This window comes from Rathayibacter sp. AY1C1, assembly GCF_002932105.1.
In the GTDB taxonomy this organism is placed as follows: domain Bacteria; phylum Actinomycetota; class Actinomycetes; order Actinomycetales; family Microbacteriaceae; genus Rathayibacter.
In genome coordinates this window covers 1-47,717 of record NZ_PSWH01000029.1, presented here as the reverse complement: position 1 = coordinate 47,717, position 47,717 = coordinate 1, and the positions used below count along the sequence as shown (strand labels likewise).

Here is a 47,717-nt window from a genome sequence, read left to right as displayed (position 1 = left end):
AAGATCGGACCAGGAGCAGGACCAGGTGAGTGAGGCTCCGGTGTCGTTGGTGATGCTGACGTAGTGGGAAGGGCCATGCACTCCGAACAGCAGATCACCCACCCACAGAACCGCGGCCGCCACGACGGCTAGAGCTCCCAGCGCGATCGACAGTCTCACCAACCGTCGTTGGCGGGGTGGTGTCTGCCGGTCCGGCGAGAGTCTGCTCGGGTCCCAACTGTCCAGGCGTTCAACCACGGCGTATCCACCCCTCGGCGCGACGTGAAGCGGCCTCGACCGCCGCCGAGCTCGTTACCTTGAGTTCTCCCACGGGAGAACAGTAGGCGTGACGCGGCTCTCACCACGAGGAGCTACCGACTCGCGACCGAGAGTGTCCTGTAAGGGGATCGATCCGCGGGACGCTTTCAGCGGACTGCTCGGAGGGGCTACTGCTCGTCTTTCCGGGCTGCTCGGCCGACGAAGTGCACGGACCGTCGAGCGTCGACGAGTTCGCGCTTCTCGAAGTGGCGAACGACGAAGGCTCCTGCGACGAACGAGTAGCCGATGCCCTCCGCGATTCGTGTGAGGACCGGGATGGTGCTGATGATCTGTTCGACGGTGGGTGATCCGTTGGCTTGGTAGGGGGCGATCCAGAACGGCACGATCGTGCCGAAGACGATGCCCAGGAGAATCCCGGCGACACCGATCCAGAACATGGAAGTGGACGAAAGTGCTCTGAGCATGGGATCCCCGGAATGTTCGGTGGGCGAGTCGAGAGGCGCCGCTGTCGGACGCGCCGTCCTCGCTCACGGCTGATCGGTCTGGTTACAGGCGCAGGTTGAGCGCGGCGAGGACGGTGACGAGGCCGGCCGCGACGACGACGACCGTCAGTGCAACGCGCCCCGCCGTACGGCGGAGAAGGCCGGTCATCGTGGCGGCGTCCGCCACGCGAGTCGCGATCACGAGGTCAGGAACGCCGGCCGGCGGTTGCGGTGGCGTCGTGGAGTCGTCTTCGCTGGCCGGGACGCTCACGGTCTGCTGAGCCGGCTCGATCCGATCGGGCAGCTTCTTGAAGCGGCCATCATTCGATTCGCCCACAGCGACCTCCCCAGCGGTCGCCGCATCGCGACCCTCCTTCGTGACTGTAGCCGTGCAACTCCATTGCGTCAGCGTGAGCGCGTAGCGGCCTAGAGCTGGAGACTGCTGCGGCGCACGTCTCCTCTCCACTCCTCGAGCGTCCACTGATCGGGTCCCGTAGAGGAACCTGCTGCTTCCCGAGCGCGCTGCTCGCTGCCATAGATTCCAACGACGTCGGTGGCGTCTGCCCAGAGGGCTGTCCTGAGGAGGAGGTAGTGCTCACCGTCACTGCTGTTCTTCACGCCTCGGATCCTCGTCGGTTCCGACGTCGTTCGGTCACCGTGGCGCGAGGTATCACAGTGCTGGCGCGCGTCCCGTATCGGGATCGACCACCGGACGCCTTGCGCCTCCGGCGCGAGGCGGAGGATGACCGGCTGATCGTTGACGTTTTGCACTGCGGCTAGTGCGCCGCGGCGGTCCAGTTCGTACGCTCAGCACATGACTGTTCGAGGGTACGCGCGGAGTCGACGTCGGCAGCTCCTGTTGTGGGTTCTGGCTTCGCTGGTGGTGTTTGCGCTGGTGACTCTTGTTGTCGCCTTCGTGGCAACCCAGCTCAATGCTTCTGCTTTCGCCAGACGCCCGGAGATCGAGAACTGGGCTGACCCGAGCAGGGGAACATTCACGCTCGGGCTGGGGTGGGGCTTGGTCGCCGCCGCAGTCACCGTCGCGGTCGGCGTCACCGTCGATCGTCTGCGGATGCGCAGCGCTAGGTAGAACGACGTCCCGTAAGGGGGTCGTCAACCGGTCGCACGCGAGTTGCGTGCGCCGCCGCGGCGTGGCGCGGGCGGGGCCGTCTCGTTAGACCTGTCCGGTGGTGATTCCGCTGAGGGGGCGTGAAACGGGGCAGGGAAGGCCGAGCGCCAGGCCGGCTTGTCTATCCCGGGTTGGGTGGTTGCGGGGCTGTGTCGTTGAGGCGGCGATAGTAGGCGACGTCGAGCGCGCTGAGGTGGGTGAGGAGGCGTCCGGCGCGGTCGTGCATGGTCATGGAGCCGTCGTGGAGGCTCGCGATGGCGCCGACGCGGTGCAGCATCAGCACTGTGTCGAGGCGTTCGGCGTAGTGCAGTTCCAGGAAATACACCAGCGGCGGATTGCCGGCCCGGCCTGGGGTGAAAAGGGCGGTGGGCTGGTGTCGGGTGACGCCGGTGTCGCGGTTGAGCTCGCGGAAGATGTACCGCTCGCGCAGCCACGGCCCACCGAGGATCATCGCGACGAGGACGACGACCCCGGTGATGACGAAGGGGTTGAGAAGAACGGCGAGGTCGTTGCCGGTCATCATCCGAGCATGTCCCGGGGGCGGTCGCGGTCCTCGGCTGCTTCGGTGTCCGCGGCCAGCTGCGCGACTCGCGCTTCGATGTAGACGGTGCGCATCGTGGCGTCATGGTCGAGTTGCAGGACTTGCAGGAGGCGGTGCAGTTGTACGGTGCCGGCCGAGGTTTTGCCGGTCAGGATGCGTCGGACGGTGCGCGGTCGGAGCCGTGCGAACACGGCTACCTTCTGTGCGCTCCAGCCCTGCGCCTGCACGGCTGTGGTCAGTACCGTGCCGAGCGCGGTGTCAAAGTGCTGGGGCGCCAACCCGATGAAGTCCACTCAGCCAGGCTAGCCATGCGATTCGTACGCGAACGTGGGTTCAGAGGACGGGTGGTGGCGACCCGTCCGGTGGGGAGCCAGGTGGCGGGGCGTCTAACGAAGCAGTTGGAGCCGCTCGTCAGGTTCGGTCGTTCGTCGTTTCGTCGTCGCCTGTTCGGTCTGGCGAGTTGGGGGTGCGGAGGGGCCAGGCGGGCCACCAGCCGTTGTCGAGTTGGCGCAGGGTCGTGGTGGCGTGTTCGAGGTCGTCGGTGGTGAGGTCTCTGTCGGGGGCGCCACTGCTGCCGGTGTAGCCGCTGCCGTCAACGGCGTGGAGCTGGGTGTGCAGCCACCGGCGACTTCCGAGGGGGTACGTCTCGCGGAAGCCGCCCGCGGCGATGGAAAGGACGGCTTCTTCGAGGCGGTCGGCGGCGGTTTCTGCTGATTCGTCGCAGGCATCGCAGGAGCAGTTCGGCAGGGTGGCGCGGAAGAAGACGCCTGCTTCCACTTGGACTGATTCGTCGGTTGCAGTGACGGTGATCGGGGTTCCGGCGCGAGGCTGCAACCGGATCTGCTGTGTCCCGTCGTGGTCGAGGTGGCGGACGTCGACGGAGTACCAGCGGTGGAGGTAGTCGGCCAGGGCGTCGACGTCATGGCGTAGGGGTGCGAAGCGTTCTGGGTGGGAGACGCGGGAGTACGCGTCGTCAGGTGGGTGGTGGTCGGGCCAGCGCTGCCCGTATTCGATGACGTGGCCGTTGTCGTCGCGGAACTCGATGGGAGGGAAGGCGGCGCGTTGGAACGGAACCGGTGGAACCGTGAACGGCGGTGGAGTGACATCGTGAGCGAGCGCGGTGATTTCGCGGTCGTCGAGGTCTTCTTGATCCCAGGTGGACAGCATCTCGAGGAACGGTTCCCGCTGCTCGGGACGCTGCACCATGGTTCGCACGAGGGCGGCGACCGGAATGGAGCGGACGTTCGTCCCGATTTCCGGCTCGTTGGTGACTCGCCAGGTCGCCGCGGGATGCACCACCGCGATCACGTTCCCGACGAACCGGGCTGCGGCGTCGGCAATCTCTGGCGTCGTCAAGGCGGTCGGATGCTTGGCCAGGAAGAGCCACACTCCCGACACGTCACCAGCAAGGCTCTCTGGGTCCACGCCATGGCGTTGCAGGAACTGAACGAAGAGATCGAAGCCGTCGACAAACCGCACAGGAGTCGGAAGCTCTGTTGCGGGCCGGAACGTCGCAATCGCGGACGAACCCAATTCCGGCATCGACCCGATCTCGCCAGGGAACATCTGTGTTGTCATCAGCTTCCTCCCGCGCCATGAACGACTCCGACAGTGCTCACCATGTCAGCGCCCCGTCACTCTTCAGACGCTTGTAGCGCCGATGTCGAGGCGCGAAGGTAGGCGTACACCGTCTCCCGGCTGATGCCATATTTCTTTGCCAACGTCGTCTTCGGCACGCCGGCACCAGCCCGCTCGCGCAGCTCCGCGACCTGCGCGAGGGTAAGCGAGCGGGCGCGGCCTCGGTAGACGCCGCGCTGCTTGGCCAAAGCGATGCCCTCGCGTTGACGCTCCCGAATGAGTTCGCGTTCGAACTCTGCGAACGCGCCCATCATGTTCAGCAGCAGGTTCGCCATCGCGCTGTCCTCACCAGTGAAGGTGAGCTGTTCCTTGACGAACTCGACCCGGACCTTCTTGTCCGTCAGTCGGCGCACGAGCCGGCGGAGGTCTTCTAGGTTCCTTGCGAGCCGGTCCATCGAGTGCACGAGCACCGTGTCTCCGTCGCGGACGAACCCGATCATCTCTTCGAGCTGCGGACGGTTCACGTCCTTGCCGGAGGCCTTGTCCTCGAACACCCGATCCAGCGTCAGGCCGTCGAGCTGGCGCACCGTGCTCTGATCCAACGTGCTCACCCGCACGTACCCGACCCTCTGACCCGACATGCCGCCTCCGACCCCTACTTGTCCAGTTGAAGTCTAAGAGCCGCAGGGGCAAGTGTCAGACAAGGTCCGACACGGCCCTATTCGGACGCGCTTCGGCCATGGTGCCTGACGTCCGGTTGGGGTGTACCTCAGCTAGACGGAGCCCCCGTCACCCTCCGGTGCGGTCGCTCGCAGTGCGTGGCGGGCGCTGCTTCGCGCCTGGGTGGGAGGTGGGCGCTACGTGGCCGCTTCCTCCATTTCGGTGATGGGAGCCGTATGAGTGGCAGCGTGGAGGGTGTTCAAGGGAAGCAAGAAGAGACGAAGGAGTACATCATGCGCACCAGCACGAGCAACGAATTCGACACCAGCTCGGCCAACCGTCAGAACCACCCGGGACACGGCTTCCGCCGGTCCCGCATCGCTGCGGGCCTGCTCGCAGCATCACTCACCGTCGCAGTCCCGATCGTGGGCGCCGCGCCGGCCTTCGCGGACACCACAACTCAGACAACCACCGCCGTCGCTGACTCCGGCCGCGCCACTGGCGTTACCGAGGGAGCGAACAGCGGCGCTGCCGGTCAGTGCACATGGGGTGCGAAGGAAAAGTTCTTCGAGGCGACCGGGCTGCGTCCCGCCATCTACGGCAACGCCCTCGACTGGGACACCAGCGCCGCCGCGAACGGCTGGACTACCGTCCTGGATGCTCAGGCTCGCAGCATCGTCGTCTTCGAGCCCGGCGTGCAGGGGGCGGACCCCACCTACGGTCACGTCGCCTGGGTCGATTCCGTCGAGCAGCGCGCTGACGGCCTCTACATCAACATCACCGAGATGAACGGTGCCGCCGGACCTGGCGTCTACAACACGCGAACTGTGCAGGACGTCGTGGGCATGTCCTACATCCTGGCTCCGTAGGGTCACCGCAAGAGGCGCTCCGCGTCCGCGAGTGTGAAGGCGGGTGACCCATGGGCCGCCCGCCTTCACCCTGTCCGCGTACCTTCGGCCTCCCGATCGGTAGGCGTCGCTTGCACCGTAGAACGATGCGACGACTCGAACTCGGAGCGGATGGCAGGCGGCCTCAATCACTCACTGACGTCGCGATCGCTGTCCTTCGCGCTCTCCTAGGACGGTTCCTGGACTTTGGGACGGTTGATCGTGTCACCGTTCCACGACAGGTCGGAGTCCTCATCGACGGGGAAGGCCTCGAATCGGCCGTCAGTGAGGATCGCGCTTACGAGCGTGTGCGAGCCGGCGACGATGGTGGAGTCCCAGTCGATCTCGGTGGCGAGCACCCAGGCGTGATCTTCAGGCCAGAGTAGTTGCGGCGCTTCCTCGCCGCGGAGGCCAATCTCGGGACCCCATCCGGGTTCGGCAAGCTCCGCCATGCTCGTGGCGGCCAGTATGTAGTCGTATCGGTCAATGCTGACCGGCCTGCCGAGGAGGTTCTGGCCGGTCCCACCGACCCAGTACGCCGCGAGCGCATCGCCGGGCGTAGTGGTCGCCGAACTGAGGATGGGTGCGAGGGCGGCGAGTACTTGCGGATCGAGTCGTCCGACGTCACTTGTGCCGCCGCGCGGCTCGTCCCTGCCTAGGAGCCGTTCCCACTGGACGAGCGGGTGCATGACCTTGCCGGCAGTAGCAGCAACGTCCGCCCACCGCTGGCGTTCCCAAATGTCATCGCCGTCAGGTCGAGGGTGAAGGACACGGGCGTACGCCTCGAACCCGTATCCGGCGACCGAGCCGACTCGTGCCCAGCTTCGCTCTCGCTGCATGCGCAGCCCAAGCCATTCGGCCCGCTCGACATCATCTGTGATCTCCATGGCCATGACCCTGGCAGGCCGGCACGGCCACGCCAAGACGAGTCGTGGTCGACCTGACGCCGATCGGACGCCACGCCATCGAGCTGATGAACCGAGCTTGGCATCGTGGCGCGGCTGAGGGCGCGCCGTTCGGGTCGGCGCACCCCCGCCGGCGGGCTTGGCGCTCTCGCGTCACAAGCCAAAGATCGGCGGTCCAGGTCCCCGCTCAATCCATGCGGAATCATACACATCGGTTCCTGAGTGATCTGCCGAGCATCAGCCAAACGGGGGAGGGCGATGGGGATAGTGCGTGATGGTTGGTCGTTCAGGTCTGGTATCTCTGGTGAGCCGGGGTCGGGAGGACCTGTCGGCGGAGGGGAAGCGGTGGGGGCGTACGACGAGGCGGAGGATCTTCCTTCACCGCCGCGGCACCATCGTGGCGTCACCGTGGTCCTACTCGTTCTGCTGACGTCGGTGCTGGCCGGCGTCGTCGCTGTCTTCATGTTTGCGGTCGGGTCGCTCGATGACTCGACGTCGGGAGCGGTGCCGCCGTCGGGGAGTGGCCAGGAGCTGGTGTACGAGCTCGTGCCCGTGTTGAACGATGATCCGGCGATCGCGAAGCTTCTTCCCGCGAACACCGAGTCAGACAGTGCAGGCTTGCGCGATGCGTGCGGGGCGCTCGCGGACCGCGATTCGGAGTTCACGATCATCGACGGCGCGACACCTGCCACGTTTCGGGTCGCCCTGGACGCGGCCGCAGACGCGCCGGAGCCGCAGACTTGCTGGATTGGGTTCCGCTGGGTCAAGGACGAAGGCTGGCGCGCTTCCGCGATCCGTCACTGACCACAGCTGAGCGTGGACCACCGTCGGCGTCACGGCTTGTAGGGGGACCAGTCCTGTGAGGGAAGTTCGCGCAGCTCCTCGTTCACCCAGACGCGCCAGCACGTGTCGGTGCGCTCCTGAAAAGCGCCGCTGATGGTCTCGTGCGACCAGCCGTCACGCGATTGGATCCAGCGGACGAGCCAGACCATTTGACCGGCCAACGGCTCAGTGTTGCGCGACATGTGCTCATCATCCTGGACGTCTGCCCGCGCAACGTGTGCTCGTCAGTAGTGGAGCTGTGTGCTCCATCCGTCTCGGCCGCGACCGGTCCACTGGGTGTAGTACAGGCCGCGCTTGTTCAAGAACGGCCCCACGTAATCCAGGCCCGCCGGCCGGTCAGAGCTGGCGCGAACGAAGAAGTTCTCGGGGCCGAAAAGCGGAAGCCCGGTCTCGGCCAACGTGGTGCCGGTCCCGTCGAGAATCGTGAGGCGCCACTGGTCCTCGACGTACTCGACTGTCGCCATCTCGGCGGAGCTGAAGTCGATCATGCGCGGAGCATAACCACCGCACGTTACGCCTGGTGTCGTTTCGCTCGGGTGCGGCTTCTTCCCCTGGGAAGCGGCCCGACCCGGCATCCCCCGACGCGGGGCCGGGCCGCTACTCCCGGCTCAGGGGCCGAGCCGCATCCGAGCCGGGAGCACTGGGGCCGGAGCGAACGGCACTCCGTACATGCCCGACCATAGGTGCCGACTGTGCCCACGGGAGGAGGGTTGACGGCCCTGAGAAGCAGCCGGCGAGTGGTGCTCTCGGCCGCGCTGTGTGACGCGGCCGAGAGCAGAGCGACACCGACGACCCCTCGTCGGTCTGCCGCGCGCGGCGTCGAGGTCCCCACTTCTCAACCGCACCGCCACTTTAGACACGAAGTGCCGAGACGGTGAGCGTGAGCGGAGCGAGTCGAGCAACTCCTGTCAGCGCCGCTCGGCATCCTGACGGCTGGCCGCGCTTCGCTTGCGCAGCTCGCTGACTACCGACTTTGAGGCTGCCAGAAGGGCGCGCTCGTCTTGCGCGTCGGCATCGACTGGGACGACGACGAACGCGCTGTTGGCGTTCACCGTCATCCGTACTTCCATGACCTGCCCATCCACGCGCAGCGCGGGAATAGCGATCGACTCGGAGTGTCCGCCGGCGGCGATCGAACCGACGAAGGCGAGGAGGGCCGTGCACACGTCGTCGGTGGACGTGAACGTCGCGGAAGCTCTCATCCGTCGTCATCACCTACGCGATGTAGCGCTCCGGTGAGCGTCCGGCAGGGGCCGCTGATCGGAACTCTTCCCGAGGGGAGCATTCTCTGAGGCCATCCATCCGATAAGCGGCGCGATGCCGGAGGCGGGTGGCCGTCAGGAGTGCCCCGGAGGGGTATCCCGGAGGGACGCGCAGCGCTCTTGACGGTCGGCCGGCGCAGGCAAGAGTGAAGCGTCGGATGGACGGCCGGACCGCAGCCTGCGCGCACGTCGCGGGAAGGCAGAAGCCCCCGCGAGCGTGACTGCTCGAGCGGGGGCTTGCTACTCGACGAGGGCGGTCGTCGTGCGCGATCGACCTACTCGTTCGGCCACGACGCCAGAGCGTCATGGGGGACGATTGTCGGCACTCCGTCGACGGTCTGGATCGTCGTGCCGGGCTCTCCGAGTCCGGCGGCGTGCGCGATCGCCGCGAGGACCAGTCGCGTGTGTTCGAGGTCGAGCCCGGCGACGTCCTCGCGGAGGTCGACAGGGACACCCTGACCGAGCGACGACGCGATCCGCGCGACGCGCTGTTCGCCTCCGCTGAGCGCTCCGATTTCGTAGCCGAGGCGGTCGAAGTCGATTGCGCTCGTGTGCCAGGCGTTGTCGGTCTTCACCCACGGTGCTCCGGCGTACACGAGGCCCGATCGGATCAGCAGTTCGACGGCGGCCGTGAGCGGGTTGGCCCCCTCCGCCCAGGCGCGGACCTGGCCGTGGAGCGCGGCGGAGTCGTTGTCGGTCATGCAGCGTTCTCGATGGACGCGGAGCTGTCGCTCTCGGTCGAATCGGCGGGAATTCCCTCCGCCGACGTTGTGCGTCGCGCGCGGGTGACGCGAGCGCGAGTCTGCTCGGGTCGCGGCACTCCTGCTGCGCGGAGTTCCTTCTCCGACCATCCGGCGGCGAGGGCGTCCGCCCACGCCTTGCTGTGTCGGTTCTGCGCGTCGCTGAGGGTGGCGCGTGCGGTGTCGGTGTCGTTGGCTGCGGAGACGATCGTGCGGACCGCCTCGACGCGCTTCTCGACGCTCTGTTCGAGCAGTCGGCGGGCGGCGTCGGCGGCGTCGTCAGGGTTCCTCGTGTGGTCGCTCATGCGGAAAGGCTAGCCGCCGCCGCCGCCGTCATGCGGAAGGCGCGGACTCAAGCGTCTCGGGTTCGGCTTCGCCAGCCGAGACGCTCGGGTGTCCTTCGGACCCGAGTTACACCCAAGTCGCGCTCGGTGCGAAGATGGTTTGTGGAGCAAGCTATAGGTTTACCCGTGGTAAACCGCTTGCGCCCCTTCCGCTGCGCGGCCGGGTCGGCGCATACTGGTCGTATGGTCCCCGCCTGGGGGCGGGTTCGCTGCGCTGGGCCGGAAGGACGGTGAGGGTCGTGTCGGAGTCGTCACGAGAGGGTCGGTTGTTCGGCCGGCGCCGCCGCGCGAACGTGCCGGGTGTCGCTGCGCGGTCGAAGCGGTACGAGGTGTCGGTCACGCCCGAGGAGGACGCGCACCTGCGCGCCCGTGCCGAGGTGCTGGAAGTGACGGTGCCGCGGCTGCTGTTCGAGTCCGCGATGAACGCCCAGGTGCGCACGGACACGGAGTGGCGGTTGGTGGTTGCTGAGCTGTTCCGGGCGTCGAAGCTGTTGCAGAAGACGTCGGACAACATGAACCAGCTCGCGCGGTTCGCGAACAGCACGGGCCAGTTCCCGGCCGAGGCTGTTGAGGCTGCGGAGGAGTACCGGCGGGTGCGACGCCTGATCGAGGCGACGGCAGACCGGCTCGGTGGACGGTGAGAACGAACATCACGCGCGGCACGCGCATGCGTGGACTGATGGGCTACCTCGTTGGTCCCGGCAAGACGAACGAGCACGAGGAGCAGCACCTGATCGCGGGGGATTCCGCGATCATGGCTGAGTACGGGCATGAGGTTCTGGATGGCGCTGCGGCTGCGGCGATCGCTGCGGATCTGGACCGACCGCGGGAGCTGTTCGGCGTCGAGGTGACGCGCAACAAGGTGCGCACCGACGAGAACGGCGAGGCGGTTCGGGACTCGGCCGGCGCGATCGTGAAGGATCGCGTGGCGGCTGATGTGTGGCATTGCTCGCTGTCGCTGGCGGCCGAGGAGGGCCAGCTCACAGACGAGCAGTGGGGCCGAATCTCGACCGACTTCGTGCAGCGGATGGGCTTCGCGGGCGAGGACATCGGCAAGGCCGATTGCCGCTGGGTCGCGGTGCGTCACGGGCTGTCGAAGAACGGCAACGACCACGTACACATCGCCGTGTCGCTGGTGCGCGAGGACGGCACGAAAGCGTCGGTGCACAAGGACTACGAGCGGTCGCAGACGATCAGCCGTGAGCTGGAGCGCGAGTACGGGTTGCAGGTCTACCAGGCGCCGGAGCGCGAGTTCCCGGAGCGCGGTGTGCGGCCGGGAGCGCGTGAGTCCGCTGCACGTCGCGGGCACGTCGAGCCGGACATGCAGCGCCTCGAGCGCGCCGTACGCGCGGCCTCGTCCGCGTCCCAGGATGAGAGCGAGTTCGTTCGTCGTCTGCGTCAGGGCGGGGTGCTGGTGCGCCCTCGATTCGCGACGGGTCGTGACGATGTGATCGCCGGCTATTCGGTGGCGCTGCGGCCGACGAACGGCGAGAAGGCGATCTGGCACGGCGGCGGCCGGCTCGCTCGCGACCTGACCTTGCCGGAGCTGCGGAAGGGCTGGCCGGACCAGCCGGAGTCCGCGTCGGATGCGGCATCCGAATGGCGCGCGACAGCCAAGAATCCCTGGCAGTACACGCCGGTCAACCCTGGCCGGGAGACGGCGGAGCCGGCCCCCGAGCTGTTCGAGGCGTACGCCGCGGACATGGACCGGCTGCACGACTACATCAGGTCCGTGGACCCCTCCGACAGGGCCACGTGGGCGCACGTTGCGCGCGAGACGGCCGGCGCCTACGCGGCGTGGTCCCGTCGAATGGAGCCCACCCCGGGACCGCTCGCTGACGCTGCGCGATCGCTCGCCCGCTCGGCGCACCTTCGGGCGCACGAGACGCGCCCGCGGCCCGCGATGATGCCCTCGACGGCGGCGTACTCCGCATTGATCATGGCCGCGGCGGGGAATAAGAAGAATGCAGCCGCGGAGCTGCTGCTGCTGAACCAGTTCGCGCGCTTGACGCACGCGGTCGCGTCGGCTCATAAGGCAGCCGGTGATGCGCGACGGATGCGCGAGCTGTCGCAGACGTTGCGGGGTCAGTTGTCCGCTGTACGCGATGGCTACCAGGTCGTCGTGAAGGCCGAGAAGGTCGCGGAGAACGAGCGGGCCTGGCAGGCGCTCCCGGAGGAGCTCAAAGACGTTCGACGGCTGTCCCAGACCAACTTCGGGTCGGGCAGTCCCGTGCCCACGAATCTCACCAAGGCTGACCGGGAGCGCGAGGAAGCGATGCTCGCGGACCGCGCCCGACAGTCTCGGCAGGGACCTGACCAGGACCGCGGCGACCGTGGCCGATAGACGATTCACCAAGGCAAGGGGAGGAAGTCATGAGTGACGACGACGAGGTAGGCCAGGAGGTCGGTCAGAACGTCCGGATCGCGTTGACGATCGCGATGCAGATGGGCGAGAAGTTCGCCCGGCTGCGCGAGGAGCTGGCCCGCGACGCGCAGGCACGCTCCGCCGCGCAGGCGCGCGAGCTGTCGGCCCGTTTCGACGCCGAGCGCGGCGCTGCACGCGCGACGTTGCAGGTCGTGGACCGGCCCGACTGGTGGGAGAAGGCGAGCATCCAAGACATCTCGAAGGTCGCGGAGACGGCGCAGGCGTGGAAGAACCACGACCCGATCGCGGAGCGCGCGTCGGCCGTCGTTCAGCGCGAAGTGTTCGAGCGCTACGGCGTCGACACCGCCGTGCTGCGCGACGCCGCCGGTCAGGCGAAGTCGGAGCTGGACCGGGCGAAGGAATGGGCCACCAACTCCGCGCCGGAGCACTACCACCGCCACGACGACGACCGTCTCACCATGGACATACGCGGCCGCGCAGAGCCGGACGTGAACGCGGAGCGCGCTCTGATCACCGACTACCGCGCGGCGCTCGCGGGCGACGCCGGCACCCTCGAACTCTCCGCGGCCGAGGAATGGAAGCGCGACACCGACCCGGCCGGGTTCCAGGACTACCGCGTGCAGACGTCGATCGACTGGAACGACGGAGAGTTCCGCACCGCGGACCCCGCGGCCGTCGCTGCTGCACGAGCCGCGCTGGTCGAGGAGTGGAAGGACACGGTAGCTCCCGAGCGTGCTCGAGCGGGAGCGGAGGTTACGGAGGCACAACTACTGATCGCGGAAGCCGACCGCCTCGACCGCGCGAACGACGCCCGCAACCAGGAGGCCGCTCGAGAAACCCCCGGTGCGTCCGACGTCGACAACGGGCGCGCGGAGATGGCTGCGCAGCTCGAAGCGCGCGCGAGCGACTACGACCGCGACGCGGCCGCCGGTGGCACCGCCAACGCGACTCCTGACGAGCTGCGCGAGCTGGCCTCCGACGCGCGCGCTCAGGCACAGCTCTTCCGCGACGACGCCCCCGCAGAGCGCCAGGAGGCCGCACAGGGCACCGGAGGCCCGTCCACGGAGTCGGCGCCGCCCGCGACGGATCCGCGCGCGTCAGCGTCGCGTGAGGCCGGAGAGATCGCTTACGACAGTGCCGAGCGTCGACAGTCGACCATTCAGGCGATGGAAGCCAAGGGAGTCCCCCCGCACGTCATCGAGGCGCGGATGAGCGCCGACAGCGCGCACGCCACCCCGCCCAGCGCCGCGGTGACGTCGAAGGCTCCGATGAGCACCGTCCCTCAGACGCGGCGCGGTCGTGGCCAGGGGCAGGGCGCCGATCGCGCGGACCTGAGCCGCTAGCCGGAGCGTCGAGAACGAAGAAGGGGAGCACCGGACGGTGCTCCCCTTCTTACGTCCTCAGAGCGCCTCTCAGGCGTTTTCTCTGGATGGGCGCTGCGTGTACAGCGGCGGTTGTAGATCGGGCGGGAAAGTGCCTTCTACCGGTGCCGTGTAGGGCAGCGGTTCACCGATCCGGTTCTCGTCCGTGGAGTCCGCGAACGGCCCGTCCGCAGAGAGCAGGACGCTCATGTGCGGATCGCAGTGGTTGATCCACCACGCACTCATCCCGGCCTTCGGGTCGGCGCGTGCGGCCTCCCACGCCCGCCACAGCGCCTCGATGCGCTGCTGCGCTTCCTTGGACTCCCACCAGGCCGCTTTCCACCGCAGACCGCCACCGGAGCCCTGCGCCATGACTCGGCGCCGGTAGGTGCCGATGAGCTGCTTGCGCACGAACTCATCCGCCGACCCGAAATGCGTTGTCGGCTCCTCGCTCTCCGGGGCGCTCGTCGCCACATCGTCCGCTGAGGTGGGCGCGGCCTCGTCGTCCACGCCCCCATAGAAGTCCTCGCTCATGAGCCCGTCACCGGCGTGAAGCCGTGTCCCTGCTCCGGGGCCGGCGGCGGCGTCGGTGTCGGCGCTGCGCCCGGTCGGTGGTTCGCGATGGAGGCGTTGATCGCGGCCACGAGCGGCTTGGGACCGTCGAACCACGGCACCGTGCGCAGGATCGCGGCACGCGAGCCCGAGGACATCAGGATCGCCCGCCCGATCTTGCGCCCCTTCTTGGGCGTGGGGAGGTTCGCGAGCTCCGCGACGTCGAGGATCAGTTCGCGCTTCAACGCGCTGGTGGTCGAGCGCACGCCCTTGTTCATGCTCGCGGAGGTCGTCTCGCGATCGTAGGTGCCGATCAGCTCTGACACCATCCGCAGAAACCCCGTCTCCGAGATTCCGCCGGCGTAGATCTTCGCGTTCGCGGCCGACCACAGCTTGTCCATGCCCTCCTTCCCGAACACGCTCACGCCCTGCGACCAGGACTGGAACACCGACATGATCGGGATCCCCCGGGAGCCGTAGTGGCTGTAGAGGTCGGGCAGGTCGCGCCAGCGGCAGACGTTCGCCGCCTCATCGAGGACGCCGAGCATCGGGGTCTGCATCCGGCCGCCGGGCGACACCGCGGCCAGCTCCTCCGCGGCTTCGACGGTCGCGGCGGTGAGGGCGAGGACGAGGGGGCCGGCGCTGCCGGCACCCTCCTTGGACAGGCTGTAGAGCGTCCCGGTGGAGCGGACGAAGGCGCCGGGATTGAACTCCGGCCGGGTGTCGTTCTCGCCGGTGCGGTTCACCCACTGGCGGGTCCCGGAGTCCTTCAAGCAGGACGCCATGCGCCGGGCAGTGGAGTACACCGATCCGCGCTCCCGGTGCTCCAACCGCGTCGCGCCCTGCAAGCTCTTGGCCATCAGCGGGAAATAGCTCGAGGCCAGGATGTCTCCGGCCGTCTCGTCGCCGGGTTTCGTCGTCCACTCGTAGACGTCCGTGATCGGGCGGCCATCGAGGGCCGCGGCGAGCAGGAAGCCTGCCAGCAGCTCGCGACCGGACGGCTCGAAGTGCGCATCCGAGCGGGCGCCGACCTCGCTGGATCCGGACGCGAAGTGCTGCGCGAGCTTCGCTGCCTTGGTGTCGTCGGTGACGTAGGAGAGGGGGTTCCACCACCACGACGGCGGCTCGACCGCGACGCGCTGCGGGTCGAACACCCACACCTGCCCCCGTGCTGCGCGGAGGTCGCGGGTCGCGTCGAGCACGTCGCGCTTGTTCGAGGTCGTGACCACGGACCCGGGAGCGTTGACGATCGCGGGGATGACGAACGACGTCGACTTGCCTACGCGGGGGCCGGCGAGCAGCAGCACCATGTCCTCGAACGAGGCGTAGATAGGTCGACCGTCGCTGAGGAGGTCACCCAGAGGGACGCCGAACGAGTCGGTCACGCCCAGTCGGGCCGACTTCTCCTTCGCCTCCTTGCCGCGCATGTGGCTCATTTCCGCGGAGGTGGCGGTGTGGCGGGCGGTCCAGTCGATCGGGGTCCGGTTCTTCTTCCCGCCGTTCTTCGCGATCAGGAACAGGGTGCCGAAGAAGACGACCACGGCGCCGATCCCGGCGACGATGAGGGTCGCGGTGCCCGGCCAGACGAGTCGGCCGCGGAACACGTCGACCACGACGGAGAAGAAGTTCGACGGGTCGGTGTCCATGTCGGGATTCACACCGTCGACCTGGGACCCGACGCGGACCGCGATGTAGATGGCCAGGGCGATGATCAGGACACCGCCGGCCGCGAACGCGACCCCGAAGCCGTTACTGGCCTTCCCGGGCTCTTTCCGGCGGTTGTTCGTGAGGCTCATGGTGCAACTCCTTCGGTCGGTGCTGGGCTGGTGAGAGTGGTCTGGGCGGGGATCGCGTGCTGCACCTGCGCGGTGAACGCGAGGGTGGCGGCCGTGGCCACGAGGACCGCGACAGCCAGGAGCCCGGCGACCGCGCCGACCTGGCCGAGCGGACCCCGCAGCAGCGCACCCCCGGCGCGGGCGGCGATCACGACATCGCCCGCTCGAGCAACGGAACAGATGCCGGCAGGAACCTGCGCGGCTCGCATCGCTCATAGATCGGCCCGTCGTAGGGGGCCGTCGTGTCGTCGCTGGTCGCCTGCCGGCTGGTGCCCCAGGTGAGGACGGCCTGGCCGTTGTCGACGTACTCGACCGGCAGGTCCGTCATGTGGTCGGTGTGCGGGAGCGTCGTCGTCATCGAGCAGCCCCAGAGGTAGCCGTCGTAGACGACCGTCGACGTGCAGCTCATGCGATCACCCGGTCCCACTGGTCCCAGGCGACGAAGCCCGCCATGAGGGCGACCCCGGTCCAGCAGCCCGTGAGCAGAAACCGGTCGCGCTCCGCCGCCCCCTGACGGCGGGCGGCGATCACGCTGACGATCGCGGCGCCGGCCGCGCCGAGCGCGACGCAGCTCGCGCCGAGGGCGACGAGGACGCTCACGGCAGAATCTCCACCATGACCGGATCGGTCGCCAGGGGCTCGTTCGCGCGGCCTGCGCGGCTCGTGGTGTGCCAGAGCTTGTTGGTGTCGTTGACGTCCTTCTCCGCTGCGGTCAGGTGGACGCGGACGGGGATGCCGGGACGGCCGCCCACCTTGATCAGGAACAGGCCACGGCCGGGCGGGTCCGCTTCCTTCCCGGAGACGCCATCCCAGGCCGGCGGGTCCTGCCAGCTCGTGAGCATCTCCTGCTCCTTCGCGGACAGCGGCACCGCCGACGTGAGCAGAGGCATCTCCGCACCGGGAAGGCCGCCGCAGATGACCATGCCGGAGCGCTCCACAAAGCCGCGGGCCTTCATCCGGTCCTCTTCGCTGGAAAGCGCGAGGAGGTCGGACATGGTGTGGCTGATCATCGCCAGGCCGACACCGCGGGCACGGTTGAGGCGGGTGAGCGCGTCGACGCGATCGACCATGCCCTTGCCCGCGCGCAGAGCCCGCCACAGCTCGTCCAGGATCACGAAGTAGTGCCGGCGGGGCTCGATCCCCGCATCGGCCAGCGCCGCGGCGACGTTGACCGTCCCGAACCCCGCGGACCAGCACGCGAGGAGGATCGCCGCCTGGAGGTCGCCTTCGGAGTCATCGATCGAGGACACGTCGTAGACCACCGGCCGATCCCGCCGCATCGGGGTCGTCGTCTGGCGGGAGAAGATCTCGCCCAGCCGGCCACCGGAGGTGAGGCCGATGAGCGACGCTTCGAGGTTCTCGGTGATTTCCTTGTACCGCTTGAGGTCGTTGCGGTCGAGCGCGACCTGTCGAATCTCGTCCGGCGCGGCCTGGATCACGGCGAGCAGGTCCGCGAGGACGGGGATGCCCTCGTGGTGCTCGTCCAGGTACTTCAACGCCCGGTCGATGATCGTCTCCTCCCGGTCCGTGGGCGGCTGAGAGCGGAGGATCGTCAGGAGCGCTGCGATCATCGTGTGCCGGCGGCCGTGAGCGTCCGCGAGGACCTGAGCGGCGAGGCGCTGCGCTTTCACCGCACGCAGGTGCAGCTCCTTGGAGTCGCCGCCGCGGGCGTCGAGCTCCGCGGCTTGCTCCAGCGCCTGGTCGGCGTCGTCTCGGAGGCGCTTTGCCGCGCTGGTCGCCTCGCCGGGGTCGAGGATGTTGAGGTAGCCGCGGTCGCGGCCGAGGGTGATGACCTGTCCTTCCATCGCGCGGATGAGGTCCACGTAGTCGGGCTTCAGATCCCCGAGGACCAGCGGGATGGTGCCGTACCCGGCGAGCCCGGTCGCCATGCGGCGGGTCAGCGAGGACTTCCCGAGACCCGGCTTGCCGAGGACGAACATCGACGGGTTGGAGATGAGCTGCGCCCGCTGGAACCAGCTAATCGGGTCGCACAACACGGAGGCCCCGGTGGTGAGGTTCTTGCCCAGCGGTACGCCGATCATGGGCGTGCCGGTGCCGACCGAGAATGGGTACAGGCCGCACACCTGCACAGTCGTCGCGCGGAATTCATCGGCGGGCTGGATCGAGACGACCTGTCCGCCGCCGCGGCCGAGCCATCCCGTCGACGTCGGCCGCATCGGTCGCTTCGGCGCCGATTCCTTCTCGGTCTTCTGCTTCCCGCCCTGGTGCGGGATCGCCCGCTTTTTCCGCGACCGCTTGGACGGCGTCTCGCGGGCGAGCGGCGAGGCCGCGGCGCGGGCCGCGGCACTCTCCTCCTGCACCTTCCGAGCGCGGCGAGACCCGGCCCGGCTGTCCGCCGTTGCTGACGCGGCAGCGTCAGTCGACGGGGAGCCGACCGCGCCCGTGGGCGTGGCCGAGTCGGGGGCGTCGACGTCGCCGGCCTCTTCGCTCTGGTCGACGTCGACGGCGCCGGTGGGCAGCTCGTCCCCGTCGACGTCGGCGGGGACGTCGACGGGCTCGGTGTCGCGGTGGCGGGAGAAGAGCTTGGTGGTGATGCTCACTGGGGGCCTCCAATAAGGGTCGGAACGGCGACAAAGACGGGTGAGGGCTGAGGGTTAAGCCGGGACGGCACCGGACGTGTGTCCAGTGCCGTCCTGGTGGTGGCGGGGTGTGTCACAGGATTTCCCGCATTTCGTTGGGGATGCGCAGGTGCCGAGGCAGGACCAGCCCCAGCGGGAGGGCGGCGGCGAAGGCGGAGTCCTGCGAGCCGAACGCCGGCCGCATCCGCAGTCGGGCGGCTGAGGTGAGGGAGTCGATCGCGGCGCGCGCTTCGGGCTCTTGGCCACGCTGCAGCGTGGTCGCGGTGACGATCAGGCCGAAGTTCATCAGTCCGGCGCCGGAGGCTTCCTCCGCGGCCGTGGCCTGCGCCGAGCGGGTCGAGAGCGTCGAGCGCGCCGTGGGCTTGGTGGACGCGGAGGAGTTGAACTGGGCGGCGTTGAGGTCCGCCTCCACGAGCGCTGCGGCGCGGGCGGGGTCGATGGGTCGGTAGAGCAGGGTGACGCGCTTGCGGGCGATGTCGCGGTGCGGTGCGAGCAGGCGGGCGAGGATGTTCGACTGGACGACGCCGCGCGGCGGGGCGGTCATGGTCCACGACGTCGACACCGCTCCGTCGTGACGGTAGGAGTCCCAGTGCGCTTCGGCGCCCGCGGGGCCGACGTCGGTCCAAGACAGGTCGGCCGTCTCGCCCTCTGCGCGCGCCTGATCGATCAGGAGCGCCGCGTCGGGGTCGTACGCGGTGCGGATGACTTCGCACAGCTCTTGCGCGCTCAGGGGCCGCGCTGCGCCCGCACCCGTCGCCGCGAGAGAAGACGTCAAGCCGGGGATGCGGGCGGAGAGGTCGGAGGCTACTTCCTTCGCGTTGCGGCGCTTCCCGTTGATCCGCGCGGTCGCCGTGAACGTGAGCGCGATGTAGGCGTGGATCGTGGCCGATCCGACCGGGTAGGTCTCTACGACCTCTTGGAGCATCGCTCGCGCGAACAGCGGCGCGTCCGGGTCCATCGACCCCTCGACCTCGCCGCGCAGGCGCGTGCCCGTGTCGGGGGCCGTCTCGACCGTGACCGAGGCGGCCTCGATGCCGGGCTCGTCTCCGAGGTTCGCGAGCCAGATGCCGTACTCCGCGACCTGGTTGTTGATCTGCTCCTGATCCACCAGCGCGGCGCCGTCCGGCTCCGTCGCGAGAACCACGGTGAAGTGCTTCGTCATCGGAGTGCTGATCAGAGCGAACCGGCGGCCGTGGGAGTCCTCGTGCTCGGTGAGCTGCGAAGGTGCGGCCAAGCCTGGGAGCTGGAACGTCCCCCACTTCGCGCGGCCGATCGGACCGGAGCGGTAGACGTTCGCTCCCTTGCTCTTGGTACGCCACCAGTTCACGCGGACCACCATCCTTCCGAGGGCGCTCTGCCCGTGCTTGTCCTTGACCGAGACGGTCAGGAGAATCCCGCCGAAGATCGCGGCGACGATCAGTGCCGGCCCGAGGCCGGAGAACATGGACGCGATGATCGAGGCGACGATGCCCACGAACATCACGAGGGTGGCGAGCTGTCCCAGCCCGCCGAGGCCGGCGGTCTGCGGCTTTCGCCAGTTGCCGTAGGTGCGAGCCTTGATCGGCTCGGTTGCTGTGCTCGACATGGGTTAGCTCCCGCTCTCGTTGCTGCCGGTCGCCTCTTCGGTGCCGGCCTTCACGGCCTGCGCGGCGTGCTTCGCGCCCTCCGCGGCCTTCGTCGCGACGGCGATACCGGCGCCGATCGGTCCGGCCGCGGCCGCGGCGCCGCTCGCGGCTGCCCCTGCACCGGCGCCGCTCGACGCGGCGGCTCCTGCACCGCTGGTCGCCGCGCTTCCGGCACCGGCACCGGCACCAGCGCCGCTTCCTGCCGTCGACGCCGACCCAGACGGGTCTGCGGCCGGCGATGACGCGGGAGAGCCCGGCGTCGACGTGCTGCCGGACGGTCCGTCCGTGGACGAGCTGTTGCCGCCTCCACCGCCGCCATTCCCGCCACCGCCGCCACCGTTGCTGCTGGCGCGGATCGCGCCCGTCGCGACGTCACCTGCGGCTGAGAGCGCCGCGGCGCCCAGCAGCAGGCCCGCCGCGCCGCCACCGCCGACCGAGGAGACGGCCGGGACGAGGAAGCGCATCAACGCGGGCAGGGCCACGAGCGCGATGAGCATCAGCGCGAGGCCTGTGACGATCTGGAAGAGCCCGGTGCCGTCCGATTTGAACAGGTCGGTGCCGGTCATCCGGAACGCGATCGCGTAGACGATCGCGGCGGCGGGCTTGTAGAGGATGAAGGCGAGAGTCCAGGCCATCGCCTTCTTGAACCACTGCCGCCCGATTTCCGTGTTCGTCGCGGCGGCGGCAATCGGGAAGATCCCGGCGAGGACGACGAGCATCGCGCCGCGGAACACCATCAGGGCGATCTGCACGTAGGTCATGAACACCGCCAGCATGCCCAGCAGGAACAGGCCGATCAGGCCGATGGAGTTCTGCGACGCCATCGTCATCCCGATCATCGCTCCGACCGTCGTGCCGAAGCAGTTCGACTCCCCGTTGGTCACGCTGCAGTCGGTCGAGTTATCGAGGATCCAGACGGAGAACGCATCTCCCGCGGACGTCGCGAGGCGGATCACGACGAGGCCGGCACCGGCCACGGCGATCAGCGTCAGGACCGATCCCGCGAGCTCGCGCAACGGCATCGCGCGCTGCGTCCAGACCATGCGGCCGGCGGCGACGAGGATCGAGAGGATCGCGATACCGCCGGTGTACCACTGCAACTGACCTTGCACCCAGCCGACGACGCTCGAGGACTCGTTGAGGTGCATCGCCAGAGGCAGGAACCCGGTCACGAGCGCTGATGCCGAGGACAGCAGCAGCACGGCCATGATGATCACACCGATACGGCCCATGTGAGCCTCGCCGTCGCCGTGCCGGCGCCGGGAGGCCATCATCACTCCGGCAATGATGAGGGACATGACGGCCAGGCCCGCGGACACCCACGTCACGTAGCCGAGAATCGTCTCGAACGCCTCCGGCTGCGGCGGAGTCCCGCCACCGTTCACTCCGCCGCCCTGGTCCACGACCGTGACCGGCGAAGGTACGCGCACCCAGAGGGTGCCGAGGGAGGCGAGGGCCTTCCCGTAGCCCTCCATGATGTTGTTGACGAACTGCTGCAACGCATCGTTCGCGGCGACCGACACGATGTCGCCGATGCCCTCGTTGAGCTTGCAGGGGAAGTCGAGGAGGCCGCATTCCGATTCGGGCGGAGCGGTGGTGGTGGCGAGGATGCTCATGCAACACCTGCCCATGGCACGTAGCCGCCGAGGCTCTGGAGCCGCACCGGGTTGTAGGCCGACTGGCCCTCATCGGTGAGCTGCATCTTCCAGTCGCCGTCCGACCAGGCAACGTCCGTCGCGATACTCGCGAGGGTCCCGTCGTTGAGCCGGAAGGCAATGTCGATCGTCGCGCTGTCTCCGTTGTAGGACAGCGTCTTAAAGCCCGCGATCTGAGCGCTCAGGCCCGTGTTCGATTGCGCCACGTCCCTCGCCAGTGCTGCATCCCGTCCGGGGCCGGGAACGGTCAGCTTCTCGATGACGGGATCGGACAAGCGTGCGTTGGAGCCCATCGCCCACAGGTTCGCGACTGCGAAGAGTGCTCCGTCGACGGTGTGGGCGTAGCAGCGTCGCACGCCGTCGTCATCAGTAGCTCCCGGTCCGGCCGTGTCCGAGTTCGGAGCGGCCATCGTGCCGACGATGGTCCATTCCGTCGTCGGTGCTGCGGTGAGAGTCCCGGTCTCGTCGTATCCGGAGAGTCCGCACACGCTCGCGGCGTCCGCCGAAATGGTCGAGCTGGGGGTGGAGGCGCCGGGGGTGGCGGCGGTGTTGCCGCCTCCCCCGGCGTCCAGGGACGTCACGCCGAGCACGATGCCGGCGACGGCGAGTGCTCCGACGATGGCGGCTCCGACGATGAAGCCCTTCGTGGTGAATGGGTTACGCGGTTCGGAGTCGTTCATGATGTCCCTTGCCTTTCTGTTGGTGGTGTCGGTTTCCCGGGGACGCTACGCGCCCATCAGGAACCCGACGATCGTGAACGCGGCGGAGATGACGATCACACCCACGAGGAGCCGGCCGAGCCAGCCGCCGATCTCTCCGCCCTCGCCGCGGCGGGCGGAGACGGTCATGGTGACGCCGAGGATGATCAGGCCGACGACGGCGACGCCGAGGCCGACCCACTTGGCCCAGCCCATGACGGTGGTGAAGGCCTCGAACCCGGGGGGCATGCCGCCGGGACCCGGGTCCGGGACGACCGCGCCGAGCGCGCCCGCGGTGGTGAGGATGTCGGTCGTTGCTGCGAGCAGTGCAGACATGGTGTGCTCCGTTTTCTGTGTTGGGTGGTGCGGGGGTGATCGGCGCCGCGGGTGCGACGTCGACGGGGTCCGGTTATCCGGTGGTGAGGGGGCCGTCGGCGTAGGCGACGTCGAAGTGCAGGTGGTTCGGGGTGTCACCGAACTGGGTGATGTGCTGGTACGTGGTCGAGCGGCACTGGATCTGGCCGGCACGAGAGCCCTGGGGTACCTGCGGGTCCAGGACCGTCAGCAGTTGCAGTGCGTTCGCGTCGCAGCCGGTGGTGGCGGTGTTGTTGAAGGAGAAGAAGTCGACGGCGTTGCCGCCGCCGTTCATCCAGTGCGACGAGCCCGTGCCCGCTCCGAGCAGGGAGCCGGTGCACTGGCGGTTGAGGTCCGAGACGCCGACGTGCTCGAACGTGTTGAGCGCGATCGTGATGATCTGGAGAATGCGGACGTCGATGCCGCAGTTCTCCTTGGCGGTCCCGGCGGCCATGTCGCGGATCTGCTGCGCGTAGCGGTCCTCGAGCAGCCGCAGCCGGCCCTCCTCCATCGCCGTCACGAGGCCGGCCGCGAGTGCCTGCGCGTCGCCGGACACGGGGACGCATCCGCCGACCGGCGCGGCCGTCGACGTCGCGGTGCTCGTCGGCGTCGACGGGACGCTCACCGGCGCAGTGGTGGCCGTGGGTGCGGTCGCGCTGCTGCCGAGGCCGTTGAGGTACGTCATGATCGCCACGGCGTCGGCGCGGTACTTCGTGTAGTGGTTCGGGTCGGCGTTGCGCTGCACCTTGTTGATCGCAATGGAGGGCTCCATCGACTGCCAGCCCTCGACCGCGACGAGGCGGTCGTAGAAGAAGCCCGCCGAGGTCGTCGGGTCCATGCGCTGCTCGACGGTGCCCCAGCTCGACTGCTGCTGGAACAAGCCGATCGAGTCAGCAACCGACCCGTCCGGGTTGATCGCACCGTCCCCGTAGTTGATGTTCACCAGCGAGGATTCCCCGATCGCCGTCTGCACGCCGAGCGTCTGCCCATCGGCGCCGAGGCCCTTCGCGGCGCCCGCGTTGACGATCAGTGCTGCGTTCACGAGCTGGTCGTGCCCGTAGGCGCCGACCTTCGCGTCCGCGGGGATCGCGGACACGTTCACCGGTCCCCCGGCTGGCAGGCATGCGGCTACAGCCGCGCCGCCGAAGAGCAACACGTACAACAGAATCGCGATGGCCACCACCGGCACCATGACGAACGCCAGTACCCCCAGTCCCCCCTTCGCCACTGGATTACTCCGATGCCAGAGGAGTGATCTGGTCGACGGCCCAGGGGCCTGCCTCGTCGGTGCGGTGGACGTAAACCGAGTACTCCCCTGCATCCGTGGGCACGAGGATGCGCATCGTGAACGCGCCGTCGCCGTCACGGACGGTCGCAGCGCCCGTGAGGCTCGTGCAGGGCACGTTGGCCGGGTCGACCGTTTCATAGGCGACCGCCGCTTGCTGGCTGAGGAACGGGTACAGCTCAGCGATCCACATGTCGTAGTCCACGGAGGGGCGGCAGAATGCCGCGACAGCGGCCGTGGCGATCGCAAGAGTGTCAGCCTCGACGTTCAGAGCCGGCGCCGGCTCGGCGTCGACTGGTGCCGCTTCGGTCGCTGATGGGACCGGCGCCGGCGAACCCTCGGTGGCGTCAGGACTGGCCAGGACGGTCGGCATCTGAGCTTGCGAGGTCTCCGCCGCCGGAGGGTCAGCGGGTGTTGAGCATGCAGAGAGGAGTCCTGCGATCGAGACGGACACCCCAAGCAGCAGTGCGCGTGCGCGCTGCTCACCTACGGTCCGCTGGTGAACTCCACCCAAGTTGTGCCCCCTGCGAGATGAGCAGGAGCGACAGCCACCCCCACACCTCGAAGATATCACTCTATGGGGTCATAATTGCACGAGTTGACATCCTGAACTCATTCAGTGCAGTCTTGCTTCCACATCGATACCCGAAGATGTCTCGGCGGGGACCCCATACGCCATGATGTTGTGATGACCTCCGAGCCCGGCGCCCCCGATGTGCCTGCCTTGCCACCGGAGGTTCTGTTGACTCAAGCCGTTCTGGCGAAGAAAAACGGCGAAGTCATCCGCGCATTGTGGGGCGAAACCGGCATGTACTTCGGAGATCTGAAACGTTCCGTCGATATGACCGACGCATCACTTTCGCGCTGTCTCTCAACGCTCGAAAGTGCCGGTATCGTCCGCGTGAGTACTCATCTTCCACCCGGCGGACGTCGCGGGGTGTCGGTCATGTACTCGATAGACACCGAGCGATTTGATGAAGTCCTTAACGGCTTCACGTCGTGGATCAAGAGCAATCACACGCCGTAGCTGGCTTATTCCGCTTCAAGCTCCGCAAGGATGCGTTCCATTGCCGCCTCTGCTTCGGGTGAAATCTCCCCGATAGAGCGCATTTCTCTTCGAACTCGATTTCTCCGAAGGTCGAGGATGGCCGGCATGGCCTCATGGAGACGCGGCGGCACATCTTCTTCGGCCCGATAGAAGAAGGTGGAAGGAATGTCAAACAGATCGCCCAGCGCCTCAAACACGCCAATGTCCTTTGCGAGGACGTGAGAGCCGGACAGCATGTAGTGCCATTTGGTGCGAGAGAGGTCGACCCCTGCGGCCTTGACGTGTTCCTCCACCACGGCCCAGGACGGTTGACGCCCGTGCATGGTTTCGTAGCGGTCGGTTGCGAGTCGCAGACGCTGCGCCAGCTCCTCCTTCGAGACGGTGATCCCGCCCGGGCTCGTGGGGGTGCCCGCTCCTGACTCGGAATCAGTCATGAGGTACTCCCTGTCGTTCGTGCACGTAGGCGCGGGCTTCTTCTAACACTCTGTACTGGTCGCCAGAGAGATTCGCATGCAGCAGTAGGGCGTCCTCGCACTCGGAGAGGTAGCCGTACAGCTCGCTGTAGTCATCATCCGGACCACCGTTTCGGCGTCGCGCCGCCGGAACTTGTGTCGTAAGGTCCGTCCAGATTGGCCTCAGTTTGACCAAATGGTATCGCTCGCGCTGGTGCTGCTGACGAGCCCGCCACCGGTCAGTAATCGGCGCGTAGCTGAAGCCGGCCGCGAGGAAGGCACCGCCCGCCAGTGACAGGGTCAGATCCGTCCCTTTGGAGATGTGGTCCGAATCCACCCAGCCTCTAGCAACGAGCAGAGTTACCAGCAGCACTCCGAGACAACCGAGGGCGATCAGGTAGATAGGCAGCCGACGATGGAAACCGGAATGAACACGGAGATTCCTATGGCAGGCAACGAGTCCCATGCTTGCTGTCATGATGAGAGAAAGCCAGAGCACCGATTTGAAGGCGAGCGCCGACGTTTCGTGGTCATAGTGGATGAGTTCGACATCAGTAACGGGCCAGTTGCTGGCTGCGAAAATTTCCACTTGTAGACACGCGCCTGCTAGACCAAGCGAGTAGACAGTGAACCGCCGACGCATCCGATTGTTCGTAGAGCTGACAGAACGCATGATTATGTCATCAAAGATGATGGTTGCTACCAGTCCAGCCATATGCATTAGTAGAACGGCTCGGTTGTAACCACCTAAAGCATGATCGACTCCTGTGTAAAGGAGCGTATTCTTTAGAGCGAGGAGTATCGCAAAGCCCACGCACCCGATCGTCAACAAAGGATATTTGAAGGCATTCCGTGTCGCTATTAGGGCGATGACTGGAAGAGCGCTTGCTGCAACGATGACCCACTCGAGAATGGTCACCATAGCGTTCCGCCAAAACCGATATTGCGTTGCATTGACTGGTCCAGCGCGTCGGCCGCCTGTATCTTCGCGAGGGCGTCTGCGATGGCCTCCGCTAGGTCCTCCCGATCGACCCCAATCGTTACCTCCTGTTGATCGAGAAAGAACCACATCAGCACGTGTCCGTATTCATGTTGCAGATTGTGCTTGCGGTGTAGACGCGTCGTGTCGTGGGGAATATACATGACGTTCTTATTGCTACTTGTCCGCTGCCAGTAGCTCACCACTCCCCCATGCAGGAGAGCAGGAGGTGTGTCACGAAACACGATGTCTCTTCCGCAGAGGTCCTCCATGTAGGCGAGCAGGCTCTCCGCGGTCAGGGGTCGCGGAAGCTTTGCAGCGAGCATCACCCTCGACACGAGGGCGCGTACCTGTTTTGACCACACGGACACATTATGGTTCATTGAACACGTACAACACCGGTCGTTAGCGGCCAGACGGGGGGTGGTTCCATGCACGCATCGCACGCCGCACGGCTCCGTGCGCTCGCGGCTGCGCCGCGCGAGGCATGGGCCGACACCTACCGTCAGCTCGTGATGTTCGATCTGCCTCGCGACGCGCAGATCGGTCTCATGCTCAGCTACTACCGGTCCTTCGCTGTCCCGTCGATCGCCCGGACGCTCCACCGTTCAGGCGCTATCAAGTCGGATCCCAGAAAACGCTCAGTAGACACTGCGCTCATTCTCTACGAGCTCATCGACGGAGAACTTCAGTCAGATCGCGCGCTCGAGATGATCGACCTACTTGTCTCGGCTCATCGCCATGTGAAAGCGCCTAGCGAAGATTTCCTCTACGTTCTCTTCAGTCTTGCAATAGTACCGATTCGGTGGATAGAGAAGCATGGGTGGCGTGAGCTGACGTCGGCGGAGCAGGTTTCAACAATCGACTTTTACGCGAACCTTGGCCGCGTAATGGGTCTCAGAAATGTTCCAGGGGACGTCGACGCCGCGACCTCCTTCTATTGCTCCTATGAGGAGGATCGGATTGCCTGGTCGCGTGAGGGGCAAGAGCTGACCGACTGGACAGTCGGAGTCATCCGCTCCACTATGCCGAAGCCTGTCCGCCCCTTTGCGCGGCTGATCCTCAGCACATGGATTGGCGATGAGCGCGTGAGTCAGGCGCTGGGACTTCCTCGAACCAACGCCGTTGTCTCGGCGCTTTCCGCTGCTGCAATGAGCGTGCGGAATCGCCTCACGGCGCGCGCCCCCCGTCCCGCAAGCCCGCGATTCATGCAAGGCGTAACGGGGTCGGCCCAGTACCCGCACGGATATTCGTTGACAGATTTGGGGGCGCATCGATGATGAGCACGAAGGCCTTTGGCCCCGGGAACGGCACTGATGCGCTTGGAGCTATCCAGACGCTTGTCGAGCCGGACATGACCCGTGTGCTGAGCTTCCTCGCGGACACGGCGGCATCGCCGGCGCTGCTGGCGCGCGCTACTCGCCTGCGGCCGTCCGCGGTGCGCCTCAAAGTCGAAGCGCTCGACCGGTTGGGGCTCCTGATCCATCTGGGCGAAGACCTCCGCGTCGACCCCAACTCGATCGCGTCGTTCGTGGTCGCCGCGCGACGCTCGCTCGACCTGTGACGGCGACACACCGGGCAGCGCGTCTCGCGATCGCTAGCGACAGCGGTATGTTTCCAGGCATGGCTACTCCCAGGCGACCTCGCGGCTCGCTCAATGACGCCGTAGCGACCGGCTGGAAGGTTGAGCGCGCGGCGAAGGATCGTTTCGATCAGCTCGCGCGTCACGCCAACGTGTCGTCGGCTGTGTTCTTCGAACGGCTGGTGGAGAGCATCGAGGTCGATTCTCGGGGGCTGCCGGTGTGGTGGACCTCTGAGACCGAGCCGAACGAGGAGTTGCCGATCACCACGACTTAACGCATTAGGCCCGCCGCTCACGCGACGGGCCTAGAAGCTCTCGCTTCACACCCTCGCTTACCAGGGCTAACAGGTGTGAAGCAGTTCCAGAAGTACCGGTTTCTCAGGCCGGGCCTTCGTCATCCCCACCCGAGGGAGGAGAAGTGACCTCATCGTAAGCCACATTGCTGTGTCTGCGCACGCCCAAAACGCCGAAGTTGACTCCTTCTCGGCGCCCTGGGCACTGACGCGCAGGCTGAGCCCCCGTGCCGCGGTGCGCACGATGCGTCCGGACGCCTACGGGCGCCTGGACGAGAACGCCTATCCGGCCGCGTTCCCCGTCTCCGCCGTCGCGCCGGCCGCGCCGTGGGCGATCTATCTGACCGACGACGCCGGAGCGTTCCGGCTGCTGTGCTTCGACTTCGACGGCAAGGACTCCCACGGCGTCGACGCCGACCTCATGGAGCAGGCCGCAGACGACTGCGACGCCCTCTCTGCCGTCCTCGACGCGCACCAGGTCGCTCACGTCGTGTGCCAGTCCTCCGGCACCGGAGGCCGGCACCTGTGGGTCGCTCTCGCGGAAGGCGCTCCGGCCGAGCTGGTGGCCCGATTGGCGATCGCCGCTCGAGCAAACTTCCGCACCCTGGACCACGGGATGCTCCGCAACCCGCGCACCGGCGCCGCCCGCCCGCCGCTGTCCCCGCACCGCGACGGCAGCTTCTCGAGCGTCCTCCGCGGCCGCGCAGAGGAGCTGCTGGACAAGACCGTCACCGCGGCCGCGATCGAGGCCGTCACGGACGCCCTCGAAGCGTCCCGGCCGCCGCGGCGCGTCGACGCCACTCCCCCAGTACCCACCGCCACCGCACACCACACGCACCGAGCGCTCAGCGCTGCCGGCGCCGCCCACATGGCCACGCCTGGAGGCGGCGCGAATCCGTCGTGGACCGCGTTCATGTGCCTGCTCTCCGCCGCGCACGCCGGCTGGTCCTTGACCGACGTCGAGCACGCCGCTCGCACCGCTCCCGGGATGGAGCACTACCGCACCAAGAACACCGGCCGCGGCCACCGCCGGCCCCGCGCCCGCGACGAGGCCGCCGAGCGCCTGGCGCGGCAGTGGGAGAAGGCCCGCCAGTACGCGGCGCTGCACGCCGTTCTCCCGCCCGAGCGCGAGCCGAGCGACCTGGCGGAGCTGGACAGCCTCGTCGGCGCCGTCAGCGCCCTCCTCGACCGGTTCCGGGTGAGCCCGGGCCGGTGGGGCAGGACCGAGCGGGCGACGTCGGAGAAGACGATCCTCACCGCCCTGGCCTACCTCACCCTGCACACCGGCAAGCGCACCGTCGCCGCATCTATCCGTGACCTCGCCCTCCTGGCCGGCCTGGGCCGCACCACGGCCGCCAGCGCCCTGCGGACGCTGCGCGAGGACGGCTACGTGCAGCTCGCCGTCCGCGCAGACGGATCCAACGCCAGCGAATGGCGACTCTCCGAACACTTTTCCACAGGCTCCCTGCAAGGTCCGGTCACAACCACTAATAACCCCCGCCCCCCCGGGCCGCTCTTCACCGAACGAACCATGCTCCTCACCACGCTCGAGGCCGACCTCACGGACACTCGGCACGACCTCTTCACCCGCGGCGGTCTCGGACACCTGGCAGGGAAGGCGTACGCGCTGCTGCGCCGAGAAGGAACCCTCGCCGTCGACGCCGCCGCCACGCTGCTGGGAGTGACTACCCGCACCGCCGCCACAGCCCTCTCCCGCCTCCGCACCCACCGCCTGATCATCAAGCACACCAACGGCTGGACCCAGGCCAAGCGTGACCTCCGAACCGCCGCCGCTCGCGCGATCGGCGTCGACGGAGCCTTGAAGGATCGAGCGCACCGCTACGACGTCGAGCGCGAAGTCTGGGCCTGGTGGCTAGCCGAGCTCGCCCACCGCTCCTCCTCCCCCAGGCAACGACCGCGACGCCGACACGTGTCGAGCCGTCCCCTTTTCGAGGACAGCACCGCTGGTGAGCGCGTCTGGCCGCTCTACCCCCGCGACGCCGCCGGCCGCGGCGATCACCGCGAGGCGCTGCACTGGGGACGCACCGGCATGCTCGCCCCCGGCTCGCTCTGGTGGTCCTCGACCGCCGCATGACGTCGATTGCACGCGTTCGAACATATGTTCTACTGGCGGCGTGGGAACGAACCGACGCTACGAGCGCCACGTCGGCGCACAGATCGATCGACGCATCGAAGAGACGGCCGGCCGCGGCCACCCCATCGGCCTGACCGACGACGAGTTGGACAAGACCCGGCAGCGGCCCACCTGGGCCGCCACTCCCCTGCCCGTCTGGGCTTGGGTCCGCTACCCCGGCACCCCCGTTCGCGTTGAGGGCTTCGCGATCGCCTGGACCGCCCGAGCCGTCATGGTCGAGTGGCAGGACCGCGACACCAGCCGCCGGCTCTGGGTTTGGGCCTCTGCCGTCGAAGCCAGGTCGGCGCCGGCTGCTCTATAGAGCCTCGACGCTGCGCGTCGTGAGGGACGGCCGGCGAGCCGGCCGACTAAATGCACCCTTCGGGTGCCGTTTCTTTGCCGTGAAGCCTTCGGCGGCTCGGTCGCTGCGCTCCCTCGTAGCCACCTACGGGCTCCGTTCAAGTGGCTCCGCCACCGGCTCCTCCGAGACTTTCGGCACGCGGTCGCTGCGCTCCCTTATTTCGCGCCGAAACTCTCTCCCCCGCCGCCCTCCGGGTTGCACTACGCCCTCCGGTTGCTAAGGCGGAAAACCGCCTCCACGGCAAAAAAACGTGGGGGACAGCGAGAGCTAACAGTACTAATACCATCAACGGAGGTAACCGAAATGGCCCGCAAGATCACCAGCACCAAGACCGCCGAAGAGCGCCGCGAGCAGGCCGAGGCGCTGCAAGCGTCGATCGCTGAGCAGGTCGAGGAGCTGCGCGGCACGGAGCAGTGGACGCGCTTCCTGACCTTCGCGCAGGCGTTCCACTCCTACTCGCTCAACAACGTTCTTCTGATACTCAGCCAGATGCCCACCGCGAGCCGCGTCGCCGGGTTCCGCAAGTGGCAGGCGCTCGGCCGCCAGGTGCGGAAGGGCGAGCGCGGCATCCGAATCTTCGGCTTCCGTCAGAAGAAGGTAGCCGCCGAGGACGTCGCAGAGGGCGAGGAGACGACGACCGACGAGGAGGGGCAGAAGGTCGTTCGGTTCTTCCCCATCCTCTCCGTGTTCGACATCAGCCAGACGGACCTCATCGACCCCGAGGCGGGCGACCCCCAGGCGCTCGCACAGCGGCTCACGGGTGACGACTTGCTCGGCATCACGGCGGCCGTCGAGGATTACCTCTCCGAGGAGGGATGGACCGTCGAGCGCGAGAACATCCCCGGTGAGGCCAACGGCTACACGACCACGGACGGCACGTGCCGCGTCGTGATCGACGCCAACCTCTCCCCCGCCCAGGCCGCCAAGACTGCGCTGCACGAGGCCGCGCACGTCATCCTCCACGCCGAGGAGGACGAGGAAGAGTACATCGAGCACCGCGGCATCAAGGAGACCGAGGCCGAGAGCGTCGCGTACGTCGTCGCTGGGATTCTCGGGCTCGACACCAGCGCCTACAGCATCGGATACGTCGCCAACTGGAGCAACGGCGAGCCCGAGACGATCAAGAGCACCGCCGCCCGGGTGCTGCGCGCTGCACACACCCTGGCCGACGCGCTGACCGCCGACGAGGACGCCGACACCGAAGAAATTTGAGCCCAATAGTACTATTGCCGTTGCCATCCGGTGGCGGCAATAGTACTATTAGGGGTAGAAGGTTTGGAGGACCACATGACCACCACAACAGTGACCACCCGCAAGTGCATGTTCTGCGGCGAGGCCAGCCGCGTCGAGCTGACCGCCAATCAGGCGGCGCTCTACCGGACCGGAACGCCCATCCAGGACGTGCTGCCGGATGTCCCGGCGGACCAGCGCGAGCTGCTCATCTCGGGTACCCACCCCGCGTGCTGGGCTGGCGCCTTCGGATAGCACCGCTCATCCCAGCCGACCTAAATAGTACTTTTACCAGCATTGGAGCATCATGAAGAACCAGCCTCAGACCGACCGCAGCGCGTCCACCGTCGACGGTGGGCGCGCGAGCGCCGACCAGCTCGCGCTCATCTGTGCCACCCACCGCCAGGACGAGCCCGAGTCGTTCGAGTCCGACTCGGATGCGGCGATCCTCGCGCACGTCCGCAACACGCTCGCCCTCCCCGGGGAGGGTGGCCCGGGCGGGTTCCCCGTCACTGACGACGGCACCGCCTACGCCGCCGCGCTGGTCGCGTTCCTCACCCCCGCTCGCGCTTGACTCACAATAACTCGAATAGTACTATTAGTAGTAACAGGAGAGAGGATCACGCCATGACCGCATCGGCACTTACCCCCTACGACACGGGGGAGCGGCTTCAGCCGCAGCTCTGGGAGCCCACAAGCGAGCGCGAGACGTTCGGGCGCGTCGACTTCGAGGACAACGAGGAGCGCACCGTGTTCGGCGCGCACGTCGACCTCACGCCCGCCGGGTACGTGCTGCGCCTGACGAACCTCTACGACCCGTTGACGATCGACGTCGACGACGCGCGGACGCTCGTCGTCTCCGACGATCTGCGCGCGGGTGTGGAGGCGCTGCTGGCTTTCGCTGAGCGCGGTTACGAGGACTTCAAGTACCAGGCCGAGCACGGCGACTACTCACCCCAAGACCAGGCCGCATTGGCCGACCGGTGGGCACTCGCGCAGCAGGCGCAGGCCGCGATCCTTGGCGACGCGGCCCTTATCGCAAACTAACCCGAATGGTACTGTTACCGGGATTGCCGCTAGGCTCCCGGTAACAGTACTGTTCCTCATTGGAGGTACCACCATGACCGCTCAGATATTCGCCCTCTGCAACCAGAAGGGCGGTGTGGGCAAGAGCACCACCACGTTCCATCTAGCCCGCGCCGCAGTGCTGCGCGGACAGCGAGTGTTGGTGGTCGACAACGACCCCCAGGGCAACCTCACCGCCGTGGCCGCCGCCGAGGGCGTCGCAGACGACCAGGCAGGCTTGGCAGACGCGCTCAGCGAGCGCGCGCCAGAGACACTGCGCGACGTCATCGTGGCGGGGGTCTGGCCGGGGCTCGATGTCGTGCCCACCACCGGCGTCACTCTCGGTTACGTCCGCGACGAGCTGGTCATCGCCGGAGCGGGGCGAGAGGGGCGGCTGCGCCGCGCTCTCGCGGCCGTAGCGGACGACTACGACCTGATCCTCATCGACTGCGCCCCGTCGCTGGATCAGCTCACGATCAACGGCCTGACGGCCGCCCAGGGCGTCGTGGTGGTCACCCACTCGAAGCTGTGGAGCACCAACGGGCTCGCGCAGCTCCTCGACACCATCGAGAACGTTCGCGGCTACTACAACGCCGAGCTGCGCGTCGCGGGAATCATCGTCAACCAGCACGAAGAGCGCACCGTCAGTGGCGCGACGTGGCTGGAAGAGCTGCGCAGCGCCGCGGAGGCCCGGGGCCTCAGTGTCCTACTCCCGCCGATCCCCAAGCGCGTCGTCATCGCGGACGCGACCGAGGCCGCCCGCGGCCTGGACGAGTGGGGGAGCGCCGAAGCATCCGCACTCGGCGCCATCTACGCCGACCACCTGGCCAGCATCGAAGGAGAACGCCCGTGAACCGCCCCGCACCCCGTAAGTCCAGCCTGGCCGGAGCAAATCCCATCACCCCGCCTCAGATCGCGGCTGCGGAGCCGGCAGCAGAGCCGCCGGCTCCGCAGGACAGCCCGGCTCGGTCGGCGCCGCCGGCCCCCGCGATCGAACAGCAGGAGACGCCGGCCGCGAAGCCGATGACGAAGCCGAAGTACCCGCCCAAGGTGAGCTTCTACCAGGACCCCGTGGACACGTCTCGAGTACGCGGCGCGATCCGACACACCCAGGTCCAAGAAGGCACCCGCACTCTCTCGCAGTTCATCAATGACGCGGTGATGGAGAAGGTGGCGAGGCTCGAAGCTCAGTACAACGGAGGCCAGCCGTTCCCGTCCGTTGGAGCGCGCGAGCTGCCCCAGGGCCGACCGATGGGGGAGTGACCCACCGAACATGCAGGGCCGGCCCTCGTCGGACCGGCCCCGAGGAGGAGAGCCCCCTCGACCGCTCGCCGCACGCCCGGAACGGCCAGGCGCGCCCGAACGGCCGTCAGCGGCGGGGTCGCGGCTTGTAGGTCTTCCCCGCTCGAATGTTCCGGTTCTCGATCACGCCGACGACCGCCAGGCCCACGGCGACGGCGACGATCAGCACCCAGCCCAGGACGTTGAACCACTCACCGCTGAACGCCGCGTAGGTCTGCTCGCCTGCGATTCCGAGGAACATCAGCGACAGCCCGCCCCACACCCCGCCGTTCGCGATCGACGCGGTCCACGCCAGCGGCGTCCGAGGAGTCCGGGGAGTACTCATGTCGCCAGCGTGCCACGCTCGGCTGAGGGGCGCGCGTCCTCCTCCGTAAAATCCGAGGATGGTTTCGGCACTTGTTTGCAAGATCGTCAACAAGCACGAGCGCGACATCCGCGCGATGCAGCGCACCCTCTTCACCGACGCGGGGGAGCGGATAGCCGGCGCCGGCATGACCGACGCCCAGGCGATCGCCGCAGCGCGAGCGCGCGCGTCGAGCCTCCCGCGCCTGCGCGGTCGCTCACTGACCAACCGGCGTGCAGAGGTGTCGGTCATTATGGACCGCGGCCCAGCCGCGCAGCTCGAACCCGACTCCGGCGTCGACCCGGCACTCTCGCTCGTCAGCGTGTCCGTGAAGGGCTCGAATCTCCTCGTCGGGAACTCAGAGATCCTCGACACTGACGAGTACGCCGCATGGGCGCAGGCGGCCGTGGGGGAGTCGTGGGCGAGCCGGCTCTACTCGGCCGGCGCCCTGTCGGGCAACAACGACAAGCGGCTCTCGACGTTCTACTTCTACGTGTTCACCGACCGCGACGGCCAGGCCGTCGACAAGCCCGAGGGATGGAGTCTCCCGCTCGAACCTGTAGGCCCGTGAGACACCACACAGGCGCTTGAACTCAGCCGCCACTGGCTTTGCCTAGTCCACGTAAGAACTTGGCAAGTTCGGTCCAGCTCCTCTGGCTTTCTCTTTCAGGCGCGAGCTTTGCCCGCGCAGCGGTGACGGAGCACCGCCAAGAGGAAGCCGCTACGCGGCTCTTTTTCTGTTTTCTTCACCTCTCCGCGGTTTCAACCTATTTCGCTCCGCCGGCTGCGTGCCGTCTCTCTCGGACGCGGTCGCAAGCTCCCTTATTTCGCCCGAGAGAGCCAGCACTCCGCCAGCTCCACTCAATTGGTTTTCACTCGCCGGAGAGGCAAAGAAAAACGATCAGTAAGGGAGAGCAGAGATGGATGCCATTCGCATCACGGCCGATGAATTCGAGACGGTGAGCATTGCGGACCCGGGAGAGGAAGCGCACGTCGCTGAGTTGCAGGCGGCGATCGGCTGCCACTGGTTTGACGTGATCCGCTGCAAGCACGGGATCGATCTATGGGTCGATGACGAGGGCATGATCAACGGGAGCACCATTAACCGCCCCGCGACGTTCCTGGCCAACCTCCTCGGCTACCCCAGCCCCGTCTACGGGAGCGCCGTGGTCCTCGGCGGGAACGCCGACACGGGAGACACCGTGCCCCTCACCCCGGAGCAGGAAGCGCGCGTGCGCGACCTCCTCGGCCTTCCTGCGACGACCGAGACGGACGCCTGATGAGCGCTCAGCGGAACAACCCGATCCTGCGCGACCTCCGCCAGACTGCCCGACTCCTGCGGAAGCCACAGGCGCAGGTCGCCGCAAACTGGCTCCGATCGCCCGGATTGCTCGACTACTCCCCGACCAAGAGCGTCGGAATCACCGCCGAGCAGCACGCTCACGCCCTGCAAATCATCCGCCGCCTTGCCGGGACCATCGACGCTTCGAGCGCCAGGTCGCGCCAGTGAGCGGTGCGGGCCGGCCTCCCGGGCCGGCCCGTGAGGGGCGACCCCCTCACGCTCCCCCGACACCAGTCAGGACGACGGAAGTTGGTCGGAGTCGTCGTCTGAGATGTCGATGGCGAGAGGAGGCTGTGACGGGCGGGGAGGTGGGACACGGTTGCCGTGCTCCTCCATCCGTTCTTTGATTTCCCCCGCAATTTCATCCAGTACTTCATCCAAGGTCGTAACCCGGGCAGCGGCATCGGTCGAAACTGTCACCGGAACGTACCGCTGGTTGAGGTCGTCGGGTTTGAATGCGTAGATACCCACTCCATCGGAGTAGGTGGCGGTCAAGATCTGTGCTTCTTTCACCATGCGGGCGTACTGCTTCGCCTCATCATGGTTACCGGTGACGCTTTCGAGTCGCGCGGCCCACAGGGTGTATACCCGAGGATCGGCTTTCTTCCTCCACGCGTTCCAGTTGTGGATGCTGGTGCTGTGCCGAGCAAGTTTCAGGTCCGTTGCCTGGAACTTCAGTTCTTTGCGCCGGTTGGTCCAGTCGGCGAGACCACCGCGGGGCTTGCCGCCCTTCACTCCAGGTGCTCCGGTGAGCTTCGCTTCACAGCAGATGAGGGGATCGCGTAAAACTGCTGTGTCGCGGTCGGGCCAGGCGATGTCGATCTGGTGGTTCTGCGAGAAGCCGGCGATCTTGCTCCTGGACGCGAGGACGCTGGTGGTCTTGTTGCCGAGGATCAGGGCCATGATTTCGGAGAACCAGTTGCCTTTGCTGCGGTAGAGGCCTTCGCCGGTTTCGTCCTTGTCGACGGCGGCTCCGACCGCTCGCGGGGTGCGGGGGATGACGTGTTCGCGCCGGTAGGTGTCGATCGACCACAGCAGGTCGAGGAAGTCGACCTCGACGCGACTGAACTCGCGAATGTGCTCGTCCTGAATCCGCTCCTTGAGGAGGAGGAGCTTCTGGGCGGGATTCCCGACCAGGGCCTCGACTCGCGCTTGATCAGCAGGGTCCCGGGATGCGCGCCGCGCGTCAGCCACATCTCCTGGCGCGTCGAGGTCTTCGGGGGAATCGATGTCCGCGATGGGGTCACTCTCCTCGGTTGAGTCGGCGGGATCGAAGCTGCCGTGCTGCTTCGAGGAGTTCCGCGATCTCGGCCTCGGCCAGTCCGACGCCGGTACCCAACACTGCGGCGTCGACGCGCTTCGCGACTTCGGTCCACTCACCGGCGGCGAGCTGCTTCTCCAGTTTCGACTTCATCGGTTTCAGTTCCGCCCATGCGGCGGCCAGGACGCTCGCGTTGGGGACGGGGAGACTGGTTGCTTCGCGCGGCTCCATTTTCAGGATGCCGCCGCCGTAGGAGCGGCCGTTGATTTCCGCGCCGAGCATGGTCGCGGAGTTCAAGCACAGCAGGGGCAGCGCGGCCGCGGCGTCCGCCGAAGCGTCAGCGTGGAGCCGAATGCCGTGCATGGAGTTCAGGAACCCGACCTTCGCCGTGTTCGTGATCAGCCGCGGGTAGTTGTGGCTCATGTAGGTGAAGAAGAGGTCCGGCGGAGCCGCGACCGGAGGACGCCACCACGGCGATCGGATCTGGCACTTGTACGCCTCGTTGACGTGCAGGGATTCGCCGTAGGCGGTGTACGCGCGGCGCGCATCGGAGTCGTCGGTGGGCGCGGGCCGGAAGAGCCACACGCGCTCACCGCGCTCGCGCAGCTCCTGCCAGTGCTTCGCGGTGAACACGGACGAGTGGAAGTGGCGAGTTCCGGGTGGGCTGATCTTGACGAGCTGGCTCTCCGCGAGCCCGTATTCAAGCCGCGTCGCCTCAGTCAGTGCGAAGAACGAGTTGCCGCCGGTGACGGCACCCAACTCGACGCGCCCGTAGTCACCGAGTGCGGAGAAGTGGCTGCCGATGACCTCGCGGTACAGGCCCCGCTGCTTCTTGGGGATGAGGATGTCAGTCCACTTACCCGACGTCGGCGGGGTGACGTTCGTGTGCGTGTACGGGCGGAGCTGAGCGAGGTCGTCGGCGGAGTCGACGTGATACAGCGAGAACGAGTCGCAACCACCGCGACCCTCGGCCAGCAGGAGCACGACGTCGGCCAGTGCACCCTCGAACTGAAGTCGTTCGAAGAGCACAAGGCTCACGCGCTCGAATCGGCTCCGCAGCCACGCGCGGATCGGTTCGGCGTATCCGACCGTCAGCAGCTCCGCCGGCAGAACCATCGCCAGCCGTCCATCGGGCTTTAAGAACCCGGCCGAGTGCACCAGGCTCGCCGCCCATGAGGACGCGAGGCCGCTGAGGCGGACGCCGCCTCGCAGAGCCGCCTCCGCCGACAGGCGCCGGGACACGCCCACGTGCTCCTGGTAGCGCACGAACGGCGGGTTTCCGATCACCGCGTCAACGAACGGGACGGTCGCGCCGAGCATGTCTGGGGTCTGCACGGCAAAGAAATCAGACGCGATCAGCGTCCCGTCCAGCCCCTCGTCCTCCAGTAGCGTCATCGCTTCAACGAGGGACGCTTCGTGAAGATCAACGCCGAAGAGCTGGCTGTCGAGGTCGCCGGCGGTCTGCCCGAGGCGCTTCAACTCCTGGCCTGCGGCGATGAGGAACACCGCTTCGCCGCAGGTGGGATCGAGGACACTCGCGCCCGCATCCCCACGGATGGCCCACTCGGCCAGGTGTTCAGCAATCGCAGGCGGCGTGAAGAACGCGCCCCGCGCCTTGCGCAGTTCCGCGGAGTCGCCGGGCAGCAGTTTCACTTTCCCACCCTAGGTTCGACCGCGGACATTGCTGGCTACGACGGTACCCCGCGACGCGCAGGCACGAGATCCGAGGTCAGTCCTCGAGCATCTCTCGGCGCGCGCCTTCGCCCATGCTGTCGTAGTCCTCAGCAATGAGCTGGTCGAGGTAACGCTGCTTCGGAGACTCCGAACGAGGACCCCTCGTGCTCGACGTCGATCCGGTCAGCGTTTCAGGTGCGTCAGTTCCATCAGGCTCGTCGCTCATGCAGCTACGGTAGCGACCCTCGACGCGCGCTGAGCAGGTGTTTTGGCTTTGGCTTGCGCCTTAGGCGAGGAAGGCCGGAGCCCGAGCGGACTCCGGCCTTTTGGCATCGCGATCAGGCTGCCCTAGATGCGTTGTGACGGCGCGCGGGCCGCCCATCGGTTGCCGTACTCGTATCTGCGGTCTCCTGAAGGGCCGCAACGAGCCTGGGGTCGTTGAGGAAGTTTTGTTCAGCGACGGTCAGGACAACAGCCGGCTCAAGAACGAGGCGCCCACCGGGCTCCTCGGTCACGAGGTACTGGCCGTGCTGCGCAAGCTTGCCGAGGCTCACGCGCTTCCTTCCGTCGACCTGGATGAGGGTGCTCATGGTCGCCTACTTTTCAGTTCTTGTGTCTGTGTCTGTGTCTGTGTGGTCCGCTCTGGGACCGTCTTGTGCGTGCCAGTTTACCCCTAAACCGTCGCGCCGCAAGTGGGAGCTGGGGTAATGGGGCAAACGGGTGTAGGATGAGTGAATGCACCTCAAGATGGACCCGCGAGTAACAGCGCAGTTCGCCCTATACGATGCGCAGGATCCCGACCTCGCGGACGCGTTCGATGAGATTTTTGACCTCCTCGAACGAGATGACCCCGCCGATCCGGGGCACTGGCGTCTGCGCAACAAGCTCATCCGCCCAGCAAACGCCTTCGTTGTCACTGTCCGAGTGCGGGGCCGAGATCAGGCGTACTACCTGTTCTGGCAGCCCCAGGACATGCAAGAAACGGCCGTCGTTCGCTTCATTGGAGACGGCGCGGCCGACCTCTCCTGAGCGCACTATCCGGACGCGACCCCGGCTGGTTGACTGCAAGCGCAGGCTCGGCCCACCCCAGCCGCAATGCCGTGGCGACGCGGTCGGCGCCGACCGTCACCTCAAACGTGCGAAGTCGGAGAAATCTCCGCCACCTGAGGCGGACAGGTAGTCCGAGCTGACGTGGGTGATGAGGCATCCTGCTTGTTGCAGTCGATCCCGAAGCGCCTGTCGGCGCTCAGGGGAGTTGTCCATCGCCACGCGGTGTCGACCGTCGATATCGCTCCACAGATCACTGTCCCCGTAGGTGACGATGATGGTCCGGCTCGGAACACGACCGAAAGCAAGCCCGGCTTCGAAGATCACGTTGGGTCGAGCTTGAAGTCGTCGGATCGACACGCCGAGGTCTGGGTGAAGCGCCGCCCATTCGTCAGGCGTGATGAGCGCGACGATGGCCTGAGCCCGAGTGAACGCCAAGTCGATCGCGGCCCCGGTGAAGGGGCTGCCCTCTCCTGAGTCGTTGACGATCGTCTCGAACTCCAACGGCACCAGGTGCAGCGCTCGCAAGAAGGTGAACATCGCCGTCCGCGCCCTCTGATCCTGCCCGTAGATCACCGCTACGCGTTTGCGAGCATCGAGGTCAGTTGGAGCGGTTGGCCGAGGTGGGAGGGGAAGGGTGGCGGGCGGCGCCGGTTCAGCAGCGGACGCGGGAGCTGCGGCTGTCGGCTGTCCCTGGTCGGGCAGGACGTACCCCTGAGACGTCCGCGTGACACCGTGGCGGTTCAGCACTCTGGTTTCGAGAGTGCGGTAGGCGTCAGAGTCCATCCGGAACTCGGAGGCAGGATGATCGACGTAGAGCGCGTTGAGCAGATCCAGAACGTACCGATCGGTGTCTGCTTCGTTTTCGAAGATGTGCCTGATGATCGCGGCGCTGCGAGTAGGCAGATTGCCAGTTGTGTTGAGGTTGAACGTTTCCTGATAAGTGTTCATGTTGCCGTGCGTCATGCCGGCCTGCAGCGCGTGAGCTAGATGCCGGCGGTCGTCACGATCGAATGTCTGCGAAGGCATAGGCAGAGGCTAGGTCCTGGGGGCTGGTCGCCGGTTACGCAGGTGCGGGGCGCGTCCCGTATGGGGATGGTTGACCGGACAGTTGCGAAGCGGATCTCGTCTGAGACGATCGGCTCGGATCGGACACCACTGAGCATGAGCACGCCACCAGAAGCAGCAGCACTCGCGCGAGACGCTGCGGCGCGCACCGATGACGCCGCCCTGATGGACGGCGCGCGCCGAGGCGACCGGGCGGCGTTCGGCCGGCTCTACGACCGGCACGCGGCGACGACCTACCGCTATGCCCTCAGTATCGTCCGCGCGCCCGCCGACGCCGAAGACGTCGTGCAAGACGTATTCCTCACCACGTGGACGCGGATCAACGACGTCGCGATCGTAGACACATCCGCCCTCCCGTGGCTGCTTACCACCGCACGGTTCACCGCCCTCAACCTCATCCGAACCAAGACCCGTGCACGGAACCGCACCGAGGACGCGGACCTGTCCCTGCACCCGGATCGACGCGGCACCCCTGACGAGGAAGTCGCGAGGCGCCAGCTCGCCGCGGCGATCAAGGAAGCCGTCTCCGAGCTCTCCGACACCGATCAAGCGTTGTACTACCTGTGCATCGAGCAGGGCAGCAGCTACGCCGACGCCGCGAAAGCACTCGGCTCCACCCACGGTTCCATCCGTAACCGGCTCAGCAGGCTCCGGGCCTCACTCCGCACCACCCTGCGCCCCTTTGAAAGGGAGAACTGATGACCCACGACCTCGGCCCGACCACGGAACAGCTCACCAGGATGCGCGCCACCATCCTCACCGACATCGCTGCCCGCCACCGCTCCACCAAGCGCCGCCGCCTCGTCGGTCTCGGCCTCGCGGCCGTCGTCGCGACCGGCACCAGCGCCGCCGCGATTGCCGTCACGCAGGCCAGCAATGACGAAGCGAACACGAGCTTCGACTGCTACTCCGTCGCCGACGTCCGCGCGGACCACGGCACGAGCAGCCTCGTGGACGATGACCGCAACACATTCGAGCTGCTTCCACTGTCGGAGCGGGTCGCCGCCGCCCTCGAACGATGCGAAGCGAGCTGGAGCGCCGTCCCCGACGAGCCCTACCCGGGAAGCGGACCCATCGACGTACCCAACCCGACGGTCTGCGTCCTCGCGGACACCAGGCTCGGCGTCTTCCCGAACAGAGCGGGCCAGCCCACCGGCCCCTTCTGCGAAGGACTCGGCCTCGAACCGCCGACAGTCGCGGCATCTGCCGACTGAGCCATCCCACGGAAGGCGTTACGTCCCGTAAGAGGATCGCTGGCCGGGCGTCTGGGAGGATCAGCGCATGTTGCTGGACGCCGAGCTTGCCGCAGCGCTCGAGGCTGTCGGGATGCGGCGGCGTCATCCGGTTTCGGAGTACGACTACCGGATCGATGACGTGCGGCTGGTCGCTGGTCTGCTCGACTTTCGGCTTGTGCAGGTCGGCGGTCACACGGCTCGGATCAGGATCGCGTTGCCGTCGTCGGGAAATGATCAGCCCTGGATCTATGCCACCCCGCGAGATGCTGCGGACTGGACTTCGCAGCTGCTCGTGTGGATCGATGAAGAGGTGGGGACCGGTGGGCTTTCCGGCGGACGACTCCGAGTTGAGGAGGGCGGCGTGACGTACGTGGTTGTCGCGCCCTACGGCTGGCGGAGGGCCAGCGAGGAGGAGCACATGCGACTGCTTGACGGGACACGCGCGTAGAGGGCGTGCTTCCGCGGCTCGGAGGGGCGGATCAACCCCGGTGATCTGACCGTCCCGCATGGGGATCGATCTGCGGGACGCTTTCAGCGGACCGCTCGGAGGGGCTTGGCGTCGTCGTCGCTTGCTCGTGATGCCGCCAGGGTCGACCGCAGGTCTTCTCGTGCTCGTTGGTAGCGGGTGCGTGCCGTGGACGCGGGGACGCCGAGGAGTTGTCCGGCTTCGGTGATGGAGAAGCCGTCCCAGTGAATGAGGCGGACGAGCTCGGCCTGTTCTGGCGCGAGCCTGGCGATCGCATCGCGCACGTCGACTCCTTCGTCGGCGGGGCGTCCTTCGGTGGAAGCGGTCGTGAGGACGCCGCGGAGCCGGCTGGAGAGGTCGGCTCGCCTGTTCTCAGTGCGGGTGCTGTTCGAGAGGACGTTCCGGGCGATGCCGAACAGCCACATCCGCGACTCCTCCGCGGTGCGGGGAAGGGCGCCGACACGGCGCCATGCGGTGAGCATGACGTCCCCGAGTGCGTCGGCGGCGTCCTCGAGAGGGAGGCGGCGTTGCAGGTACTTGAGCAAGTCGGGCGAGGCGACGCGCAGCGCCTCGGCGAGTCGCTCCGCCTCATCGGACTTCTGGCGGGTCACCAGGTCGCTCCGGGGCAGCGGGCCTCGCCCGCGATGCTGAGGTTCGCGGCGTCGACGTCGACGTTCTGCGCAGCGAGTTCGGCGTCGAGGGCGTTGCTGATGATGCGTCCAACCGCGGTCGAGTACTCCCGGTCGGCGTTGTAGAACTCGGTGCCGTAGCCGGCCGACGTGCGGGATCCGTCAGCGTTGATGAAGGATTGGTCCTCGGTGCGCAGTTGCGCGACGGTCTCCTCGAGCGCACCGTCGCTGAGGAGAGCGTCGATGTCGGTCGTCTGGTAGAAGTTCTCGACTACGGCGACGGCCGCCGGATCGGTCCCTTGAACGTCTCCCATGCGCTCCTCGCATTGGACACCGCTGGGCAGCGAATAGGTGATCGAGGCGTCCGGCGTCTCCGCCCACGGCGACCACGCGCCCGTCGCCGCGGCGGCCGCTGTCGCCATGCCACCGAGTAGTACCAGCGAAGCGACTCCGGCGACCGCAGGACGGGCCCAGCGGTGGCGGCTGACGCGGGCCTCTGCCGCCGCGAGCTGTTGCAGCTCGGCCAGCTCGGCGGCGACGTCGTCCGTCACTGTCGATGTGCGGGGGCTGGACTCATTCAGCAGGACGTCCAGGGGGTCTCGGTCAGGGGCGGCAGTCATGACGGGCTCCTTCGAAAGCGGGTTCATCCTGTACATGTCCACCCGACCCGCAAACGTCTGCCGCAGCACGAAATCGGCTCGCCGCCCTCGTCAGGGCGCCGGCGACCACGCCGGACGTCAGGTCGCGAGGGACGCGGCGAGCTCGGCGGGCGCCCCCGCGGAGCGCGGCTGCCACGATTCGAAGACGCCGTAGGCGATGATCCGCTCCGCGGTCGATAGCAGCGGATTGCAGCTCGTCATCGTGATCAGGCGATCGGTCGGAGCGATGTCGCTCGTCCAGGGGATGGGATCGATGACCTGCGCCTCCGAGGGCTGCACGTATTCGAGGTTCCGGAACCGGTAGGTGTACCAGCCGTCGGCGGTCTCGATGTAGATCGCGTCACCTAGTTGCAGCTCATCGATGAGGTGCATTCCTCCGCCGGCGGCGGAGCGGTGCGCGGCGATCGCGAAGTTCCCCATTTCGCCGGGCATCTGCGTTCCCGGGTAGTGGCCGATGCTGCCCACGTCGAGCACGTTCTCCGCGTCGACGCCCTCAGCGATCGTGCGCACCCACCCCTCGCCGTACCGGGGGATGTAGAGGTTCCCGAACGTCGTGTCCAGAGCCGCGACCGGCGCGATCACCGGGTCAACAGGCGCGGCCGGCTCAGCGCTCGGCTGTGACGGCACCTCAGCGGACGGCGCGCCATCGCCCCAGCTCTGGCGCAGCTCAGCCGCTTGATCGGTCTGCCGGCCTGCGATTACGGCGTCGTTCCACCACAGCTGCCAGGCGAGGAACAGCAGAACGAGCACCCCTGCGGTCATCAGCAGCTCGCCTAGGACACCGAAGAAGGACAGGCGTCGACGGGCCGGACGGCGCCGGCGCCGCGGCACGTCCACGGATGACGGAGCGGTCATGCGAGGAGTCTAGGTGTGCCGCTCTCACCGGCATCGCTACGGGAGACGTCTCGTGCGGGAATCGTTCGACGGTCCGACGTTTTGGGCCACTGCTCGTTCTCGCGCGCCGTCGCCGTCCCTTCCGCTGCCTGCCCTGACCCACTGGCAAGCGCGTCACCGCAAGCGAATCGCGTCGCAGTGTTCAGCCCGGAGTGCACCGGGCCGAACGATCAGATAGCGACGGACGGTGTAGTAGCTGCTCCATCCGGCGTGTTTGTGCGAATACTCGGGTTCCGGGTGCGTGACGGGTAGACGAGGGCTAGACCGGCTGCTGCAATCCAGCACGCTGTCCAGAGGCCGTGTCCGGGAGTGCTGTCGGCGCTGCCCCATTCGACCCAGAAGAATCCTGGGTCTGCCACAGGGCAGGCGATAACAACTGCTGCAACCGTCGCTACCCCTGCGGGAACCCAGGGAACGAGGCGTGCGACCACCAGAGCTACAACGACGAGAGCGAGGGCGCCCCAGAGATACAGAAGGGGCATGAGGTCGTATGACGACATGGCCTCAGCGCAGGACGGGTTCATTTCATTCCATCTAGCGCCTGTGCATGGCTGCCAGTAGGACGACGTCGTCCAGGTCACCCACAGTGAGATGCCCATGAGCGTACCCGCGCACGCCAACCGGACTAGAGCCTTAGTGTGCTGGCGTCGCCCCATGCTGAAAATGCTAGTCCGCCGACCGTCCCGGTGGACGATCGTTCATCGGTGCACGCAGACGCGACACCGAGCGCCTGTCGTTCCTCACGGTCGCCTGCACAGCTCGTCGCTGCGTCCCAAACCTCGTGCAGATGACCGTGAACGTTCAGGTCTTCGAGTTCGTCTGCACAACCGACGTGAGCGCGCCGGAATCGTCAGCCGCAGTAGTGATGCTCGAGTACTTCACCCCTCGAAGAAGTAGTGCAGCACTCACCCCGCCGACTACAGCCGCCACGACACCGAGACCGACAGCGATCCCCGCCGTCATCGGATCACCCACGACGGCAGCTACGCCGGCCGCAACAACCCACGGAACGCTCGACCCTACGGCCGGCCCAATAGGGCTGATCAGCGGGGACGACTCGGTGGCTCGTCCCGACCGCAGAGTGATCAGAATCGCCACGAATCCTCCGGCGACGGCAGCCAGGGCACTGACCCCACCGATAATGGCGCCCACCATAATCAAGTAGGCGAAGGCGCCCCACCCGCCCTGTTCGCGGAAGTCGGAGTTACCCGTAAGGACCAATCCCAGACCGAGCAGCGCACCCAGCACCACGCCGACGGGTACAGCACAGAGAGCGGCCCTCCGATGAAGATGGACGATCTGCCGCATGTAGCCACGTTAGCCGGAGAGTCTCCCGGTCAGCGCAATGGCCGTCCCGTAAGAGGATCGTTCACCGATGCGGATCTGACCCGAGTGGTCCAGCGCGCTCCTGCCGTTCACCCGTTGGTCCGATAGTGATGTTGTGCAGACGCTGTCGCTCAAGGCTTCCGCAGCGATCGCGGGCGCAATCACTCTCCTCGCCCTCGTCGCGGGCGTCTTCCTCGACGGATTCTCGTTCGCGTGCAACGAGTCCCTTCCGCCTCAGTGCACGGGGTTTGACGTCGCGTGGCCGGCTCTGTGCTCTGTCGCCCTCGCGACCCTTGTTCTCCTGGTCGTAGCGATGCGCGCCAGCAGGCGCTCTCACGCTCGATGGAGGTCGCTGCTGCTCGCCTTGGGCGTGGTCGGCGCCGTCACCAGCTGGGTTCTCGCTCTGCGTACCGCCATGATCATCGGTTGAGCAGCCCACGGCACGGTCGAACGACCGCTTGTTCCGTATGGAGATCGTTCATCGGGGCGAGGGGGCGGTGGCCTTCGCTTCGACCGTGTGGATCTAGCTCAGGTTCACCTTCGAGTTCTATGTTGAGCCCATGAAGCGACTCGCGACGTCAGGCCAGTTGGTTGGATGGACAATCGCCTTGCTCGGGGCTGCTGGTGCCGCCGCGTTCCTGGTGCACTGGAGCTCGTGCCTCGGTGGCCTGAACGAGGGTTGCTACAGCGCCACACAGTCAGACTTCACGTGGATCGCCACAACGATCGTCTGGGCCATCGCCTTCCCGCTCGTGATATTCGGCGCCTTCGTACTCTCGCCAGGACGACCCGTCACGCTGATTGGTGTTGGGCTCCTCATGGTCATCAACCCCCTCACCGACCCTGGAGCGTTCTTTCTCCCGTGGGATGTCGCGGACACCTTGCCCTTTACCGGCGTCGCCACGTCGCTAGCTGCTGTGACTGCAGGTGTCCTCCTGGCCGGATCTTCCTACCGAGCCCGTCGGCCCGATCACAGCCGAGTCGGGAAGCCAGCGCCCGCTGACGTCGCCTACTGACCTTCGATCGGACTTGGGTCGTCCCGTTAGGGGATCGTTCACCGGTCGCGTATCCAGCTACGGGCAGCGGTAGGTCTTCGCGAAGTCGGTTGCCGTGAACTGCCTTCCCTCGGTCATAGAGGTCAGTGACGGGCAGATGTCGTTGTTGTGCGCCGCCGCTACGAAGGGGGTCGCTGCTTGTGGGACGCAGCCGTAGTCCTGGTCGGGCTGGTCGAGGATTCGCAGCTGACCTGTCTCCCCGGCGGCGAGGTGAAGATCGGACCAGGAGCAGGACCAGGTGAGTGAGGCTCCGGTGTCGTTGGTGATGCTGACGTAGTGGGAAGGGCCATGC

At 67.1% G+C, this 47,717-nt stretch carries 66 protein-coding genes; 27 read left to right on the top strand and 39 right to left on the bottom strand.

Going from position 1 to position 47,717, the window contains the following annotated elements; translation table 11 throughout:
* Positions 1–425: 425 nt before the first annotated feature.
* From C5C71_RS13370 to C5C71_RS17330, 3 genes are all read right to left on the bottom strand, one after another.
* Positions 426–695, bottom strand: coding sequence for a hypothetical protein (locus tag C5C71_RS13370; RefSeq protein ID WP_104224259.1), 270 nt, complete (start codon positions 693–695; stop codon positions 426–428).
* Positions 696–804: 109 nt separating this feature from the next.
* The gene (locus tag C5C71_RS13365; protein ID WP_104227086.1) at positions 805–1,077 is read right to left on the bottom strand and encodes a hypothetical protein; all 273 of its coding nucleotides are present in this window, start codon (positions 1,075–1,077) and stop codon (positions 805–807) included.
* 89 nt (positions 1,078–1,166) lie between these two features.
* On the bottom strand, positions 1,167–1,358 hold the full coding sequence (locus C5C71_RS17330; protein WP_146076965.1) for a hypothetical protein: 192 nt from the start codon (positions 1,356–1,358) through the stop codon (positions 1,167–1,169).
* 196 nt (positions 1,359–1,554) lie between these two features.
* Between C5C71_RS17330 and C5C71_RS13360 the strand changes: the two genes are divergently transcribed.
* Positions 1,555–1,830, top strand: a complete 276-nt coding sequence (locus C5C71_RS13360; RefSeq protein ID WP_146076966.1) for a hypothetical protein — start codon at positions 1,555–1,557, stop codon at positions 1,828–1,830.
* 160 nt (positions 1,831–1,990) lie between these two features.
* On the opposite strand, the gene C5C71_RS13355 is transcribed toward C5C71_RS13360, so the two are convergent.
* The 4 genes from C5C71_RS13355 to C5C71_RS13340 all read right to left on the bottom strand — a co-directional run bounded on the left by C5C71_RS13355 (position 1,991) and on the right by C5C71_RS13340 (position 4,629).
* Positions 1,991–2,389 carry a hypothetical protein gene (locus C5C71_RS13355; protein WP_104227088.1) on the bottom strand — a complete coding sequence of 133 codons (399 nt, stop codon included), beginning with the start codon at positions 2,387–2,389 and terminating at the stop codon, positions 1,991–1,993.
* Positions 2,389–2,703, bottom strand: coding sequence for a helix-turn-helix domain-containing protein (locus C5C71_RS13350; RefSeq protein ID WP_104227089.1), 315 nt, complete (start codon positions 2,701–2,703; stop codon positions 2,389–2,391). The genes C5C71_RS13355 and C5C71_RS13350 overlap by 1 nt, the downstream gene beginning before the upstream one ends.
* A gap of 118 nt (positions 2,704–2,821) precedes the next feature.
* On the bottom strand, positions 2,822–3,988 hold the full coding sequence (locus tag C5C71_RS13345; protein ID WP_104227090.1) for a DUF6226 family protein: 1,167 nt from the start codon (positions 3,986–3,988) through the stop codon (positions 2,822–2,824).
* A 56-nt stretch (positions 3,989–4,044) separates the two neighbouring features.
* Positions 4,045–4,629, bottom strand: a complete 585-nt coding sequence (locus C5C71_RS13340; protein WP_104227091.1) for a recombinase family protein — start codon at positions 4,627–4,629, stop codon at positions 4,045–4,047.
* Positions 4,630–4,941: 312 nt separating this feature from the next.
* On the opposite strand from C5C71_RS13340, the gene C5C71_RS13335 reads away from it, so the two are divergent.
* Positions 4,942–5,517, top strand: coding sequence for a CHAP domain-containing protein (locus C5C71_RS13335; RefSeq protein WP_219812207.1), 576 nt, complete (start codon positions 4,942–4,944; stop codon positions 5,515–5,517).
* A gap of 206 nt (positions 5,518–5,723) precedes the next feature.
* On the opposite strand, the gene C5C71_RS13330 is transcribed toward C5C71_RS13335, so the two are convergent.
* The gene (locus C5C71_RS13330) at positions 5,724–6,422 is read right to left on the bottom strand and encodes a hypothetical protein (protein WP_146078502.1); all 699 of its coding nucleotides are present in this window, start codon (positions 6,420–6,422) and stop codon (positions 5,724–5,726) included.
* Positions 6,423–6,785: 363 nt separating this feature from the next.
* Between C5C71_RS13330 and C5C71_RS13325 the strand changes: the two genes are divergently transcribed.
* Positions 6,786–7,244 (top strand): hypothetical protein, encoded by a 459-nt coding sequence (locus C5C71_RS13325; RefSeq protein WP_104227094.1) that lies wholly within the window; start codon positions 6,786–6,788, stop codon positions 7,242–7,244.
* A gap of 29 nt (positions 7,245–7,273) precedes the next feature.
* Here C5C71_RS13325 and C5C71_RS13320 read toward each other — a convergent pair whose 3' ends face one another.
* The 5 genes from C5C71_RS13320 to C5C71_RS13300 all read right to left on the bottom strand — a co-directional run bounded on the left by C5C71_RS13320 (position 7,274) and on the right by C5C71_RS13300 (position 9,590).
* Positions 7,274–7,465, bottom strand: coding sequence for a hypothetical protein (locus tag C5C71_RS13320; RefSeq protein ID WP_104227095.1), 192 nt, complete (start codon positions 7,463–7,465; stop codon positions 7,274–7,276).
* 42 nt (positions 7,466–7,507) lie between these two features.
* Entirely contained in the window at positions 7,508–7,771 is a 264-nt protein-coding gene (locus C5C71_RS13315; protein WP_104227096.1) for a hypothetical protein, read from the bottom strand.
* A gap of 420 nt (positions 7,772–8,191) precedes the next feature.
* Entirely contained in the window at positions 8,192–8,485 is a 294-nt protein-coding gene (locus C5C71_RS13310) for a hypothetical protein (protein WP_104227097.1), read from the bottom strand.
* A gap of 335 nt (positions 8,486–8,820) precedes the next feature.
* Positions 8,821–9,246 carry a hypothetical protein gene (locus C5C71_RS13305; RefSeq protein WP_104263457.1) on the bottom strand — a complete coding sequence of 142 codons (426 nt, stop codon included), beginning with the start codon at positions 9,244–9,246 and terminating at the stop codon, positions 8,821–8,823.
* Complete coding sequence (locus C5C71_RS13300) at positions 9,243–9,590, bottom strand: hypothetical protein (protein WP_104263456.1); 348 nt, start codon at positions 9,588–9,590, stop codon at positions 9,243–9,245. Before C5C71_RS13300 ends, C5C71_RS13305 begins: the two co-directional genes overlap by 4 nt.
* Positions 9,591–9,958: 368 nt before the next feature.
* Here C5C71_RS13300 and C5C71_RS13295 point away from each other — a divergent pair, with 368 nt between their 5' ends.
* The 3 genes from C5C71_RS13295 to C5C71_RS13285 are packed head-to-tail and all read left to right on the top strand — an operon-like array spanning position 9,959 to position 13,358.
* Entirely contained in the window at positions 9,959–10,270 is a 312-nt protein-coding gene (locus tag C5C71_RS13295; protein WP_236553717.1) for a plasmid mobilization relaxosome protein MobC, read from the top strand.
* A 38-nt stretch (positions 10,271–10,308) separates the two neighbouring features.
* The gene (locus tag C5C71_RS13290; RefSeq protein WP_181065712.1) at positions 10,309–11,973 is read left to right on the top strand and encodes a relaxase/mobilization nuclease domain-containing protein; all 1,665 of its coding nucleotides are present in this window, start codon (positions 10,309–10,311) and stop codon (positions 11,971–11,973) included.
* A 29-nt stretch (positions 11,974–12,002) separates the two neighbouring features.
* Positions 12,003–13,358: a hypothetical protein gene (locus C5C71_RS13285; protein WP_104263454.1), complete on the top strand. Its 1,356-nt coding sequence runs from the start codon at positions 12,003–12,005 to the stop codon at positions 13,356–13,358.
* Between the two features lie 69 nt (positions 13,359–13,427).
* Here the strand turns inward: C5C71_RS13285 and C5C71_RS13280 are convergent, their stop codons facing one another.
* From C5C71_RS13280 to C5C71_RS13220, 12 genes are all read right to left on the bottom strand, one after another.
* A complete protein-coding gene (locus C5C71_RS13280; protein ID WP_219812663.1) occupies positions 13,428–13,886 on the bottom strand; it encodes a DUF4913 domain-containing protein in 459 nt (152 codons plus the stop codon).
* Between the two features lie 20 nt (positions 13,887–13,906).
* Positions 13,907–15,724 (bottom strand): type IV secretory system conjugative DNA transfer family protein, encoded by a 1,818-nt coding sequence (locus tag C5C71_RS13275; protein ID WP_104308533.1) that lies wholly within the window; start codon positions 15,722–15,724, stop codon positions 13,907–13,909.
* Positions 15,721–15,915 carry a hypothetical protein gene (locus C5C71_RS13270; RefSeq protein ID WP_104263451.1) on the bottom strand — a complete coding sequence of 65 codons (195 nt, stop codon included), beginning with the start codon at positions 15,913–15,915 and terminating at the stop codon, positions 15,721–15,723. The genes C5C71_RS13275 and C5C71_RS13270 overlap by 4 nt, the downstream gene beginning before the upstream one ends.
* The gene (locus C5C71_RS13265; RefSeq protein WP_104263450.1) at positions 15,912–16,172 is read right to left on the bottom strand and encodes a hypothetical protein; all 261 of its coding nucleotides are present in this window, start codon (positions 16,170–16,172) and stop codon (positions 15,912–15,914) included. Before C5C71_RS13265 ends, C5C71_RS13270 begins: the two co-directional genes overlap by 4 nt.
* Entirely contained in the window at positions 16,169–16,363 is a 195-nt protein-coding gene (locus C5C71_RS13260) for a hypothetical protein (RefSeq protein ID WP_104263449.1), read from the bottom strand. Before C5C71_RS13260 ends, C5C71_RS13265 begins: the two co-directional genes overlap by 4 nt.
* On the bottom strand, positions 16,360–17,940 hold the full coding sequence (locus C5C71_RS13255; protein ID WP_219812664.1) for an ATP/GTP-binding protein: 1,581 nt from the start codon (positions 17,938–17,940) through the stop codon (positions 16,360–16,362). Before C5C71_RS13255 ends, C5C71_RS13260 begins: the two co-directional genes overlap by 4 nt.
* Positions 17,941–18,436: 496 nt before the next feature.
* Positions 18,437–19,948 carry an SCO6880 family protein gene (locus C5C71_RS13245; RefSeq protein ID WP_181065711.1) on the bottom strand — a complete coding sequence of 504 codons (1,512 nt, stop codon included), beginning with the start codon at positions 19,946–19,948 and terminating at the stop codon, positions 18,437–18,439.
* 3 nt (positions 19,949–19,951) lie between these two features.
* On the bottom strand, positions 19,952–21,604 hold the full coding sequence (locus tag C5C71_RS13240; RefSeq protein WP_104315596.1) for a hypothetical protein: 1,653 nt from the start codon (positions 21,602–21,604) through the stop codon (positions 19,952–19,954).
* Complete coding sequence (locus C5C71_RS13235; protein ID WP_104263447.1) at positions 21,601–22,323, bottom strand: hypothetical protein; 723 nt, start codon at positions 22,321–22,323, stop codon at positions 21,601–21,603. Before C5C71_RS13235 ends, C5C71_RS13240 begins: the two co-directional genes overlap by 4 nt.
* A 45-nt stretch (positions 22,324–22,368) precedes the next feature.
* Complete coding sequence (locus C5C71_RS13230) at positions 22,369–22,677, bottom strand: hypothetical protein (RefSeq protein ID WP_104224227.1); 309 nt, start codon at positions 22,675–22,677, stop codon at positions 22,369–22,371.
* A gap of 73 nt (positions 22,678–22,750) precedes the next feature.
* Positions 22,751–23,791 carry a hypothetical protein gene (locus C5C71_RS17655; protein ID WP_181065710.1) on the bottom strand — a complete coding sequence of 347 codons (1,041 nt, stop codon included), beginning with the start codon at positions 23,789–23,791 and terminating at the stop codon, positions 22,751–22,753.
* A gap of 136 nt (positions 23,792–23,927) precedes the next feature.
* Positions 23,928–24,353 carry a hypothetical protein gene (locus tag C5C71_RS13220; RefSeq protein WP_104263446.1) on the bottom strand — a complete coding sequence of 142 codons (426 nt, stop codon included), beginning with the start codon at positions 24,351–24,353 and terminating at the stop codon, positions 23,928–23,930.
* 315 nt (positions 24,354–24,668) lie between these two features.
* Between C5C71_RS13220 and C5C71_RS17325 the strand changes: the two genes are divergently transcribed.
* Complete coding sequence (locus tag C5C71_RS17325) at positions 24,669–25,007, top strand: helix-turn-helix transcriptional regulator (RefSeq protein WP_146076968.1); 339 nt, start codon at positions 24,669–24,671, stop codon at positions 25,005–25,007.
* A gap of 5 nt (positions 25,008–25,012) precedes the next feature.
* On the opposite strand, the gene C5C71_RS13215 is transcribed toward C5C71_RS17325, so the two are convergent.
* The 3 genes from C5C71_RS13215 to C5C71_RS17315 are packed head-to-tail and all read right to left on the bottom strand — an operon-like array spanning position 25,013 to position 26,824.
* On the bottom strand, positions 25,013–25,462 hold the full coding sequence (locus C5C71_RS13215; RefSeq protein ID WP_104263445.1) for a hypothetical protein: 450 nt from the start codon (positions 25,460–25,462) through the stop codon (positions 25,013–25,015).
* Positions 25,455–26,402 (bottom strand): hypothetical protein, encoded by a 948-nt coding sequence (locus C5C71_RS17320; RefSeq protein WP_146076969.1) that lies wholly within the window; start codon positions 26,400–26,402, stop codon positions 25,455–25,457. The genes C5C71_RS13215 and C5C71_RS17320 overlap by 8 nt, the downstream gene beginning before the upstream one ends.
* The gene (locus tag C5C71_RS17315) at positions 26,396–26,824 is read right to left on the bottom strand and encodes a hypothetical protein (RefSeq protein ID WP_146076970.1); all 429 of its coding nucleotides are present in this window, start codon (positions 26,822–26,824) and stop codon (positions 26,396–26,398) included. Before C5C71_RS17315 ends, C5C71_RS17320 begins: the two co-directional genes overlap by 7 nt.
* 147 nt (positions 26,825–26,971) lie before the next feature.
* Between C5C71_RS17315 and C5C71_RS17310 the strand changes: the two genes are divergently transcribed.
* From C5C71_RS17310 to C5C71_RS13170, 11 genes are all read left to right on the top strand, one after another.
* Positions 26,972–27,739 (top strand): oxygenase MpaB family protein, encoded by a 768-nt coding sequence (locus C5C71_RS17310; RefSeq protein ID WP_146076971.1) that lies wholly within the window; start codon positions 26,972–26,974, stop codon positions 27,737–27,739.
* Positions 27,736–28,023, top strand: a complete 288-nt coding sequence (locus C5C71_RS13210) for a hypothetical protein (protein ID WP_104263444.1) — start codon at positions 27,736–27,738, stop codon at positions 28,021–28,023. Before C5C71_RS17310 ends, C5C71_RS13210 begins: the two co-directional genes overlap by 4 nt.
* Before the next feature lie 59 nt (positions 28,024–28,082).
* The gene (locus C5C71_RS17305) at positions 28,083–28,316 is read left to right on the top strand and encodes a hypothetical protein (RefSeq protein ID WP_146076972.1); all 234 of its coding nucleotides are present in this window, start codon (positions 28,083–28,085) and stop codon (positions 28,314–28,316) included.
* Between the two features lie 262 nt (positions 28,317–28,578).
* Positions 28,579–30,429, top strand: a complete 1,851-nt coding sequence (locus tag C5C71_RS13205) for a hypothetical protein (protein ID WP_374953064.1) — start codon at positions 28,579–28,581, stop codon at positions 30,427–30,429.
* A gap of 40 nt (positions 30,430–30,469) precedes the next feature.
* The gene (locus C5C71_RS13200; RefSeq protein WP_104263442.1) at positions 30,470–30,790 is read left to right on the top strand and encodes a hypothetical protein; all 321 of its coding nucleotides are present in this window, start codon (positions 30,470–30,472) and stop codon (positions 30,788–30,790) included.
* A 342-nt stretch (positions 30,791–31,132) separates the two neighbouring features.
* The gene (locus tag C5C71_RS13195; RefSeq protein WP_104263441.1) at positions 31,133–32,041 is read left to right on the top strand and encodes an ArdC-like ssDNA-binding domain-containing protein; all 909 of its coding nucleotides are present in this window, start codon (positions 31,133–31,135) and stop codon (positions 32,039–32,041) included.
* A 75-nt stretch (positions 32,042–32,116) separates the two neighbouring features.
* The gene (locus tag C5C71_RS13190) at positions 32,117–32,314 is read left to right on the top strand and encodes a hypothetical protein (protein WP_104263440.1); all 198 of its coding nucleotides are present in this window, start codon (positions 32,117–32,119) and stop codon (positions 32,312–32,314) included.
* A gap of 52 nt (positions 32,315–32,366) precedes the next feature.
* Positions 32,367–32,633, top strand: a complete 267-nt coding sequence (locus tag C5C71_RS13185) for a hypothetical protein (RefSeq protein ID WP_104263439.1) — start codon at positions 32,367–32,369, stop codon at positions 32,631–32,633.
* 53 nt (positions 32,634–32,686) lie between these two features.
* Positions 32,687–33,106: a hypothetical protein gene (locus C5C71_RS13180; protein WP_104263438.1), complete on the top strand. Its 420-nt coding sequence runs from the start codon at positions 32,687–32,689 to the stop codon at positions 33,104–33,106.
* A gap of 73 nt (positions 33,107–33,179) precedes the next feature.
* Positions 33,180–33,977 carry a ParA family protein gene (locus C5C71_RS13175; protein ID WP_104263437.1) on the top strand — a complete coding sequence of 266 codons (798 nt, stop codon included), beginning with the start codon at positions 33,180–33,182 and terminating at the stop codon, positions 33,975–33,977.
* Positions 33,974–34,387 (top strand): hypothetical protein, encoded by a 414-nt coding sequence (locus tag C5C71_RS13170; protein ID WP_104263436.1) that lies wholly within the window; start codon positions 33,974–33,976, stop codon positions 34,385–34,387. Before C5C71_RS13175 ends, C5C71_RS13170 begins: the two co-directional genes overlap by 4 nt.
* Positions 34,388–34,493: 106 nt before the next feature.
* On the opposite strand, the gene C5C71_RS13165 is transcribed toward C5C71_RS13170, so the two are convergent.
* The gene (locus tag C5C71_RS13165; protein ID WP_104263435.1) at positions 34,494–34,751 is read right to left on the bottom strand and encodes a hypothetical protein; all 258 of its coding nucleotides are present in this window, start codon (positions 34,749–34,751) and stop codon (positions 34,494–34,496) included.
* Between the two features lie 58 nt (positions 34,752–34,809).
* On the opposite strand from C5C71_RS13165, the gene C5C71_RS13160 reads away from it, so the two are divergent.
* The 3 genes from C5C71_RS13160 to C5C71_RS13150 all read left to right on the top strand — a co-directional run bounded on the left by C5C71_RS13160 (position 34,810) and on the right by C5C71_RS13150 (position 36,279).
* Complete coding sequence (locus C5C71_RS13160; RefSeq protein ID WP_104292760.1) at positions 34,810–35,340, top strand: hypothetical protein; 531 nt, start codon at positions 34,810–34,812, stop codon at positions 35,338–35,340.
* A 349-nt stretch (positions 35,341–35,689) separates the two neighbouring features.
* Positions 35,690–36,049, top strand: a complete 360-nt coding sequence (locus C5C71_RS13155) for a DUF3846 domain-containing protein (RefSeq protein ID WP_104263433.1) — start codon at positions 35,690–35,692, stop codon at positions 36,047–36,049.
* A complete protein-coding gene (locus tag C5C71_RS13150) occupies positions 36,049–36,279 on the top strand; it encodes a hypothetical protein (RefSeq protein ID WP_104263432.1) in 231 nt (76 codons plus the stop codon). Before C5C71_RS13155 ends, C5C71_RS13150 begins: the two co-directional genes overlap by 1 nt.
* A 66-nt stretch (positions 36,280–36,345) precedes the next feature.
* On the opposite strand, the gene C5C71_RS13145 is transcribed toward C5C71_RS13150, so the two are convergent.
* From C5C71_RS13145 to C5C71_RS13135, 4 genes are all read right to left on the bottom strand, one after another.
* A complete protein-coding gene (locus tag C5C71_RS13145) occupies positions 36,346–37,305 on the bottom strand; it encodes a hypothetical protein (protein ID WP_104263431.1) in 960 nt (319 codons plus the stop codon).
* A gap of 49 nt (positions 37,306–37,354) precedes the next feature.
* Complete coding sequence (locus C5C71_RS13140; protein WP_104263430.1) at positions 37,355–39,025, bottom strand: N-6 DNA methylase; 1,671 nt, start codon at positions 39,023–39,025, stop codon at positions 37,355–37,357.
* A gap of 76 nt (positions 39,026–39,101) precedes the next feature.
* Positions 39,102–39,272, bottom strand: a complete 171-nt coding sequence (locus C5C71_RS17650; RefSeq protein ID WP_181065555.1) for a hypothetical protein — start codon at positions 39,270–39,272, stop codon at positions 39,102–39,104.
* A 112-nt stretch (positions 39,273–39,384) separates the two neighbouring features.
* Positions 39,385–39,636, bottom strand: coding sequence for a hypothetical protein (locus C5C71_RS13135; RefSeq protein ID WP_104263429.1), 252 nt, complete (start codon positions 39,634–39,636; stop codon positions 39,385–39,387).
* Positions 39,637–39,781: 145 nt separating this feature from the next.
* Between C5C71_RS13135 and C5C71_RS13130 the strand changes: the two genes are divergently transcribed.
* Positions 39,782–40,075, top strand: a complete 294-nt coding sequence (locus C5C71_RS13130; protein ID WP_104263428.1) for a hypothetical protein — start codon at positions 39,782–39,784, stop codon at positions 40,073–40,075.
* Positions 40,076–40,171: 96 nt separating this feature from the next.
* Here C5C71_RS13130 and C5C71_RS13125 read toward each other — a convergent pair whose 3' ends face one another.
* Positions 40,172–41,122 (bottom strand): TIR domain-containing protein, encoded by a 951-nt coding sequence (locus tag C5C71_RS13125; RefSeq protein WP_104263459.1) that lies wholly within the window; start codon positions 41,120–41,122, stop codon positions 40,172–40,174.
* 66 nt (positions 41,123–41,188) lie between these two features.
* Here C5C71_RS13125 and C5C71_RS13120 point away from each other — a divergent pair, with 66 nt between their 5' ends.
* The 3 genes from C5C71_RS13120 to C5C71_RS13110 all read left to right on the top strand — a co-directional run bounded on the left by C5C71_RS13120 (position 41,189) and on the right by C5C71_RS13110 (position 42,844).
* Positions 41,189–41,860 (top strand): RNA polymerase sigma factor, encoded by a 672-nt coding sequence (locus C5C71_RS13120; RefSeq protein ID WP_181065556.1) that lies wholly within the window; start codon positions 41,189–41,191, stop codon positions 41,858–41,860.
* Positions 41,860–42,375 carry a hypothetical protein gene (locus C5C71_RS13115; RefSeq protein WP_104263426.1) on the top strand — a complete coding sequence of 172 codons (516 nt, stop codon included), beginning with the start codon at positions 41,860–41,862 and terminating at the stop codon, positions 42,373–42,375. Before C5C71_RS13120 ends, C5C71_RS13115 begins: the two co-directional genes overlap by 1 nt.
* A gap of 67 nt (positions 42,376–42,442) precedes the next feature.
* Positions 42,443–42,844: a hypothetical protein gene (locus tag C5C71_RS13110; protein ID WP_104315595.1), complete on the top strand. Its 402-nt coding sequence runs from the start codon at positions 42,443–42,445 to the stop codon at positions 42,842–42,844.
* Positions 42,845–42,927: 83 nt separating this feature from the next.
* On the opposite strand, the gene C5C71_RS13105 is transcribed toward C5C71_RS13110, so the two are convergent.
* The 4 genes from C5C71_RS13105 to C5C71_RS13090 all read right to left on the bottom strand — a co-directional run bounded on the left by C5C71_RS13105 (position 42,928) and on the right by C5C71_RS13090 (position 46,352).
* Positions 42,928–43,473, bottom strand: coding sequence for an RNA polymerase sigma factor (locus tag C5C71_RS13105; protein ID WP_104263609.1), 546 nt, complete (start codon positions 43,471–43,473; stop codon positions 42,928–42,930).
* The gene (locus C5C71_RS13100; RefSeq protein WP_146076973.1) at positions 43,470–44,111 is read right to left on the bottom strand and encodes a hypothetical protein; all 642 of its coding nucleotides are present in this window, start codon (positions 44,109–44,111) and stop codon (positions 43,470–43,472) included. The genes C5C71_RS13105 and C5C71_RS13100 overlap by 4 nt, the downstream gene beginning before the upstream one ends.
* 117 nt (positions 44,112–44,228) lie before the next feature.
* Positions 44,229–45,005, bottom strand: coding sequence for a class E sortase (locus C5C71_RS13095; RefSeq protein WP_104315594.1), 777 nt, complete (start codon positions 45,003–45,005; stop codon positions 44,229–44,231).
* A gap of 840 nt (positions 45,006–45,845) precedes the next feature.
* Complete coding sequence (locus C5C71_RS13090) at positions 45,846–46,352, bottom strand: hypothetical protein (RefSeq protein ID WP_146076974.1); 507 nt, start codon at positions 46,350–46,352, stop codon at positions 45,846–45,848.
* A gap of 133 nt (positions 46,353–46,485) precedes the next feature.
* Here C5C71_RS13090 and C5C71_RS17645 point away from each other — a divergent pair, with 133 nt between their 5' ends.
* Complete coding sequence (locus tag C5C71_RS17645) at positions 46,486–46,800, top strand: hypothetical protein (protein WP_104263611.1); 315 nt, start codon at positions 46,486–46,488, stop codon at positions 46,798–46,800.
* A 130-nt stretch (positions 46,801–46,930) separates the two neighbouring features.
* A complete protein-coding gene (locus C5C71_RS13080; protein WP_104263612.1) occupies positions 46,931–47,386 on the top strand; it encodes a hypothetical protein in 456 nt (151 codons plus the stop codon).
* Positions 47,387–47,443: 57 nt separating this feature from the next.
* Here the strand turns inward: C5C71_RS13080 and C5C71_RS17800 are convergent.
* Positions 47,444–47,717, bottom strand: a 274-nt coding sequence (locus C5C71_RS17800; RefSeq protein ID WP_181135074.1) for a hypothetical protein, incomplete at its 5' end; no start/stop codon positions are given.

What these genes read in the sequence shown, in the direction of transcription:
- C5C71_RS17650 (WP_181065555.1), bottom strand. Translation starts at nt 39,272, where the DNA reads ATGAGCGACGAGCCTGATGGAACTGACGCACCTGAAACGCTGACCGGA.
- C5C71_RS13100 (WP_146076973.1), bottom strand. Translation starts at nt 44,111, where the DNA reads ATGACTGCCGCCCCTGACCGAGACCCCCTGGACGTCCTGCTGAATGAG.
- C5C71_RS13360 (WP_146076966.1), top strand. Translation starts at nt 1,555, where the DNA reads ATGACTGTTCGAGGGTACGCGCGGAGTCGACGTCGGCAGCTCCTGTTG.
- C5C71_RS13320 (WP_104227095.1), bottom strand. Translation starts at nt 7,465, where the DNA reads ATGTCGCGCAACACTGAGCCGTTGGCCGGTCAAATGGTCTGGCTCGTC.
- C5C71_RS13340 (WP_104227091.1), bottom strand. Translation starts at nt 4,629, where the DNA reads ATGTCGGGTCAGAGGGTCGGGTACGTGCGGGTGAGCACGTTGGATCAG.
- C5C71_RS13165 (WP_104263435.1), bottom strand. Translation starts at nt 34,751, where the DNA reads ATGAGTACTCCCCGGACTCCTCGGACGCCGCTGGCGTGGACCGCGTCG.
- C5C71_RS13120 (WP_181065556.1), top strand. Translation starts at nt 41,189, where the DNA reads ATGGTTGACCGGACAGTTGCGAAGCGGATCTCGTCTGAGACGATCGGC.
- C5C71_RS13290 (WP_181065712.1), top strand. Translation starts at nt 10,309, where the DNA reads ATGGGCTACCTCGTTGGTCCCGGCAAGACGAACGAGCACGAGGAGCAG.
- C5C71_RS13335 (WP_219812207.1), top strand. Translation starts at nt 4,942, where the DNA reads ATGCGCACCAGCACGAGCAACGAATTCGACACCAGCTCGGCCAACCGT.
- C5C71_RS17320 (WP_146076969.1), bottom strand. Translation starts at nt 26,402, where the DNA reads ATGGTGACCATTCTCGAGTGGGTCATCGTTGCAGCAAGCGCTCTTCCA.
- C5C71_RS13345 (WP_104227090.1), bottom strand. Translation starts at nt 3,988, where the DNA reads ATGACAACACAGATGTTCCCTGGCGAGATCGGGTCGATGCCGGAATTG.
- C5C71_RS13150 (WP_104263432.1), top strand. Translation starts at nt 36,049, where the DNA reads ATGAGCGCTCAGCGGAACAACCCGATCCTGCGCGACCTCCGCCAGACT.
- C5C71_RS13240 (WP_104315596.1), bottom strand. Translation starts at nt 21,604, where the DNA reads ATGAGCATCCTCGCCACCACCACCGCTCCGCCCGAATCGGAATGCGGC.
- C5C71_RS13160 (WP_104292760.1), top strand. Translation starts at nt 34,810, where the DNA reads ATGGTTTCGGCACTTGTTTGCAAGATCGTCAACAAGCACGAGCGCGAC.
- C5C71_RS13370 (WP_104224259.1), bottom strand. Translation starts at nt 695, where the DNA reads ATGTTCTGGATCGGTGTCGCCGGGATTCTCCTGGGCATCGTCTTCGGC.
- C5C71_RS13210 (WP_104263444.1), top strand. Translation starts at nt 27,736, where the DNA reads ATGATGAGCACGAAGGCCTTTGGCCCCGGGAACGGCACTGATGCGCTT.
- C5C71_RS17325 (WP_146076968.1), top strand. Translation starts at nt 24,669, where the DNA reads ATGACCTCCGAGCCCGGCGCCCCCGATGTGCCTGCCTTGCCACCGGAG.
- C5C71_RS13185 (WP_104263439.1), top strand. Translation starts at nt 32,367, where the DNA reads ATGAAGAACCAGCCTCAGACCGACCGCAGCGCGTCCACCGTCGACGGT.
- C5C71_RS13095 (WP_104315594.1), bottom strand. Translation starts at nt 45,005, where the DNA reads ATGACCGCTCCGTCATCCGTGGACGTGCCGCGGCGCCGGCGCCGTCCG.
- C5C71_RS13275 (WP_104308533.1), bottom strand. Translation starts at nt 15,724, where the DNA reads ATGAGCCTCACGAACAACCGCCGGAAAGAGCCCGGGAAGGCCAGTAAC.
- C5C71_RS13090 (WP_146076974.1), bottom strand. Translation starts at nt 46,352, where the DNA reads ATGCGGCAGATCGTCCATCTTCATCGGAGGGCCGCTCTCTGTGCTGTA.
- C5C71_RS13355 (WP_104227088.1), bottom strand. Translation starts at nt 2,389, where the DNA reads ATGACCGGCAACGACCTCGCCGTTCTTCTCAACCCCTTCGTCATCACC.
- C5C71_RS13285 (WP_104263454.1), top strand. Translation starts at nt 12,003, where the DNA reads ATGAGTGACGACGACGAGGTAGGCCAGGAGGTCGGTCAGAACGTCCGG.
- C5C71_RS13245 (WP_181065711.1), bottom strand. Translation starts at nt 19,948, where the DNA reads ATGTCGAGCACAGCAACCGAGCCGATCAAGGCTCGCACCTACGGCAAC.
- C5C71_RS13195 (WP_104263441.1), top strand. Translation starts at nt 31,133, where the DNA reads ATGGCCCGCAAGATCACCAGCACCAAGACCGCCGAAGAGCGCCGCGAG.
- C5C71_RS13220 (WP_104263446.1), bottom strand. Translation starts at nt 24,353, where the DNA reads ATGCCGACCGTCCTGGCCAGTCCTGACGCCACCGAGGGTTCGCCGGCG.
- C5C71_RS13175 (WP_104263437.1), top strand. Translation starts at nt 33,180, where the DNA reads ATGACCGCTCAGATATTCGCCCTCTGCAACCAGAAGGGCGGTGTGGGC.
- C5C71_RS13205 (WP_374953064.1), top strand. Translation starts at nt 28,579, where the DNA reads ATGCGTCCGGACGCCTACGGGCGCCTGGACGAGAACGCCTATCCGGCC.
- C5C71_RS13135 (WP_104263429.1), bottom strand. Translation starts at nt 39,636, where the DNA reads ATGAGCACCCTCATCCAGGTCGACGGAAGGAAGCGCGTGAGCCTCGGC.
- C5C71_RS13115 (WP_104263426.1), top strand. Translation starts at nt 41,860, where the DNA reads ATGACCCACGACCTCGGCCCGACCACGGAACAGCTCACCAGGATGCGC.
- C5C71_RS13330 (WP_146078502.1), bottom strand. Translation starts at nt 6,422, where the DNA reads ATGGAGATCACAGATGATGTCGAGCGGGCCGAATGGCTTGGGCTGCGC.
- C5C71_RS13190 (WP_104263440.1), top strand. Translation starts at nt 32,117, where the DNA reads ATGACCACCACAACAGTGACCACCCGCAAGTGCATGTTCTGCGGCGAG.
- C5C71_RS13310 (WP_104227097.1), bottom strand. Translation starts at nt 8,485, where the DNA reads ATGAGAGCTTCCGCGACGTTCACGTCCACCGACGACGTGTGCACGGCC.
- C5C71_RS13215 (WP_104263445.1), bottom strand. Translation starts at nt 25,462, where the DNA reads ATGACTGATTCCGAGTCAGGAGCGGGCACCCCCACGAGCCCGGGCGGG.
- C5C71_RS13255 (WP_219812664.1), bottom strand. Translation starts at nt 17,940, where the DNA reads ATGCGGCCGACGTCGACGGGATGGCTCGGCCGCGGCGGCGGACAGGTC.
- C5C71_RS13315 (WP_104227096.1), bottom strand. Translation starts at nt 7,771, where the DNA reads ATGATCGACTTCAGCTCCGCCGAGATGGCGACAGTCGAGTACGTCGAG.
- C5C71_RS13080 (WP_104263612.1), top strand. Translation starts at nt 46,931, where the DNA reads ATGAAGCGACTCGCGACGTCAGGCCAGTTGGTTGGATGGACAATCGCC.
- C5C71_RS13155 (WP_104263433.1), top strand. Translation starts at nt 35,690, where the DNA reads ATGGATGCCATTCGCATCACGGCCGATGAATTCGAGACGGTGAGCATT.
- C5C71_RS13230 (WP_104224227.1), bottom strand. Translation starts at nt 22,677, where the DNA reads ATGTCTGCACTGCTCGCAGCAACGACCGACATCCTCACCACCGCGGGC.
- C5C71_RS17305 (WP_146076972.1), top strand. Translation starts at nt 28,083, where the DNA reads ATGGCTACTCCCAGGCGACCTCGCGGCTCGCTCAATGACGCCGTAGCG.
- C5C71_RS13305 (WP_104263457.1), bottom strand. Translation starts at nt 9,246, where the DNA reads ATGACCGACAACGACTCCGCCGCGCTCCACGGCCAGGTCCGCGCCTGG.
- C5C71_RS13110 (WP_104315595.1), top strand. Translation starts at nt 42,443, where the DNA reads ATGTTGCTGGACGCCGAGCTTGCCGCAGCGCTCGAGGCTGTCGGGATG.
- C5C71_RS13265 (WP_104263450.1), bottom strand. Translation starts at nt 16,172, where the DNA reads ATGAGCTGCACGTCGACGGTCGTCTACGACGGCTACCTCTGGGGCTGC.
- C5C71_RS13125 (WP_104263459.1), bottom strand. Translation starts at nt 41,122, where the DNA reads ATGCCTTCGCAGACATTCGATCGTGACGACCGCCGGCATCTAGCTCAC.
- C5C71_RS13300 (WP_104263456.1), bottom strand. Translation starts at nt 9,590, where the DNA reads ATGAGCGACCACACGAGGAACCCTGACGACGCCGCCGACGCCGCCCGC.
- C5C71_RS13180 (WP_104263438.1), top strand. Translation starts at nt 32,687, where the DNA reads ATGACCGCATCGGCACTTACCCCCTACGACACGGGGGAGCGGCTTCAG.
- C5C71_RS13235 (WP_104263447.1), bottom strand. Translation starts at nt 22,323, where the DNA reads ATGAACGACTCCGAACCGCGTAACCCATTCACCACGAAGGGCTTCATC.
- C5C71_RS13130 (WP_104263428.1), top strand. Translation starts at nt 39,782, where the DNA reads ATGCACCTCAAGATGGACCCGCGAGTAACAGCGCAGTTCGCCCTATAC.